A 56974-nucleotide genomic window follows, 5' to 3' on the forward strand; every position below is an offset into this window, starting at 1 on the left:
CGAATCGACCAACACCAAAATCCGTCTCCTGACCCGGATCGCATTCGGATTCCGATCCCCCGAAGCACTCATCGCCCTGGCCATGCTCGCCCTCGGCGGCCACCGCCCCTCACTGCCAGGACGGCCCGTCAAACACCCACGGAAACGTCAGTAGAGCCTCATTTTTGCCGGTCTGGGCCGGCGGGTTGTAGTACGCGATTTCGCGTACGTTGTCGGGGTCGCGGACGTCGAAGACCCGGATCCCAGACTGCGCCCACCCGCACGCCAATGCTTGGGGGTCTTGGCGGCGGTCGACACTGCAGTAATGAGACTCGTAGCCGAACGCACCGCTACTGGATGCGCTGGCAGCCCAATTATCCAGGTGTTCAGGAAGATTGATAGCCAGTTTGATAGTGCTGCGCAGCCGTAGGTCGGCAAGGTCAGCAGCCTCGAACAGTTTGACCCCACCAGATCCGAACTCATCGACGTTGAACACGTGCGGTACGCCAGCGTAGGTGACGTAGATGCTGTGCTGGCTGATCAAGCCGTCACGCCAGTGCTTGTAGCCGCGACTGGGCAGCAACTGATGCATCGTGATTCCCGGTGCGGCACGATGTTGGACCGCCGAAGTGTCCAAGATGTTCAGCCCCTGGGCTGTGGACATGAACATGGTCTCACCGTCGGGGGTGAAGTCCATTCCATGACTGGCGAAACCCGCTGGCGCACTCCAGATGACCGCCGGATCGGCAGGATCGGAGACGTCGAGCGCGCTGGCCCAGATCTGCCCGGACGCCCAGTAGGTGTTGCCGTCGGGAGAGAACGCGCCCTCGTGGGTGAGCATCGGAATGCGAACGCCGGGCAGAGATCCTCGGCCCTCGTTGAGCAGGCGGGGATGCGCGCAGTCGGTGGCGATGTCATAGATCGAGATGTAGCCCAGCCCGAACACGAACGGCACTCCGGTACCCGCCAGCAGGCCACGTGTCGGATTGACTTTCAATGATTCCCACGTGCCGTTTACCATTGCCGGCTCACTGAGCATCGCGGTCGGGCGTGGATGTGCCGGATCGGACACGTCAAGGACCTGAACCCCGTCGGTGTGCGGGAATGTCGATCCGATATACACGCAGTTCTTGTAGGAGGCGCTGGTCCAACCGGCGCCCGGTCCCTGATATTGGCCGACGAGGTCGATGTTGCAGTTGTATCCAAGCATGCTGCGCCGTGAATCGCGATCACCGATCGGTACTTCACCCTGCAGTCCGGTCTCCACTCGGTCCTCAGGCCGGCAGGAAGCCGCCTCGACCGCGGTCGGCCAGATGTCACGAGTGACGTCGAAGTCCGGCGGTAGCGACGCACCGGCCGGTGCAGCACTGATACACGCCATGGTCAGTGCCATCGCAACGACCATCACCGACCGCCACGACGACAACGGTGAACTCGCCAATGTGCTCACAGTGGCGGCCGTGCACCGCCTTGTCCTCCCCACATCCCGGACCGTAGCATTTCTCTACCGTCATAGAGAATATTTCTTTTCCGATTCACAGAATGGCCCTACAGGGCCGGTTTGGGCGCCACGGTGGTCGAGATGTCAAGCCGCGCTGGTTACGATGCGCGCATCGCCGAGCGGAGAAAATACAACGCTGCCGAGCGTCGCCAAGACCTTGCCGACGCTGGGATCGAACTGCTGGGTGTCGACGGCTCACGCGGGCTGACCCATGGTCGTGTTGATCGGCATGCTGGCGTGCCAGAGGGCACCACGTCGTTCTATTTCCGCAGCCGCCAAGCGCTTCTACACGGTATTGCCTTGCGGCTCAACGAACTGGACGTGGCCGAACTGTCCAAGATGGAAGAACTGACCCACGGCGGGGTTGGCGACTATGCAGGGACGATGGGCCTAGCCCGATTGGTGATGCTTTCGGGCACCGAGCCCTACCTCACCCGCAGCCGGGCACGATTCGAGCTTCTGCTGTGCGCACACCATGACCCAGAGCTCAACACGTTGATGGCGGCCTACGGTGCACAGTTCTACGTGCTGGCCCGCGACGTCATCGCACACTGGCACGACACATCAGAAGTTTCCGACGCTGCGGTCGAGGAACCAGCGATGGTGGTGTTGACGTTCATCAGCGGCGTGATGACCAGCTTCATTAACGGGTTCCCGGTGGTCACCGACGCCGGGCATCTCGACCGACTGATTCGTCAGATTCTTGCCGGCTCCGGCATCGACACCACCTGAGCCGGAGATGGGTGCCGTGCCAGCCCTCCACACGCCGCTGTCACTGTGGAGTCCTGATCTTCGACAATGGTGCTGGGGCCGGTGGTGGTTTGGCGGAGGTGCGTTTCGTCAAGTCGCTTGGCCCCGTCTGTCGTCACCAATTCTGGCTGCGCACTGTTCTGAGTTCCGGTCATCCACAGTTACGGTGGATCGGTGCGTCACGCGATTTATATCCCACTGTTCGGTGCGCTATCTGATCCGCGTGCCATCACGGAGATCGCGGCAGCTGCCGAGCAGTGCGGCTGGGACGGTCTGTTCGTGTGGGATCACGTCCTGAGCCCGGTCAAGGGGCAATGGGAGATTGCGGATCCTTGGGTGGTGCTAGCCGCAGCAGCGACGGTGACCGATCGAATTCGATTGGGGCCCATGGTGACTCCGTTACCGCGGCGGCGTGTACTTAAGCTCGCCCGCGAGACGGTGACCTTGGACCGGCTTAGCCACGGGCGCTTGATTGTGGGCTTGGGTACCGGTGGCGATATCGCGCGGGAGTATTTGGCCTTTGGTGAGGATGCTGATCCGCGACGGCTTGGCGATGCGCTCGACGAGGGTACCGCGGTGCTGACGGCACTGTGGGCAGGCGACACGGTGACCCGCCGTGGGCCGATGGTCATCGAGAGTGTGGAAGCGATTCCAGGACCGGTTCAGCAGCCGCGCATCCCGTTGTGGTTCGGTACCGCGCGCACCACAGGTAAGCCGATCGATCGCGCTGCCCGATACGACGGAGTGTTTCCGCTCGGAGCTGACGCGGTCGCCGTCCGGCGCGTCGCCGACGCCATTGAGCACGCGCGTGGCGGCCAGGAGGGATTCGACATCGCCGTCGCAGTTCGTCCAGGTGACGACCTCGACAGGTTCGCCTCCGCGGGTGCGACCTGGGCGATGCACGCTTTTTGGCCCGGGCACCGGCCAAATCAGGTGCTACGGGTCATCGACCGCGGGGCTCCGGTCTGACAAGAGCTGCAAGGCTATCCCGTCCCTTTTCGACGGGATAGCCTTTGGATGTGCGTAGTCGGTAGGACTGGGTGCCGGTTTCGAGGATGTGGGCGTTGAAGGCGATGCGGTCGACGATCGCGGCGACCAGACGAGGGTCGGGGAAGACGGATCCCCATTCACTGAACGGCAAACTGCTGACCAGCCCGATACTTGCTTTTCCTCCCGCTCGGCGATGACCTGAAACAGCAGCTTCGCTCCGCGTGGGTCAATCTGGACATAACCGAGCTCATCCAGCAGAAGAAGATCCAGCCTTGCTTAGCGGGCCACCACACGCGAGAGGACACGCTCGTCGGCGGCTTCGACGAGTTCATTGACCAACTGCGCGCGGGTGACGTAACGGACCTTACGGCCCTCCTCACACGCAGCAAGCCCCAGCCCGATGAGTAGGTGAGTTTTCCCGGTTCCGATGTCTCCCAACAAAACGACCGGCTCACCAGCGAGGTAGCTTCCGGAGGCCAGGGTAGCCAGCTGCGCGGGCTCGATAGATTTCACCGCGTCGACGTTGAACTCCGAGAGCCCCTTTGAGGCAGAGAAACGTGGCGTCAGCGCTACGACGCGGCGCCCGGCGACGCTCGGCACAGTCATCGACTTCAGCGGCCAACAACTCGGTCTGCGGAACCGCGACCTCGATTCTGTTCAAGCCCCACTTGATTCGCCGTTTGGCGACATACCGCGACACGGTCACCTCCAAGCACGTGGCCCCGTGTTCGCTGACCAGCCGCTGCCAGACCCGCCGCGCGGTGTGACGCTGCTTGCGTGGAGCCTGTTGATCAGCGATCAACCACCCATCGACGACTGCGGCGCGCTGGTCGATCGCCGGGCGAGGGCGCGGCCGATACGGTTTGCGCGGCGGGCACGGCCAACTATTTCACGGCAGGGCCCAGGATCAGTTCGACTGCTTCAGCGAGGCGAGCGGTCGTAGTGTCAAGATCCTCAAACCTCGCAGCGATGAGCGCGCCGAAGAGGGTGAGCATCAGTGTGTTGCTGGCGCCGTGAGTCCACCCTGGACCCAACGCTGAGCGGATACGGTGAGACACCTCGTGGGCGATCAAGGCCCGGTAGGGGCTGACCGCAGGTTCGTTGACGACGAGTGCTGCCGCACAGGCGATCGCCAGCTCAGGTTTGTCGGCAACCGCCATCGCCATTTCGTTCATCGTCGCCACAACACGTTGCTTGGTCGTGTCACTCATATCGGTGTGGGGTGGGACTTGTTGCAACAAGTCCAGATAGATGGCGGCAACCAGAGCACTTTTCGACGAGAAGTATTTGTAGGCGTTGGCCGGGGAGATTCCAGCCCGCGTCGCCACAGCCCGGATGGTCAGTTCCGAACGTGGAGATTCTTGAAGTTCCTCGAGTCCAGCGGCCAGCAATCGAGCTTCGGTGGCCCTCCGTCTCGCCTTCTGGCTGCGGGCCGGCTGAACCGTGGCTGAATCGTCGACCACGGGCGAGGAGCGTTTGGGCATCCGTCCACGATAGGAGATCCAGTCAGCCGTGTGGCGACGATAGATGTTCAAGCCGTGGTGGTCGGGTCGATGGTCGCGCTCTGTTAGGCAAGAGATTGCAAGTGCATTCGACATGCAGATCTTGGAATCGGGAGTGGCAATCCACGGCGACGAGGTGCTTGTCCTGGCGCCTCGTCGCCTAGGAACAGTGGCGAAGCCCTCCCGGTTCGCACTGCAGGGGTTGCGAATCGATTTCGACAGGGGCCGGACCGACATAAGTGAGGGTGAATGGTTGTTTGGTCATCCCGGGCTGCAGTCCGCAGCGAGCCGTCCAGGTCGTGGTGCGCATCCCAGTCAAGGAGTGCGCATCGAAGGTCACGGTGTCGGTAGCAGACGTGAGCGTGCCGTCAGGGCACACCTTGCCTTCCATCCGGGACGTTGTGTAGGACCATTGACCGCCTGCCAGCCGCGCAGAGCCGGCCGGCACGGCGACGGTACCCCCAGCGATGCTCTTGGCGCTCAGCGCCGCGTCCTGGCTGATCAAGATGTTGATCCGGCACCCCTCGGGAAGAAGCAGGGGCTCGCGCAAATCGCCGACGATCGGCACGCAGGCCGGCATTGCGGTCAACTGTGCTGGGGGAGCACCGACTTCGGCATAGGTATAGACACCCTGCAGTAAAGCATCGCCTCCCGCTTCGGGCGCCCCTAATACAGCCAGGCAGGTCAGCGGCATCGCGACTGCCCAGGGACGCCACGACTGCCGGGCAGTCGTGGCCAACGATGCGAAGAAGATCCCACCAGTACTCATGACAATTGCCGTCCCATCTCCGTAGTGATGCGGCCCCGGACGAACTGACCCGCACGCCCGCACGCGTCATGACACCCCAGTGGGCAAACACTCCCTGAAAGTGGACGTGTGTCCACTATAGGCATCAAGTGCAGGAACAGCAAAGGGTCCTCATGGCTGCGCGGCGTGGAGACCGGGACCGCGGTTTTATCCTGAACAGTACTGGTATATAGGCGAAATGCATGGACTCGACCGGCGGTCGCTCACCACTGCACACTTTCGCGGACGCATCGTCGCGACGCAACTTGATGGACAATTGTCTACCAAATGTGGCTTACTGGTATTCGAACACTTCTAGGGGAGGAACGCGCGATGCCGCTCGATCCAGATGAGGTGAGTGCCGCGGTCTTCGAGGCCGTCGACATATATGCGGGCACGCCGGCCGAAGGCTTTCTCACACCCCGCCAGCAGAGTCGCCGTCGACGCATTCTGCATGCCGCCGTCAACGCAGCATCCACTGGCGGATATGCGCTGGTGCACATGCGCGAGATCGCTGACAATGCCGAAGTGTCGATGGCGACGATCTACCACTATTTCCCTTCCAAGATTCACCTGTTGGTCAGCGCACTCACCGAGGAGCTCGCCGCATTCGACAAGCATCTGCATGACGGCCTGGACCGCGTCCCGGGGGCGTTCGATCGACTACGCCTCGCCGTGGTCAGTCTCATCAACGCGATGCAGCGCTCTGATCGCATCACCGAGGCGCTGACGCATGCGTACGCGGCGTCCTGTGTCGGGGCGACGCCGGATGCCCAGAGGGTTCACGATCAGACCACCAGAATGTTTGCAGGGCTCATGCACGGTGGTGAGCCTGCGGATGAAAATCACCATGAGGTTTCCGAGATCCTCGCCGACGTATGGACATCGGAGATTCTGGCGCTGGTCCAAGAGCGGACGACCTTCGCGGATCTGCGGCGTCAGATGCTGATGACTATCGACCTTCTGGAGCGGGGATTCTGCAGCCCGGTCTTGACATGACATGATGAGTCCAGTTCGCGCCGCCGCTCCTCGCGTACGCAGGGGCAGGATCGAAAGCAGCCGACAGGAAGAGCAGCCAACGCTCATGGTCGACATGGCACTGTTGGGGGCCTGCTTTAGAATCACCGTCACCGACGTGACAGTGGATGCCTGTAGGTGCGGCGTTGAATCCTTCGTCGGGTTCGCGATGGATCGAACGGGTCACCGTACCTGCGGGCTACCGCTTCGCGCGGTCTGGGGGATTGGAATCGCCAGCAGTCCAGTGTCGGCCAGAATCGTGGGTGCGATTCCATTACTGCATGGGTTGCGCCTCGTTGGGCGACAAAGTAATACGGCGAACTAGAGCGGGTCGATAGCTGCACCGAGTAGAACATGTTCTAGGTTGTTGTCATGGCCATCGGAGTGCGGGCCGCCTAGTTTCCTGCGCCGACATCGACCCGGCGCTGACACTGCCTGAACTGGACTCTGCTGACTATGCCTGCCAGCAGGGTGAATTCATCACCGCACAGGTTCTTCGTCGCTTGGGGCGCAATGTCGGCCGGATTCGCAATGTAGCCGAATTACTCTAAGCTGCAGGGGTTTACGTTGCTATTGAGGACTTCTGCGACCCGGAGGTCGACGCCGTTACGTTGATACCGCCGCAGGTGCATTCACCTCGTCTCTCGGCGCACGCAGGCTTTCAATCCTACCTGCGGTGATTCTGAGATCAAGCAGGGGAGATGCCCGGGGATCGGCCCCGACAGGGTCGCGACCGCGGCGAATCTTGCTCATTACGGTGGCGTCCGAGGCCGGGTGTTAGCAGAACATTCTGCAGCATGCGTCCGTACCGAGGGCGCGACCCAGTCCACCAGGAACCTACGCAGGTCCGGTCCTGTGCGCGGCGGGCACCCGGGATCAATGATCAGCGACTGCAGGGTCCGCAACATGATTTCCACGAGTTCGTCGAGTTTGCCATCGAAAAATCCGTGCGAAGGCCAATCGACATCGAACCGCTGCACAATCGAACGGCCCAACGTGATCGCCGCCGTGGAGGTCACGCCGGCGGTGAAGGCGCTGGCCTTGCCCGGCTGGAACACCAGGCTGAGGTACTTGTCGTGAGCGAGTTGCTCAAAGGTGTAGGCAATGCCCTCCACGACGGCATCAGTGGGATCACTGATCGACCCCAGATGCGCCGAAAGCCTGTCGAGAAAGCCGCTGAGCGAGGACAGCGCCGCCGCACCTAGCAGTGCTTCCAGGGTTGGGAAGTACCGGTACACCGTCTGTCGTGTCACGCCCAACGTCTGCGCCACTTGCGAGACCGTGACGTTCCCGCGCGCTGCGATAGCACTCGCGGCGGCCTCAACGATACGCGCGATGGCTTCCTCGTCGTCGGCGGGAATATCGCCAGACCAGCCGTGCCGTCGCATCCGGTGATCGTTGCACAGACCGCTCCCAGATCTTGACAGGACAAACATGGGGCATTGTATGGTCAATGGTGTCGGGGGAACGCAGAGACAAGGAGCGCGAAATGACTGAGGTAGTGGCCGGACCTGTCGACACAGATCCCGACACGGCGGGGGTGACTCCGCTAGGGCCGGAACTGACCCGTCGTGCCCTGCGTCTCGCGCTTGACAAGACCACAGACATGGCGCCGAGCACGCTGCGCGTTCCGCTGAACTACTACGGAGATGACAAACTCGCCGATCTCGAGCATTCGATGATCCTGCGAAGCACCCCGATACCGGTTATGGCGTCGGCCCAAATCGGGCAACCGAACGATTACGTGGTGCGTGAGGTCCTCGATGACTCGTTGCTGATTACCCGGGATCGTGACGGGAAGGCACACGTCCTATTGAACTACTGTCGGCACCGCGGTGCCATGCCGGCTTGTGGATCCGGCAGCGCACGCCGGTTCACGTGCCCATATCACGCGTGGGTCTATGACAACACGGGCAAACTTCGAGGACTGCCCGGCAAGGCTGGGTTCGATGACATGGACCGCGATCAATATGGATTGGTGGAGTTACCCAGCGAGGAACGACACGGGTTCATCTGGACCGTCCTGACTGCGGGTGCCGAATTGGATCTTGACGCCCACTTAGGAGATTTTGGGGAGGAGCTCGCGCGTTGGAACTATCAGGACTACCAGTTTCACGACGAGCGTTCACTGGAGTCGTCGGTGAGCTGGAAAGGCGCGCTCGAAGCCTTCGCCGAGGGTTATCACTTCCCATTTGTCCATGGCAAGAGCGTGATCGGAATGAACACGCTTGCCAATACCCACGTCTACGACGAATTCGGCGAACACCACCGAATCGGATTCCCGTTCAACTGGATCACCGAACTGGAGGGCACTGAGCCCGATGAGAAATGGGACCCTTGCCAGCAGATGGGTGTGATCTATTGGGTCTTTCCCAATCTCATTCTTGCCAACAGCCCGGTGGGCGTTGAGGTCATCGACATCCTGCCGGCCAAGTCGGCAACCGAGTGCACGGTGCGCCACAGTTGGATGGCACGATATCCGGCAACAACGCCGGAGCAAACCGAGCTGTACGCCGGAATCTTCGCCCAGGTGCACGCCGCGGTGCGCGACGAAGATTTCTCAATGTTGCCCCAGTGCGGCGAAGGTGTTCGACGTGGCCAACACGATCACATGCTTATCGGGCGCAATGAAATCGGCGTCCAGCACATGATCCGGGTCTTGGCCAGCAGGCTGGGAGTGGCTCTGGGGTGAACCCCCAACGACCACTGTGCTGTTTGCGTGTCGTCAGTTGCGGTCAGCTATGACGGGATTCGACTGGAAGGGTCTGGAAGACTTCCTCACCGCTCAAGTGATCGACGCGGTGGCCGCTGTCGCCGCCAAGCGACCCGAGGATCGGTTGTACGCGGCGGCGGTCACCGACATCTACACCGAGAAGATGCTGGTGCTATGGCCGTCGGTCGCGGTGGCCACCGAAGAAACACTGGTGTCAGACGCCGCCCGGTGGAGCCCGTCGCAGTGGCCATGGCAGATCGACGCCACTAACGAAGGCGACGAATGGGCCGGTCGCGTGACCGCCTATGCAGGTTCGGGGGGAATTGGATTCGACCATGTGACGGCCCGCTTTCTCGACGCCGTCGCCCGCTCTTGCTTGCGGGCGACCGAGGAAGTTATCGCGGGTGACTTTGCCGGTCCAACATGCGACGGCTTTGTCGTGCTCGCCGACAACGGCGACGACTCCGTCATCGAACAGTCACTGACGCCGACGCAACTGCGGCGATACTTCCCGTCCTTGCTCAAACGCAGAACCGAGATCGCTCGGCTGCGGAGCCTACCGATCGACGACAGAATCAAAGATCTGCTCGCCACGGTGTGCAGCGCGCCCGTCGGCGGTGGCCCTTACGCCCTGGCCGACGAGCTGTTGATCGAGATCGGGCCGGCCTCAGCCGATGCGCTATGCGGACACCTGCACCGCGCTGCTACGCAGCCACTGACCTCAGCCGATAGTGTGCGGTGTGCTCGGATCCTGCAGACCATCGCCGAGATCGGCGTCGCGACGCCAACAGTCACGCAAACGCTCACCACGGTCGTGTCCGATCCGGGCGTGCCGGTCGTGCTGCGCAGCGAGGCGGCCGCAACACTGGCATGGCTGGGCCAGCTCACCGAGATCGTCGCACATCTCCAGTATCTGCCCACTCAGCTGGCACTCGACGTGATCTCACGGCCCTACATTGGCGATCGCAAGAACGGTCCACTCGACTACGGTCCGCTGGAATCGGTGCTCGACGCCTATCCGGAATACGACGACGCGCTATTTGCCCGGCTCTCCCCGAACGTTATGTTCGAGATCAATGCCGCAGACCTGCAGCCCGCCACCGCGGCGTTGTCATCGCGATGGCGCGTCGTACGCCGGCACGCCGCAATCGTCATCCTCTCGACCCACCTGTAAATCCCGACGGCGAGGAATTGGTTAGGTTTTCAGCAGCTAGAATTGGATTTTCCTGCGTGGATCTGCCGGGGATGCTCGGCGCAGTCAAGGCCGATCGGCTCTATCACCACAATGGCCGAACTGGCCAAATGGAACCTGCAGGTGTGGGTGGCCTCAGTCTTCGATTATCGAGAGCGCTCGTTCAGGGCAGGCGTCAGCGCCTTCGACCGCAATGGTGTGGAGGCTGGAGTCGATATGGGCCGGTGGAGATTTGCAGTAGCCGTTCTCGTCGAGGTCATAGATCTCAGGTGCGCTCGCGTGGCACAGTGCGTGCCCGGCGCAGTGATGGGAGTCGAACAGGATGCGCGGCATCAGACTCGGACCTCGCTGTCGGTCAGTTTGAGGGGACCGGGGGTGAATCGGACGGGCAGGCTGCGTGCGGCGTACACACTGCCGGCGTTGTCGAACCGGACGATGTCTCCGGCCAGTTCGAAGTCGGGAAGACGTTCCAGAATTTCAGACATCATCTCCTGGAACATCATCCGCGCGATATGCGAACCCATGCAGCGGTGGATCCCTACGCCGAAGGCCATGTGTCGTCTGCTGTTGGGCCGTGAGAAGTTAACGCTGTCAGGGTTTTCGAAGACCTGCGGATCGCGGTTGGCTGATGCCCACATGAGCAAGGCCCGCTCGCCGGCTTTGAGGGGCTGGCCGTGAAACTCCATGTCGCGGGTAATGCCTCGTCCCAGGCCGAGTGTCGGGGTGGAATGCCGCAGGAATTCCTCGGTGGCAACGATGAGCAGAGCGGGATCGTCGAGAAGTTGGCGACGCAGTTCGGGCCGTTCCAGCAGACATATGAGGCTGTTGCCGGTCAAGCCGCTCGTGGTGTCCATACCGCCGAGCATCATCATGAATGTGTACATCGTGATCTGCGTGTCATCGATGGGCTCGCCGTTGAGCTGGCCGGTCAGAATCGACCCGAACAAGTCGTCACCGGGTGCGCCCGCAGCGCGGCGTTGTTGCATGTGCAGGTTGATCTCGGCCATCAGCTCCATGCCAGCCTGCGCGGCGGCGGTGTCATCGCTAGCTAGGTTGTGGACGAAGGTATGCACCCAGGTCACCCACTGCAAGTACCTCGACTCGTCGAAGCCCAGCATGTGCAGGATCAGCTTGGCGGGCAACGGGTTGGTGAGTTCGGCGACGATGTCGCACTGGCCGAGCTCGATGAACGCGTTGACCATCTCGGTCGCCATCTGCCGCGCATGTGGCCGGAGCCGTTCAGCCGCGCCGGGAGAGAAATGCCGAAGAGCGATGTTTCGGAATTGGGCAGTGCGTGGGGGATCGGATTCGATCGGGGGGATCGGTAGCGCAGGTGCGGGCGGCACCCCGATCGACGGGAACGAGCTGAACGCGTCATCGTCGCGGGCGGCGTCGAACACCGACTGATAGTCCAGAAGCGACCAGAACCCGCCGTAGAGGTCCGACCATTGCAGCGGGCAGGCCTGCCGCATTCGATCGAGCATGGCGTACGGGGCCTGCTGAAACCGGGCCGAGTGGTGATCGAAGTCTCGGAATTGGTGGGGGCAGCCGGGGGCGGTGTGCTGGGTCGTCACGGGTAGCTCCTCGATTGGTGACACGTCGACAGTGATACGACTCGAACCTCGATCACGAGCTCAGGCGCGCCGACGCCGACTATGCAGCCGGCAACACCATCGCCGGTGAGGATCTGCGCAAACGCTACCGGCTCCGGTGATCCCCATATAGCCACATTCGGTCCGGAATCCAATGGCCAAGAAGACAATTCGACATCCAGCCACACCGGGAAGTTACGTCACTGTGACGATTATGGAAATCGTTCCACCCCAGCCGCAGAGGCCATTTCCGGCCCTCTCGGATAGACGGTGGTGGCGCTGCACCCGCGTGGTGGTTCAGCTACCCACATTCTCAAGCCGCCAATGTCCACGCCCCATCAAGGCGCTCAGCCGGCTTCCCGGGCACCTCTAAATTGAGAAAGCTTGACCAGTGGGCATCGGTAGAGTGAGAAAGTCATCGATAAATTGAGAAATGACAAGAGATCAACTGCAAAACGACAGAGATCGACTGTACCGCCGACTAGTCGCAGTCGGTACAGCTCACCAATGTACCGATAAGCTACATTATGTCAGTTTAAAGCCTTCGTTTTCATCTGTGTCCCAGCGGTTTCTGTTTGTCTGTCCGGTCTTACCCGAACTGGCCGAAATCTCATTAGACCTGGCACGCTACGGAATTCGCTCCACGTCTCATTCAAACTGGCATCGCCCGCCAACATCGAACATCCAGCGGTTCCCCCACGCGGCACTACGTCCGTGTCAGACCGTTCATAGATACTGACCAGCAGATGACGGCGGAGACGCGAAGGGTTGTCGATATGGACATTCTTGATAGACCCAACCCGACTCACGTATGGCGCTGCGACCATCCGCGTACGCGACTGGTGGTCCTTCACCTCTGGGACGGAAGGTGCGGGCATTGCGGCACATCGTTGTTGACCTCCGAGGAGGTGCCCGGCCTCACTGAAGAGCCGTACGAGGTTGACCACGCTGTACCCTCGTCGATCGGCGGCGCCGACGACGTCACCAACTACATCGCTGCATGCTGGTCGTGCAACAACAACCGACGCGCAAAGCCCATCACGGACCCACGCGTCCTGGCCAACCTCGACCGGGTGCGCGAGTTCGTCGCCCACGACGATTTCGATGTGTTCGTCCACCGCGTGTGCCAAGTCGACACCGCCATCCGCGACCACGCCTACTTCTCGATGGTCCTTTGCTTCGAGCATGGCTGGCACATCAACGATTCTCCATTTCAGCGGCATTGTTTCGCCGGGTGCCAACAACGATTCCCGGGCAAGCTGAACCCTGAATGGTGGAGCCGGTTTGGACTGTTGTCACATCACGTCCGGCTCATCGTGGGCGAAAACCTACATATCCGTGGAATTCTGCGCGGCAACGACTGGTGGATTGAGTCACGAGGCTGGGATACGACGCTGCCCCGCTACTGCCGCTCCCCCTTCGACATCAGCCAGGTGCTCCCTACGGTTGACAAGATCGGTGCACGACCGACCACGAACCCCGCGCCCGAATATCTGTTCGGCGCTAGCCATCAGCTCAGTCTGACTAACCAACGCAGGGCGTTGCGCCAGTCGGAACGGCTGAGTGTGGCCAACATGTTGGCGACCGCCGACTTCGTCGAGAATGGTATTACTTCGCCGGCGCTTCTGCGCTTGTGGACGAGTAAGCACTGGCCCACTTATCTGCTGTTCTCGTATCCCAACGCGGTCAGGAGAATTCAGACACGAGGCCAGCTTCTCGCACACCTGAGGGCTTTGCGTCGTGTAAGGACTCGTTTCGAGGCCGAGGCTTACCTTCGAGAACTCGAAGACACCTGACTGTACGCCGCCAATCTGGCGCCAGCACGACCGACGTACGACACGCCAGATTTGCCTCGAAGCGTCACGTTTCAGCCGCCATACAAACTGCCAATAGAGCCGTGGCCCTCAGTGTCCTAGCCGTGCATAAACCGTTGCGCGGCAGGGCGATCCAGTCCGACAGCGGCCAGTACACACTGTACTCATCGGCCACACACCCAGATCTCCCCGCGACACAGTTCGCCCCGACATGCTCGACCGAGCTGAAGGTCGGGACTGGCTGTCACTTCGGTTCAAATCGCTCGGGCGAATGGCATCTCGTCCCATGTTTCGCCATCGAGGATGCGACCGAGGGTTTTTGGAGTTCGGCCACCCCATTGCTTGAAAAAGAACGGCACATCTGCGGATTGGCAGGCATCACGAATGCCCCGGGCCCAGTTGATGTCCATCGGTCGGTAACCAGGTCCAGATTCCCCGCCGGCGATCACCCAGCCGATTCGATCCAGATTGATGCCGTCAAGCGGGCCTAGCAGCGGTTCACAGGACAGAAAACGGACTGCGGCCGGAACCTCGCGCAGATCGTCTACACGTCCGAGTGCAGCAGCATTCTCGACTGAGACACCCATCCACAGGTTTTTTGGCCAATCGAGTTGGGCTGCAATTCGTTTCAATCGTCGCGAGCGTTTTGTCAGGACTTGGTAGGTGTGTTGCGGCGTCTGAGCGATCACATCGAAAACTTCGCGGACGAATGCTATCGGCACTCGCGCATGGAACAAGTCGGCCATCGAGTTAACGAACACCACCCTCGGCGTTCGCCACCGGTACGGTTCCGGCAAGGACTGGGGATGCAACGTGACGCCGAAACCTGGGCCGGATGTGCGTTGATCGCCGTCATTCTGATATTTCGTGACGCCCATTGCTTTGAGTCGCTTGGCCAGGGTGGCGGCGTAACAGTGATCGCAACCAGCCGAGACCCGGTCGCACCCAGTCACCGGGTTCCAGGTTACCTCGGTCCATTCGATCCGTGATCGAGTTGCCACCAGTCCACCACCCCGCCTCGCGATAAGTGCTCAACCGTACACGCCGCCGCAGTGTTAAAAGTTTAGCGCTATTAGAATAGCATATATGCTGGTGCCGTGGCTGGCCGCACACCAAGTAGCATGCGCGTGTCCCTGGATCGTGCCGCGATGCTTGCGCAGTTCTTGCGGGCTAGACGGGAAGCGCAAGGATGGAGCAGGGATCGTCTCGGTCGTGAAACCGGGCTGTCGGTGAACACTATCCGCGCAATCGAATCCGGAGGATTGAAGGTTCGGGGAACCACCGAACCCGGGTTCTTCACCATCGTGGCGATTGCCGGCGCACTCAGGATTGACGTGGCGGAGCTTCTGATCGCGATTGGAAAGCCTGACCGCTAACTCAAACAACGCGGAGAGAATCCTCGCCACGTTGACCGCGCAGTTAATATGATCTTGGAGTAATCGGGAGCCAACAGGGGGCAGGGTGGACTCCACTACCATTCCGTGGGACGCAGACCCGCATACGAAAACGAAACACCTGCTGTACCAGCGGTATTTCGGAAAATGGTTTCCGATCATGATGCGTGGCTGGGGCGGTGACCTCACCTACGCCGAAGGGTTCTCCGGACCCGGTGTCTACGCAGACGGAGCAGCTGGATCACCAGTCATCGCACTCAACAGCATCATTGGAGATCCCGGCCTGCGCACCAGCGCGCACAAGATGCGACTGCTGTTCGTCGACCACAACCCACGATGCACGGCTCTGTTGCACGAGCGTCTGAGCGTTGCCGCCCAACCGGTCAGCCTCGATGACCTACCGCAACACGGAATCACTGTGGACATCCGGACGGGCGAATGTGTGCCGACGCTCGAACAACTTCTCACCGAACACAACGCTTGGGGCCGGCCAATGCTGGTCGTGCTCGACACGTGGGGCGGCTCAGTCCCGCTGGAACTTGTTCGCCGTGTGGCCAATAACGTCAACAGCGAAGTACTGATCACGATAGGGCCTCAATACTTCTCTCGATTCGCCCGCGTTGACGAAATTAGCCATGGCGATGCCGTATTCGGTAGTTCCACGTGGCGCGAAGTCATGAACAAACCACCCGGCGAGAAATCCAAGTGGCTTCTGCAACACTATCGCGACATCATTCAGGGCATCGGTTTCGACCATGTGCTCGACTTCGAATTGATCGATACCCGAGGACAGTCGCTGTACCTGGTGTTCGCCACCACACATGAGCGAGGCCTTGAAAAGATGAAAGAGGCGATGTGGGAGGTCGACGATATTTCCGGAGTCGGCTACCGCGATCCCCGAGATCCAGGTCAACAGACTCTCGAAATCGAATTCGAGCCCAACACCAATCCGTTACGCCGGCTAATCGTTGATCACCTGAAGCAGCAGCCGAACCACCAGGCGTCGGTGAGTGCCCTCCGCTCGTTCGCGCTGTTCAGAACCGTGTATAAAGCCAGCCATGTCATGCCGATCCTGAGAGACATGGTCGACAATGGCGAGCTTGTTTCCGATACTCCTGGACGACGTCTCGGCTACGACGGCTACGTCAGACTCTCGGGCACACGCACCTAAATAGGTCCGCGGTGTCCCCCATGTCCTAGAACCGGGCATAGCTGGCCGACGCAGCGGTCGACTCGCTGCGATTGCCGCTCCCGCGACCGCGTTTTTCACACATCCTGCTGCAGATGAGCAAGGCCCACCTGCGCTGACGGGTACACAATGGCGCCCGACTCCCAACGTGCCCAAGTGCTGCTCATCTACTGATGCTGGCGGGCACAGCAGGTCAGCCGTCGTTTCCGGCGGTGTAGTGGCCACTCGTCGTGCGCCGACACGAGGCTGCGCGCCGCCAATTCGGCGCCGAAGTTGTCGGTGGCATCTGCCAAGCTGCGAACAGCCGCCCCGAATCCGACCTTGGAGGCGATCCGTTGGTTACACGTGTTGCACCCCTGCCGGTCAATATCAGCGACCGGACGCGGATCCTCGTGCGTCCAACGGCCGCCCAGGTTGACAACCACGCGGTGAGCCCCGATGCCGCCGCTCTTGCGGTGGAGTCCGCACTGCCGATCCGGCGGTTCTACTCGTGGAAAGGCAAGCGCAACTACGAGGGCCGATGGTGGTCGTCTACGACCCGTACGCATATCGCATTTGAATCGCTGCTGGAACGTGACGCACTGATGATGGCTGACTTCGACACCGAGGTTGTGGCGATCGCCGCTCAGCCGTTCGCCCTGCTGTGGCCGCGCGATACCAATGGCGCCAAGCACCATGTGCCGGACTTCTTTGTCCGTCTGGCCAGTGGGGACGGACGCGTTGTCGATGTCAAACGGGCGGCGGCGGTCAAACATGCCGCCACGCAGTTCGAGCTGACCCGCAAAGCGTGTGACGAGATATGCTGGCTGTACCAGGTTTTCACCGAACCCGATCCCATCGTCACCGCGAACCTTCGGTGGCTGGCGGGTTACCGACATGATCGCTTCGTCCCCGACGTCAAGATCTACGACCGCATCACCCAGGCGTTCACCACGCCAATGCCGCTGGCGCTTGGTGTTCGAGAGGCCGCAAGCAGTCTGAACATTCCGGAATCACCGGTACTCGCCCACACCTACCACCTCATGTGGAAACACGACTTGCACACCGACCTTTGCACACCCCTGCGGATGGACAGGAAGGTCTGGCGATGAGATCAGTGCGGCTGTTTGACTTCATCGAATTCCACGGCTCCTCCTGGCAAGTTGTCGCCCAGGAGGGCACAACCATTGCGATTAAAAGCCTTGCCACCAACAGAATCCGCCGCGTGCCGCTCCTCGATCTGCTCGGCGACGATTCGTTTCTTCCCGACAGTCCCGACCGGCTGCCCAAACTTGACGACGCGGCAGTGCTCGATACCCTCGACGACTCCACCCGCCAACGTGCCCTGTTTCTACACCACCACATCGTCGAGGTACTGACAGGCGTGCCACCCAACGATGGGCTCCGCGAGAACACACCTCGACCCGAATACGACACGCGGAACCGGTTGGGCGACCGTATCAACGCCAAGCTCGCCGAACTGAGCGCGGCGGGCACACCGGTGGGTGAGCGTACATTTCGACGGCATCTGTCGGCCTACCGCAGCCGAGGAATGGCGGGGTTGGTCGACAAACGCAAAACCCGGGAACGTCCGCTGACCGGACGAGTCGACCTGCGGGTAGTCGCCCTGGTCGAAAGCGCACTCGCCAGTCAAGCCGACATCAGCACCGGCGGTCGTGATCGGGTGATCAACCAGGTCCGAATCGAGGCAACAAAGCAGGGACTCCCACTTCCGTCGCGCGCGACGATGTATCGGCTGCTGGCCGCGATGGAATCGGCCCGTCATCCATTCGGCCAAGCCACCACGCGCAGAACACAGTCCAACAAGCCTAACCGCACATGGGGACGCCAAGCGCCGTCCCGGCCGGGCGAGCTCGTCGAGATCGACTCCACCCCCCTGGACGTCATGGTCGTGAACCCCGATGGCTCCACCGGCCGAGTCGAACTCACCTTGGCTCTCGACATCGCGACACGCACCGCACTGGCCGCCATTCTTCGGCCGGCAGCCACCAAAGCTGTCGATGCCGCTGTGCTACTCGCCCGCGCATTGACCCCGTTGCCTATGCAACCCGCATGGGCAGCCTCACTTTCCTTCTCTCGCAGCATGCTCCCCCAAGGCATGATCGATGGCGACGCCGCCGTGAAAGCCGGGATCGCGGCCAAACCCGTCATCGTGCCTGAGAACATCACCATCGACCGCGGCAAGGTCTTCGTCGGGAACACCTTTCTGTCAGCCTGCGAACGGCTACAGATCGGCATCGTCAAAGCCGCGCCCCGGACCCCGACCGACAAACCCCACATCGAACGCGCTTTCGCGGCGATCAACAGTGGTTTCACCCAGTACCTCGCCGGCTATGTCGGACAGAACGTGGCCCACCGCGGCGCCGATCCCACTGCCGAGGCCGAATGGACGTTGGCCGAACTGCAAAACCTCCTCGACCTGTGGCTGATCGGGGTGTGGCAGAACCGGCCACACTCTGGATTGCGCCACCCCGCCATGCCGCGGAAAACCCTGACCCCCAATGAGGCCTACGCCGCCTTGGTGGGCATCGCACCAGGAATCAACGTCACACTCACCACCGACGATTACATCGGTCTGCTGCCCCTTGAGTGGCGATCAATCCAACCTTATGGCATCAACTTCGCTGGCCTGCACTACGACTCAGTCGACCTCCATGAGTACCGCGGCATGTCCAGCGGCCTACCCGAACCGGCAGCAGGCCGCTGGGAAATCCGCTACGACCCCTACCGCATGAACACCATCTTCGTCCGCGACCATAAACGGGGCCGCTGGATCCACGCCGACTGGACCATGACCAAACAAGCCTTGGCGCCATTCTCCCTCGACGTGCTCAACGCCGCCAGGAAAGCCGTCGCGCGGCGCGGCCACCACGACGCCGGCGTCCATGTGCTCTCCGAAATCAACCGCATCCAGGCCGGAATCGCCACCACAACGCGGGAACGCCGGGCAGCCCAACGCAATGCGACCACCGCACCCGCAGTTCCAGATCTCTCACCCACGCAAGTCGACGACACACCCACACCCGAACCAAGTCCCAGGACGACAATCCCCCGCCGCCGCGTCACCGCGGCCCGCCGCATCGACGAGGACTGATGCCCCATGGCCATCCCCGATTCGCTCACCGCCTGGCGCGAATTCGTGAGCTACACCCCCACCGCTCCCGACGTGCTCACCGCGAGCGAACTCTCAGCGCTAACTGCCGATGCACGAGCCCAATACGACGACGAGCGCATCGCGTGGCTTTCCGCCGATATCGTCCTGGAAACCGCTGACACCAAAGCACTCGACCGCCAAACCAGGATCACCCTGGCACGCAATGCCGCCCAAACCGCCACCGCCCGCAGAGGTTTGGCCCTCAGCGGCGCCGCCGGACTGGGCAAGAGTACCGCCGCACTACTCATCGGCAAGCGCCACGAGAAACGCATGAGAACCAAGTTCGGCGCCGATGCCAACTACGCCCCAGTCGTTTACGCCGTGGTGCCACCAGGAACCACCCCCAAGATGATGATGCTGGCCTTCGCCAATTGGCTTGGACTGGTCACCCGCAGCAAATACACCGCCCAAGACATCACCGAGCAGGTCGTCGCCGTACTTCGAGACCTGCGAACCACACTGGTGATCGTCGACGAAGTACACAACCTCAAAACCAATAGCAGTGTCGGAGCTGAAGCCGCCTCCGCCCTCAAAGTATTCAGTGAACGGCTCGACGCAACATTCATTTACGCCGGAATCGACTTGCTCACCAGCGACCTCTTCGCCGGCCACATGGGACGACAGATCAAGGCCCGCATGATCGTCCACGAAATAACACCGTACAGCCACGGCAGTCAATCCCAACGGGACGACTGGGCCGAACTTGTCCTCGGCTTGGAAACACTCCTGCCGTTGACCAAACACACGCAGGGATCGCTAGAAGAACTGTCACCCTATCTCTATGACCGAACGGGCGGCAGTATCGGTTCGCTTCGGGCACTGCTCAACGACGCAGCCATCGCGGCAATCCAAGAAGGCTCGGAGAAAGTAGACCGCGCACTGCTGGACTCGATCAAGACCGACCGCGCAGCGGATGAACACCACGCAGCCACGCCGCCGCGTCCCCGGACACGCAAACCGCTGAAGAACGCGATATGAACCTTCAACCGCTGCCGATCCGCACCAAGATCTATCACGGCGAAACCATCACCTCATACGCTCACCGGGCTGCCACCAACAACCACACCACCCTGCGCGAAGTCGAGCTCGAACTGCGGTCCCGAGGCATACTGACGTCCAGAGCGCGTTCAACCGACTCGCGCGCTCGCGTGTGGCGACAACTCGGACAGCTCCACACCAATGCGTTCCAAACTCCAAAAACTCACCGCGACAACCCAGTCCATGAACGACCGCTGTGCCTGCGCTGCAGCCGAGGCCAACCATCATCAGGCCGACTGCCCGAGATTGGCCTCGTATGTTTGCGGCACCGCCGCTGGCTCGGCCGCCCCCAATTCGACCTCCACGACTATCGTCCGGCGCTCGCAGCTGAACGACGCTTCAGGACACTGCACGCTCAACGCGGCCTCCTCTACGACGGCGAAACCATGCGGATCAGTATCGAGGCAGCTGCGCTCGCCCTCGGATCCGACTTAGCCACGGCCCGCGTACACACCGGAATCACCGACGAACACGCCCTGCTCTACCGCGAACAAGTCGCCATCGCCCAAACTCTCACCAGCCGGCACTTTCTCGACACCGCCTGCGATCCCCGCGTGCCAGCTCCAGACCGCAGGGCATTCATCGATAGTCAGATCCAAAAGGCACTCAACGTCCCCGCAGCTCACCCGAACGTGTGGCGAGCTACCGGTCGGGTCTGGATGGTTACCCGCGCACTGGCCGACGAACTGCTCGACGCCGCCTTCATCGGCCGAAAACCCTCCGACAGTGTATTGCAATTACTGCAATACTCATCGCTTGCCGACGGGCAAGGACTCCCCCGGCCCGATGCGTCGGGACCTGTGGATTCACTCAGCGCATAGCTGAGTGTCCACAGTCTGGCCCCGAACGCCTATGCGCCCGAGGCGCAGTCAAGAAACTCGTACTCAGCCGACGCATCGTCGCCCAGTCCGAACATCTGGCGGTAATCGTCACTGAACGTGGAACCCAGCATCGTCGCCGCGCTGCGCCACAAGCTCGCCCCAAAGACAAAGAGATCACCGCACTCTAAGCCATCGTCGCAGCACACCAATCAGCCATCGAACTGCTCTACGGTCAACTCGAACCCATGCATGAGTAGACCACCTCACCACGGTCGACGTGGCCACCCCATCGATCGGACTGGAATGATGACCGTCATGGCCGGGAGCGCAGAGGTTGGGCAGGTGGTCTTACTCAACGGAGTCTCAAGCTCGGGTAAGTCCACGCTCGCGCACCAGTTGATCGCTGACTTCGATACCCCGTGGTTTCACATGGGTGTGGACATGTTCGGGGCGATGCGCGCCGAACGGCAGACTCACGATCTCGACACGGACGGTTTGAGTGAGGTACTTCGCCGCACCCGCGCCGGATTTCACCGCGCAGTTCGAGGAATGGCGCTGGCGGGCAACAACATCGTGATGGACCACGTGCTGAGTGAGCCCTGGCGTCTGCCCGATCTACTGACCGTGATGGTGGACGTCGATGTCGTCTTTGTAGGAGTGCACTGTGAGCCCAACGACCTGACCCACCGGGAGGCTGCCCGCGGAGACCGCGTGGCCGGCACAGCCGTTGCCCAGATCGAGGTTGTCCACCAGCACGGGCTCTATGACGTTGAAGTCAACACCAGCGAGGAGACAGTCGAAGCATGCACCGCCCGTATCCGCGACTATTTGCAGCGGCACCCGTTCCCCGCCCATCGAGTGTTCGAGGCGCTGCGCGGCGTTTAACGGCTAGTCAGTACCAAGCCAGGCCTGCTCGGCGGCGTCGACGGTTTGAGCGAGCAACACGGCGATAGTCGTGGGGCCGACGCAGCCAGGAACCGGAGTGATGAGGCGGGCCCGCTCAGCCGCAGCCGAGTAGTCCACGTCGCCGACGTTGCCGGGGTTGTGACTGGCGTCGATGACCACGGCGCCGGGCTTGATCCAGTCGCCTTTGAGCACTTCGGGACGACCCACGGCGGCGACGACGATGTCGGCGTCCTTGATGGCCGACGGCAGGTTGGTGTGAGGGGGAACGGGATGAACGCGCGCGATCTGGCTGGACGTGGATGCGATCTTCGGTGTGCGCATTGACTCGTACCTAGCATGTGGAGTGCGACCGGCTCGTGTTGGCAAGTTTGCTGGAGTTTCACAACCGGCCAGGTACTCATCCGCTACAGAATCGTCGTCGACGGTGAAACTGGCCGATGCCGCCGAGCACGATCGCCACGATTACGACATCGGTGGCCAATGCGAGTGCGCTGAGTGTGCCTTTGGCGATATCGACAGGCAGGGTGAAGATGACGAATGCCGCTGCGGCTAGGTGGACGAAGCCGGCGATTGCGACGGCCAGGGTGAGACGCATGTGCTTGCGGTGAAATGCGCGGGCCTCCGCGTCGCTCTGCTCGCGGTTCGCGATGTATTGCTGCACCCAGCCGGGCCTCAACCAGTTGACGAGTGACTCAGTTATGGGCCGTTGTCTGAACAACCCGACGGTCACGAAGAGCTGAAAGACGACACCGGGAATGTGTTGGCCGAGCATCGTGATCACCGCTGACTGTGACAAGAGGCCGACGGCGAGCGTAATGCCGTTGGCGGTCACGAGGAACGCTGCGATGGGGTCGAAGGTACGGGTCCGGACGGCGGAAAAGCCGAGACGCAGCGCCGAAACGGCGGTACTGGTTAACAACGCTTCCACCGGGGATGCGCCGAGATACCGCGCTCCGTAGTAGGCCGCCAGCCCCAGTGCCGCACTGACAAGCCCGCGGCGCAAGTCGGCGAAACCTGACCGCGGATGCGGGGGGCCGACCTTCTGTTGTGGGCAGTCCGTACGTGACTGGGCAGGGTCCCGGACGTCCGTGCTGGCCCGCGTCACACGCCGTCCTTCTTCGCCGATCGGCTTCCGGGTTCGAACGGGGCGAGGAGGAATTCATCGACGAATCTGGCGAATGTGTCGTCGACGTGCGCGGGGTCGTCGGCGGTGAAGTACTCGATGATGAATCCTTGGAAGGCTGCCAACGCGATGCGTGACCGCGTTTCGGCGACGTGGGTGGGCATTCCCAGTGCTTCAAGGCGGGCCTGCGAATTACGGGTCAGCAACGACAAAGTGTCCCAGGTGTATTCGCGATAGGGGCTGTCGAGGCCGCAGGCGGCGCCAAAGACCTGCAACACGACGCGCAGGGTGTCGCGGCGTTCACCACGGGTGCAGGCGTGCCAGTCTTCGAAACACCACTGTCGATGGGCCTCAATCGACACCGGAAGTTCCAGGTCATCGGTCTCGGGTATCGCCGCCCGTTGCTGGCGGATCATGACCTCGAGAATCAACTGCTCCTTGCTTCCGAAGTAGTAGACGAGCATGCGTGCGCTGGTTCCCATCTCAGCTGCCAGCGTTCGCAGGGAGGTATCGACGACGCCGGTGCGCGCGAGAACGACGCCCGCGGCGGCGAGCAGCGCCTCTCGTTTGGCGTGGTCGATCGGGCGGGGCACACTTGACTGTAACAGATGCTTCAGATATTGGTTGTTCGGTGGGAGGGAACATCATTCAGGCCGCCGCCCAGTGACGGCGGTCAGAGACACCCAAGCCGACGCCGTCACCGCCGACAACAACGATGACCGCAGCGCGCCGTGCCGCGGCGTACGGTTGGCGCGTTGGGTCGCAGTCATCGCGGGACTGGCCGGTTTCGTCGCCAGTGCGCTAATTCCGGTTCTTCCGGTCGTGCAGACCACCGCCGCACTGAACTGGCCCCAGCACGATCAGCTGGGCAGCGTGACCGCGCCGTTGATCACCTTGACCCCGCTGTCACTGGACATGTCGGTCCCGTGTGGGGTTATCGATGCCATGCCCGAGCACGGTGGGCTGGTGCTCGGCACCGCACCCGCGGCCGGCAAGCAGGCGACCCTCAACGGACTATTCGTGACTGTGACCGAGCAGCGGGTCGACGTCATCGTGCGCAACGTTGCCGTCCTGAGCGTGCCGCGCTCCCGGATCACCACCCAGGACTGCCAGCGGCTTGAGGTGTCCTCGTCGCAGGCGGGCACGTTCGCCACCGTTGTCGGGCTCACCGATCCCGACACGGGCGAACCGCTGCGCGGCGGGTTTCCCGATCCGAACCTGCGGCCCCAGATCGTCGGCATCTTCACCGATCTCACCGGCCCTGCCCCACCAGGCTTTTCAGCGTCGGCGACCATCGATACCCGCTACACCAGTTCGCCCACACCGCTCAAGCTCGCCGCAATGCTCGTAGGGATGACCGCCACGGCGGTGGCACTGCTGGCACTGTGGCGACTTGACCGCCTCGACCAGCGACGGGCCCGGCGGCTGATCCCGATGCGCTGGCGTACGTTCACCGCTGTCGACGCGACCGTGATCTTGGTGTCAGTTGTGTGGTTCGTCGCCGGCGCCGGATCCTCCGATGACGGCTACCAATTCGAGATGGCCAACGTCTCCAGCCACGCCGGATACATGTCCAACTACTTCCGCTGGTTCGGCAGCCCCGAAGATCCGTTCGGCTGGTTCTACCACCTCATCGCCGCCATGACCCACGTCAGTCAGGCCAGCATGTGGCTGCGGCTGCCGGACCTGATCTGCATGCTGGTGTGTTGGCTGCTGTTATCACGAGAAGTGCTGCCCCGCTTAGGGCCTGCAGTCACCAGCAACAAGGCCGGGGTGTGGGCGGCTGCCCTGGTTCTGATCGCCGCGTGGATGCCGTTCAACAACGGGCTCCGCCCCGAAGGCCAGATCGCCACCGGAGCGCTCATCACCTACGTATTCATCGAACGCGCCATCATCTCCAGCCGGGTCACCCCCGCCGCCGTGGCCATCGTCGTCGCCGCATTCACGTTGGGAATCCAACCCACCGGGTTAATCGCGGTCGCAGCCCTGCTGGCCGGTGGCCGCCCCGTCCTGCGTGTGATGATCAAACGTGCACGGGTTGTGGGTATCTGGCCCATCGTCCTGCCGATGGCGGCAGCCGGATTCGTGGTATTGACGGTGATCTTTGCCGATCAAACGTTCGCCACGGTGTTGGAGGCCACCCGGGTGCGGACCGCGATCGGCCCCAGCCAACCCTGGTACACCGAAAACCTGCGCTACTTCTATCTGATCCTGCCGACCACCGATGCGGCACTGTCTCGGCGATTCGGGATCTTGATCACGATGGTGTGCCTGTTTCCGTCCATGCTTCTCATGTTGCGTCACAAGCGGATACCCGGCATTGCGCGTGGACCGGCATGGCGGTTGATGGGCACTATTCTGGCAACGATCTTCCTGCTTACCTTCACCCCCACCAAGTGGATTCACCACTTCGGCCTCTTCGCGGCCGTCGGCGCTGCGATGGCCGCACTGGCCACCGTGTTGATGGGGGCCACGGTATTGCGCTCGCAACGCAACCGGCTCGCGTTCCTGGCCGCCGTGTTGTTCGTTGTCGCACTGTGTTTCGCCTCCACCAACGGCTACTGGTATGTCTCAAGCTACGGGGTGCCGTTCAACAACAGCAGCCCACACTGGGGGCCGCTCACCGTCAGCGGCATCGCCTTCGCCGCGTGCTTGCTCACCGGCGCCTACGCGGGCTGGCTGCACCTCACCGCCTCCAAGCGCCCCGAATCGCGACTCAGCCGAGGCCTGACGGCCGCACCGGTCCCGTGGGCGGCCGGGATGATGGTCGTCGTGTGCCTCGGTTCCATGCTTACCGGCGTGGTCCGCCAGTACCCCTCTTATTCCAACGGCTGGGCCAACCTACGTGCATTGGCCGGCGGTTGCAGCTTGGCCGACGACGTCCTCGTCGAACCCGACCCCAACGCCGGCTTCCTCACAGCGCTTCCCGGCAGCACGGGTCCACTCGGCCCACTCGGCGGCACCCGCCCTAACGGCTTTGCCCCCAACGGGATTCCCGCACACACGCTGGCCGAGGCAATCTGGCAGACCAACCCGAAACCCGGCACCGACTACGACTGGGACGCCCCCATCGCCCTCGACCACCCCGGCATCAACGGCTCAAGCGTGCCGTTGCCCTACGGCCTCGACCCCGGCCGCGTCCCGGTCGCCGGCAGCTTCACCATCGGCGCGCAGCAAACATCCATCGCGACCTCGGCCTGGTACGAGTTACCGCCCGCCGACACCGCCCACCCACTCGTCGTGATCACCGCCTCCGGAACCATCACCGGCGACAGCGTGCTGTCCGGACACACCGACGCCCAGACCGTCGCGCTCGAATACGCCACCCCCGGCGCCGACGGGACGCCTCAAGCCACCGGTCGGCTCACCCCCTACGACATCGGCCCCCAACCAGCTTGGCGCAATCTACGATTCCCCCGTTCCGACATTCCCGACGACGCGCTATACGTGCGGATCGTGGCCGAAGACCGATCCTTGGACCCCGGTGACTGGGTCGCGTTCACCCCGCCGCGGATCCCCGAGCTGCGTTCCGTGCAGGAATATCTCGGCAGGGTGCAGCCGATTCTGCTCGACTGGGCTGTCGGCCTGGTGTTCCCTTGCCAGCAACCCATGCTGCACGACAACGGCGTCACCCAGGTCCCCAACTACCGCATTTCACCGGACTATCCGGCCAAGATCGAAATGCCCGACACCTGGCAGTCCGGCGAGAACGGCGGGCCGATCGGCATCACCGACCTGCTGCTGCGCGCACACGTCATGCCCACCTACCTCAACCGCGACTGGGGCCGCGACTGGGGATCACTGCGCCGCTTCGACACCATCGTGGACTCCCCCGAAGCCCACCTCGACCTCGCCACCGCCACCCGCAGCGGGCTATGGAACCCCGGCCACATCCGCATCAGCCCCTGACCCCCGATATCAAACGAAAGACCCACAACCGGCGTGATTCAGACAGCCCAGACCGCGACGATAGACCCACCACCTTCCCGAACAGTGCCGAGGGCAGCGGTTGGTGTCGGATTCCTCGCCGCGATCGCCGCGCTTGCCGTCCACCATCTGCTGGAACCGTTCAATGCGTCATCGCACATGGGGTTGTTCACCAACGGCGGTGACCTGGACATCTACCGCCGTGGCGCACTCCAAATCCTGCATGGCCAGCGGATCTATCACGATCAGCTGCCCGCAGGAGGGTGGTTTACCTACCCACCGTTCGCGGCAATCACCTTCGTTCCGCTGGCGGTTCTGAACTTCACTACAGCCAAGGCGCTTTGGATGGCATTGTCGTTCACTGCGCTCGCGGCAACGATCTGGCGCTGTGCCACCGTCCTGGGTTACCGGCCGGACCGGCGGCTCATGCTGATCAGCGTCGCGCTGACATTCGTAGCTCTCGACATCCAGGCGGTGCGAGGCACTCTCTGGCAGGGCCAGATCAACCTGATTCTCATGGCGATCATCGTCTGGGATCTGACTCGTCCCAACGGCGCCCGAATGCACGGCTGGGCGGCTGGTATCGCTGCGGGCATCAAACTGACCGCCATCGTGTTTGTGCCATACCTGCTTGTCACCCGGCAATGGCGTATCGCGGCCACAGCTATGGCTACCGCCGTGGCAACCGTGGCCGTGACGTGGATTGTGCTACCGGCAGACTCTACCGACTACTGGTTGCACGCTGTCTTTCAGACCGACCGCATCGGCCCCCTGGCACATCCCGGCAACTACTCGATCGGAGGGATCCTCGCCACCATCTGGGAACCCACTCCAATGCCCGCCTTATTGTGGCTGGCCGCTGTCGGTCTTGCCAGTCTCCTTGGCCTATACGCCGCCTATCAAGCCCACCGCACCGGGAACCGCCTGCTGGCCATCACGATCACCGGCATGCTTTCCTGCACAATGCCGCCCCTGGCGTGGAGCCACCACTGGGTTTGGTCAGTACCGCTACTGGCGGTCATCCTCGACCGCGCCGCACGCGCCACCGGCACCGCCCGCTGGCGCTGGGCGGCAAGCACTGCAGCCGTCTACCTGACCGTCTTCATGTGGTTCAACGCCTGGCTCTACCGCACCGCACACAGCCTCAACAACCAATACCCCACATACGTTGACGCACTCGACGCCGCCATCGATCAGATGACAAAAGCAGACAGGCTGCTCGCCGTCGCCACCCAACCCGCCCTGTTCATCGCGGTAGCCGTGGCCACTATCGCAGGGGCGCGGTGGCTTTCATCTCGGCCCGCTGATCGTCCGCACTAGCGCACTGCAGTCGTCGAGGATCTTCAGCCGACAGCCGAGCGGCCAACCTAGCCGCCTGGCAACGTCGGCCTCACTTCTTCGATAACGTCACCCACGTCGCGCAATCCTGCGGCATCGCCTAGAGCTGACGGCTTCACTCCAACCAGACTGCTGCACCTCCCAACCAACGGGCAGGGGGCGCAGCAAACTGCCACCACCGTCCAGCCGGGGCGGTGACACTGGGAGGGGACTCCGCGTCGCCCTCCGAGCAGCTCCCCCAGGCGTTCTCTTGGTTCATCGCTACATCGGTAACGTCGCCGTTTCATCGGATGAATCACGGATGTTCCGAGAAACCGGCCCTCCACCACCACTGTTCTAGACTGCCCATATGGGCCCAGGCGGTGCTGTCGCAACCAGCGCCGCCAGCCGCCGCCTGGTGCACATCGAGATACCGCCCGAGTTGTTCGATGGTGACACTCGCGGGTTTCTGCAATACCTGGGCTTGTGCGGCCGTCACCTGATGTATAACGAGTGGTCGATCAGGGCCGATGTCAGCCAAAAGCTGGTGACCAGCCAGACCCTCGCCGACGAGACCGGAGTCGGGCACAAGTTCGACGTGCTCAAACAGCTGCCGAACATCGACGCGATCGTCAACGACCCGGCTCACGCCGGCGAGTGGGAAAACTTGAACACCAGGCTCATGGAGCGGTTCCTGGGCGGCGACGACGAGACGGCCTATTTCCACTCCATCCAGAGTGATGTGCTGCGGACCAAGATCGCTGACCTTCCAGCATGCGCATCAGAGTTATACGCCAACCTCGGTCAGCGCAGGTTGGAGGGCACAGGTGAGCCGGTGTTCGCCAATCGTAGCGCCCACCTCGTCAGCGTTACCGACACACTGGTGCGTCGGGCCCGGCTACCGGCGATGTTGTTCCGCTTCGCCCAAGACCCCGATGCGTTCGCCAATCTGAAGTTGGCTGAGGCGCAGGGCGAGCCGATGTTCGCCACGTCGACGCCTTGGTACCTGGACATCATCGGCGGAATCCATTACCTAGGGCCACTTCTCGGCTGCCGTAGCCCACGCTTCTGGTGCATCCCGGCCTCACGGCAGATGGCAACGATTTTGTTTAGCCTCGGCCTTGACGTCAACGGATACCGCCGGGATCCCATGGAGCCGATGCAACTGCTGCCGGCGCTCGGACGACGCGATTTGCGTAAGCCGACGAAATTCGACGCAGCGTCGGCTGGGCGGGCGATCCACTGGTGGGCCTTCCGACTGAACCAGATGTTCGGTTACCTGTCGGACCCGGCCACGTTCAGCGACCCGAACGGCTGGTACTCACCTCATGACCACCAGCACTGGATGCTGACCTTTGGCCAAGCTTTCGGGCTCATGACGTCGATCCAAACCTCCAGCCGCAATCGAGCTACCCAACTGGCGTTGATGTACACGCTGCTAGTTACCATCGCAGATCGCCTGTCCGGCAGAAGCTTTGATGACCTGTGCACACTGAAGGTCGCACAGAAGGCTGCCCGCCGGGCGCGCGACGGCATGTACCCAGCCGTCGCCGAAATTTTGATGCCTGCCGCCGATCGGGCGATCGCAGCCCTGGCCGAGATGCAGCAGGGGTTCTTCATCAACCGCCAGCGCGGCGAAGACGAAGTGGTGTTCCATCTGCCAAACGGACAGACCGAGTCAAGGTCGCCTGAGAACGCAGTTGCGCTGCTGCTGAAGGTTTTTCGCAACGCGACGCACGGATTCGGCGGCAAGAAGGGCGACAACGCCGACCTCTTCGCCAACATCCTGGTGCAGCACGACGGGCAGCTGCCCGAGGACATCGTCCTGCTGCCGTATCTCTACCTGCTTGAAGTTCTCTGCTACCCGAATGACATGCGCAGGCGTATCACGGGTGGCAAAGCCTGAGCGCCTATGGTGGTCCGTCAGGCCCGGGGTCGAGTCGCACAGCTTCAACTTACCCGGGCGGCGGACAACGACCCGCCACCGAGTAGCTGAAGGTGAGCAGACTTCCCAGCAGACCCTCGGCTGTTCGCGCGGACTGTTCGCGCGGACTGTCGGGGTCGGCGGACTACACATGAGTCCACAAGTCGCCCTCGATCGGCACCGGTGGGTTGGAGACTGCACGGTGATGCTGAGCTTGGATTGGCCGCCAGTGCTGAGCGGCCCGGGCATGTCCGATCTTGCCGGACTGGTGGCCGTGGCTGTGCCGACCAACCAATGGCCATCCGCGACCAGTCGTCGCTGTTGACCGTCTCAGCTAGGCCGCCAACAAACTGAGACCGGACATTTCGCGTATGACCAATGGGTCTGGGCTCAGGGGTAATCCATGTTTGCGATCATGTCCTCCACGTAGGCGTGCTGATCGATCAACGGTTCCAGCTTGCCCTTGGATTTGATGCAGGCTGCAACCTCTGCCCTGAATGCGGCATCGAGCTGGACGGCAAGCCCAGAATCTATCCACTCCATCGCATGAGGATTCGTCGTGCGCAGGTAGGCGTCGATCTCATCGAACAGAGCAAACACCCGTGTCCGAGGCAACTCAAAAAGGCTGATATCGCGGCCACAAGGTCATGGAAGGCGTGCATCGCCATGACCTCCTTCCCTGACAGAAAGCTCGACCAAGAGCCGCCTCCGTCGAACGTCCCGCTCTCGTGAACATCGTCAACCTCGTCGGGATTCGTGGCCCTTCCGCGGAAGTAGTCATACGCGTGGCGCAACTTTCGGTGCTGATTTACCACCGTGACATTGCCGGCGTTGAGGGTGTCACCCGCCGTTTGCGCCAGCAGTACATTTTCGCGCAGAATACGGAACTGCCACAAGAGTTGAGACGATCAATCGCGATGCAGTCTCAGAATTTCTGGCAAGTTCAAAGGTTCTGCCTGCCAAGCTAATTGAGACAGGACATTGCCGACCGCTGCTCTCCCCGACGTTTTCGGTTGGCGCGCTGCGCGATGTGGTCGGGCTCTACCTGGATCCGCCCGCCGGCTCGGTCGTTGTCAGTGTTGACGACAAGTCGCAGATTCAGGCACTGGATTGGACCCAGCCGATTCTGCCTCTGCGCCAACACATCCCCGAACAGCAGACCCACGACTACATCGCCGCCATGGCACCACCAGCCTGTTCGCCGCCCTGAAGGTCTCCACCGGCAGGATCACCGCCGACGCCTGCTACACGTGCCACACCCACGCCGAGTTCCTGGCCTTCCTCAAACTCGTCGCCAAAGCCCACCCCCGGGTGCGGTTGTGCGTCATCTGCGACAACTACGCCACCCACAAACACCCCAAGGTACGAACCTCACTCGATAAAAACCCGCGATTCACACTGTATTTCACCCCCACCAGCTGCTCTGGCTGAACATGGTGGAGATCTTCTTCGGCATCATCACCCGCCAAGCCATCCGCCGCGGCACCTTCACCGACGTCACCGAACTACAGGATGCGATCCGCACCTACGTCGACAGCTACAACCACCGCGCCCGAACGTTCGCCTGGACCAAATCCGCCGACGAACTCCTCGGCAAGATCAATCGTAAATCAATCAACAACACGCGACACTAGTTGGCGGCACCCAGCAAGCGACCGCCAACTAGATTCAGAACGTACAGGTGGATATCAGGCCCTCGTCGAACAATCTGTGCAATATTTGTGTAAGCGCAGGCCGCCTTCGTTCCGATTCTGCTTCACCGATCGGCATTGGTGAACAGCGATGCTAGGCGCAGCGGAACTGCTGCCCTCGCCGACGATGGAGCGCACATTGGACGTTATCTTCGACTGGATGGCCCCGTCGGCTACGCCCCGAGCGAAGACGACCTCGGGTCAATTCTGGTTGCAGCAAAACACGATACCCGTGAAGGCTGCAGTCGTCGATGTGAGCAGGGTCGCGGGTTGGGACACCGATCTGTTGCCGGCATTGCCCGTTGCGGCGGTCAAACCTGGCACCAACACGCTATCGGTGCCGGCCGCCGCCACCCGCATTCGGGTCGATATCGAATTAACGGTGACGGCTAGCCGTGTCACGAAGACAGGACTGGCGATCCGCCAGCTGTTCAACGTGGGATCCGGTGTCCTACTAGCCGCAGAGCACTCAGTGGAGACCCGGCGCTGGGTTCGATCGAGTAGCGGGCCGACCCGGGTTGCCGCCCCTGGGGCGTCGAGCAGGCGCAGGATCGCCGGTTTGCATCCGCTCCTGGCAGTGACGCCTCAGGGCTTCACCGTCGATGCACGCTTTGTCGATCTCACCGAGTTGTGGTGGGCGACGCATTCCGATCGCTGGGGCCGTTATCTGCATCCCGCCATGAACGGACGCATCGAGAATCTGCGTGTACTGGGGTGGACGGGCGGTGATCTTCCGACTATTTGGTTTGTGGTGCTGTCCGACCTCGCCGTGAAGTCGCTGCGGTCGGCATCCGTACGACCCGCCGGCGGCCCTGCGGATGGTGGGACAGGCCACACAGGGCCGGACCGAAGGCCGGCCAACATCGTGTGGTTGCGCCCAGCAGCCGGGATGAACTCATTTGCGTATGCACCCACCGTCGGTGGGTTTGAGTCGGCCAGGCATGACGATACGACGTGGTACAACCTGAGCCGGTGGCTGTTGAGTCCGGTGCCGAAGGACAAGCTTTCAGCTGTCAGCTCGCTTCCCCTTTTTGAGCAGGTTCTTGACCAGATGCAGCGGACCACTGGGTCATCCAGTCGACCCGTGGCCGACGCGATGGCCAACGTATGGTCGCATCGGCCAGTCGGACTCGAGCGGATTCTCTCCCGCACTGGCAGAGCAGACATCGTGCTTCTGCCTCTGTGCGCAGACACAGTCGCAGGATTTGACGCCGCCACTCGCGCCGGGCTCAAACCGCGTGTCGATGCCGCAATCCGCTTGTTGTGGAGCACGACTGCAGCCGGCACAAGCGACAATTTTCCGATTACTGAAGGGCGCAGCTTGTGGGCTGCGGCCCACAGTGGCGCTAACCATGCGCTTGCGGCGACCATCCACGCCAACGGCGAAGAGCTCGAACGCGTCATAAGCCACGAGGCGTCGGGGCCTACCAAGCCTCTAGATGCCGTTGTGGCCGCCATGAACAAGGTTAGCGCTAGGCGCAAATCGCCCAAGCAGCCCTTAGATGCCGTGTTTGTCGTGACACCACATATGACAGGCAACGCCGCGGGTCTCACCCCTGCCGTGCGCGCGGTGATCGACGCAACGGGAGCGCGTATCCGCTACCTACCCGACCCAGCCGAAGCGGCCGACTTCTGGCGGATTCCGCCAGTGGCGAAGTCGCCAACCAAAGCCGCGGGGACACTGGGCACCCATTCCGCAACGGAGATGATCGAGGACTCCAGCAGTCCGTTTATGCGCTACTTCTTCGAGAACTTCACCGAACGCGAAATGTTCGCGGAAAAGCCTCCCATCACGCTCCGAAACTTCCGCGTCTGGGTTGTCCACGAAATGGCCGTGTTCGCTGGACATCTTGATCCTCTGCCGGCCAGCGCGCCACCCGACCCACCGCGCACGATCCGGACGCTCCTCGAAGATTCCTTCGCACCGTTCTAGACGACAATCGACTAAAGCTGGCGGCCGGTCTTGGGATCGTATTTCACCTCCACAGCGGCGACCTGGTCTGTTGGGACGATCTCAATCCACTGGTCGAACACTTCGAAATCCTCGTTGACGGTCGCCTTGAAACCGCCCTGCAGAGGATAGAATCCATGCTCATAGACCCGGTCCAGAGGCGTTGCGAACACCGCACTGTCATCATCGAGAGGCCGCTCCGGGTCGCGGTACTCGTTGACTTCGTTTGACGCGCGGTGCTTGTCAGCCACCTTGTCAGCCAATATATCGAGCACCTCGAAGATCGTCTTGTCCTGCAGGTCCGTTTCGGGGCCGGTGTACATATCGTTCTCCGTCAAGGTGTTCATGCCTTCGACACGTTTAAGCCAATTCAGCGCCTGCCGCTCCTTGCCCGGCCGGATCGGCATAACGGCCTTCACCCATGGCGCGTTGAGGAAGGAATTTCGCAGGTTGTCCCCGTCGAGTTGCAGCAGCCAACCAAGCGAACTACCTAGCTTCGCCGGCACCGATTTCTCGGTGATGTAGTAGCTGTCGTCTCGCTGCACCTCGCCGATCCCGCCCCATCCCAACTGATGTTCTTGTGGATACTGAGTTGTGCTGGCAGGCACCATGACTGGACGGCCGTCCGGTCCAAGCACAGGGTTTCCGTCGGGGTCCTTGGCGGCCACCAGATTACCAAACTGTTGATGACTGTGGTGCAGTCGCGGCCGCCACCATTCGGGAGCCACGAAGTAAAGCATCTTGTCGATATCGAAAATCGAGTTGAGCAATTCGGCAACCACGTGACGAGTGTGGTCATCGGGCGTCGGAACGAGAGCCTGCGGGGCGAGCATGTCTTGAATGAGCTTGCGGTAGACGGCAATCCGTTCTTCCTCGCGCAGATCCTCGTACCTGCGTGGCTGGACCCCGCTGGCTAGCTCAATTCGTTCACGGGCCGCCGCCACGAACTCTTTGCGGTAGGCGAGTTCGTTGGCGGCGGTGAATGCTGCCATGCGCTTCTTGTTCTCGGCGTCGATCGCGAGCTGATCGACGGCGGGCTCCCAACGCAGTTTCGCCTTGAATGTAATCGCCATCCGGCCACCGAAATTGACGGAGTTCAACCGCAGGACATACGTCCACTTGGTCGGCTCGGACGGGTCTTTGGTGATGGCGATCGCCGAGACCTCGGCGCTTACGCCGGTGGTGTCGAATTCGATGTTCGCTAGTTTTTCGCCGGCTTGAGCAGAGAACACGGTCTGTGGAAACTCCCATTGAATGTGATCAGTGTTTTCTCCGAAGTCGACATCGGCCTCGCCGCCGTTTCGGTACGTTATATCGTTCTCATCCTCCTCGCCCTTGTACGGGATGGTGATTGGAAGGTCCTCAAAGCGAGGGCCGGGAGGCACGATGAGTTCCGGCGGTGGAATATCGCTGAGCTTCGGCGATGCCACGATGTGCATGAGCTGCGCGATGCCGAGGAACTCTCCAGGGTCGTCGACATAAGTTTGCCAGCACAGGTAGGTCCCGATGTCTTGGACCTGGACGCCGACTTGGCGCATCTTGCGGCGGAGCTCATAGTTGAGCATCTCGTCCGAAGTATTGGAAAGCACATAGCGTTTGGACGACGTCTCCGTCGTTTCGGTGACCGTCTTAAACGTGGTCTTGATGCTTTGTTTCATCTGCGTCGACAGCTTCTCGGACTGCTGACGCATGTACTTGTGGCTCTGTTCGCGCGCATTTTGTTGCGTAGTTGTGTAGTCGAAGCTTGCCGTCTCGGAGGCACTGCCCCACACCCAGTTCTGGTTGGCAGTGGCTGTTGCGCCGAACTTGACTTCATCTCGGTTGTCCTGCTTAACCGCTTCAGACAACTCATCCTGTGTGGTCACGGTCGACTCGGTCGTCCGTGTTGTCTCCAGGAGCAGCTCGTCAGTGCGTTCCACAAGAACGCGCCGTGTGTTGATCTCAACCAGTTCGACAGTCGCACCTACCGGAACCCACACATGACCAACCGGCGAGCCCAGGAACGTGTCCAGCTCAAAGAAGTACTGCCGGAACAAGTGCACGATGCCAACCGGAGATAAGCCGATCCGGTCGAGATCATGTTTGGGGTCGAGCGTGTCGAACCCGTTCTGCGCAACCAGTGCCGCAGTTAGCGCTTCCATAGTCGCCTTGCGAAACGGCGTAAGAATCGTGCGAACCGCGTCGAGCCGGTTTCCGGAGGCCAGGCGAAGCAGCGCACCCGCAGTCCGCGACTCGCGCGCTATCATCTCCTCGACGGCCGTACGGGCTCGCTGCGTGGTGCGGCGCTGGCGGATGTCACGTTCGCACGCGTCGTGGTACATCTGCTGTGCGAGCTCGCGAACCGGTCCGTTCAATATATCTGCGAGATGGTCGGCAGTAATTGCAGCAGACAATTCCTCGTCGGTAGGTGCTGGGGGTAGCCCCTCGGCGAGGCGCGCAGTGATGACCGATGTCCAGTCGTTTCGAGCAGCGAGTGCGCCGGGCAACAGACGCTCTACATCTAGACGGCAGCCGTCGTCAGTGAAATGAACGCTGTAGTCCGGTTTGTGGTTATCAACGATTGCTTCGACGACTCGTCGCTGCCTGCTGAGAAACCCGGTATCGATGCGCTGCGCCGTGCGTTTCGATCTCCAACCGAGCATTGGTTGGTAGACGCCGAAAATCTCGCTGGCGTACGGCAACACTGACATATAACTATCGAGATGCACGAGCCGCTTCATCGATTATCCCCCCCCTCGTGGGGCATTCGCTCACTGCCGACGGGAACGCTACACCGGCCGGCAAGAGTTATCACGAGTATTCGGCTACTCGAACATCAGCACCGCGCTGCGCGCAACCGCATTTCCAGTTCGCCCGGACAGCCATCCGAGCCACACCAGACACTCGGCCGAGCCGGCGCGATCACGGTGCCGCCCATGGCCGGGTCTCCAAGAACGATGTCGTCGTCATTCGCGAGGCGACACAATCCTCAGAATGTCACGATTATGTAGTAATCGAATATGCAGGGTTACCGGTAAAAGTCTTCGTTTTCATCTGTGTCCCAGCGGTTTCTGTCCTGTAGTGCCCTGTCTCGATACACCTGGCGGACTTCACAAATGGCCTGGGCGGTGAAGCGGTTCAATCACCGCTGGTTCGTTCCGAATACTTCAAACGAGGCTCATATCGGCAGACGCCGGATACGAATTACGTCTTCGCCGAGAACAACGATTGCACCGGATGCCAGATCGTCAGCAACCACTTCGAGGTTGTTCGTAAGAAGCCTTGACTGTTCGTCGGCACGCCGATTGCTGGCGCGGCGGATGAGAATGAAGGAAGGCTCGGTCGCATGCGTTCGAGCAAGCAGTGCGCCGAAGTCGGTATCAGCACTGATGAGCACCCGACTCAGAGTCGCTGCCTGCGCGATTACTTCCTCGTCCGTCGAACCGGCCATCTGAAGATCTCGCACATGGATTACGTCATGGCCTGACTCGACCAGCAGGTCACGCAGCACCGGCGAAAGGTTCTCATCCAGCAGAAACTTCACGCCGGTTTCCGAAGCGGAAGTTCGCGTTCCTTCAGCGCTTCGGCAGCGTACTTCAATGCCTCGGCAACGTCGCCGAGTTCGAGATCAGGATGCTCGGCGATGATCTCTTGCGCGGACATGCCGTCGGCGACCATTGCCACAACGGTCGCCACAGGAAACCGCAACCCACGCACACAGGGCATACCGCCCATCACAGCTGGGTCCACGGTGATCCGAGTGAAGATCATTGCCCGATTTTACCCCGCGTACGAGCCGAGTCGAAGGAGATGAAGCGCCTCGCTGATTCACAAGGCGCTCCCCCAGCCGATAACGGGTTAGCAAACAATGAACCTCCTTGGACCACCTCATCGATGGCAATGCTTGCGGCCGGGGTCGAAGTCGCGTGCGGCCGCTCAACGGCCCACTGTCCCCCAAGGCCACCTGCCCGCGCACTGGGGAATACGGCGGAATCAAATACGGCGGGTTACCACTAAACAACGCCGTCTTCTTTTGTTGGACAACGGTTTTCGCTTACCAGAACACGCCACTTCTAGGTGACTCAGTCACTCGTTACCGCCTTCAATGGCGTCGCGGACCTCGTCGTCTTTGTGCTCGCAACTGCCGTCAACGAGAACCCCAATCCATCGGCAAGGGTAATAGTGCGCAGGTCCCGATCTACGATGCCGGTTTCTTCCCGGGCGGCCGCTAGCGTCGCGTCGGCCCCATCCGGGTCAAGATGGCGCAGCTGCTCAGCGTGAGTGAGCGATGGCGATCAGCCGGCTGAGTTGCTCGTCTGTGTCAGCGACTCGAGGTGGTCTCGGTCCGCACCGCTCTCGACCATTGTCGATCACCTCATGACGACGTTCCGCGGCATCCCTTCTCCTTGCAGCGACGTCACGCTCGCCTTGGCATCTTTGATCAGCAGCATCAGGTGTAGCGGGTCGGTAGGAGACGGTTCGAACTGGAAGCGGATATAGAACCGGCGCGCTTCGTCATGCAGGGCATGCACGACGATGGCGCGGACACCGATCTGTTCGGCGGCTTGCACACTGCGGGCAATCGCGTCGCGCAGCAGGTTCTCCCCCAGTCCGTAGCCCTGGTGCTTGCGGTCGACGACCAGGCGTGACAGCAGAATCACCGGCACCGGGTTGGGCATGTTCCGGCTGAACTTGCCGGACAAGTCGGCATGTGACACCGCTCCCGACGCGAATGCGTAGTAGCCGACGACGCTCCCATCCCTGCACGTCACGAAGCAGCGTGATGCGCCGCCGGCGTGGTTAGTCAGTGCGCGCGTGCGAAGATAGTCATCCAGGTTGGGCTCGCCGCTGTCGAACGTCGCGACGTCATCGGACTCGCTGATCGGCCGCGGACGGCCGTATCCACTCACTCGTCAGGATCGAACAACGAAGGCTTGGCGAACAGTTTTGCCAACGCCGGCTTGTACTGGACTGGCCGATCGAGTACGGCATTGAACTCTGCCCACGCCGCGTCATCGAGTAGAAAATGCCGGCGGTCCGCGAGTACCTCGCGAGCGTGCGCGACGGTGGCGCACACAGTGAATGTCGTTAGGTCCGTTCCTTCGACCTCCGCGGCACGGCGAATCAGCGCGTCCTGCTCAGGCGTCAGGCGCACGGCAAAACGTTCAGATTTTGTGGCCATGCATCCTATTGTGTACCTGATAGGCGTACGGGTAACCGCGACCACCGAGTGCCTCGATGACAAGCGGCCCCGCGCGAATCAGCTGATCTGCACAGGGACGATTTCAGTGCGCGCTATGGCTAGCTCGCGATCCGCAGACAATGCGGACCGTCTCGGATCAGCCATATAGCGCTCCATCGCCTCTCGCGATGCCCATTGGAACAGCTGGATTTCCAGCGGCCTGCCACCGGCGCCATCTGTCCGAGCTCGATGCACCACCTGCCCATCATGCTCATCGACCAGCGCGAGCACGGCATCTTCGTAGGCAACTAGCGCCTCGTCCATCCCCGGGTGCGACCAGAGAAACACGTAGAACATCTGATTCACCGCCGAAGCGTGACACGTCGCGTCGACGCAGCCAACCGGTTTTGCAACAAGCGCGCCGGACTTCGGAGCTCTACCGCAATCCGCCAGCTGATTGAGGCACCTCCGTGCCGGTGACCGGGCCTGTCTCCCCAGCCAGGATTGAACTGTTCGATGCCTCGCGACCGGAGGAATACGGCGGAATCGAGTATGGCGGGTTACCAGTAGTCCATGCCGTGTTCAACTGCTCCCCAACAGTTTTGAAAGACATCCTCCTCCGCAGTCATAGATCGAGGACAAACCGCAGCGCCTGGTCGATGGCCAGCATCTGGCCTGGGCCGATTATCGCCTGCCGGGATGACAGCCGTTCGACCGAAACCACTCGCAGTTGATCGCAGCGTGCGTATGAGGTGTGGTCGAGCCCGCTACCCTCTGGCTCCAGCTCGACATGGCTTCGCAGCCCGTAGCCGACGGTCGTGATGGGAACGACAACCACGCGTCCTCCCGGTCCGTTGTTGAGAATGTCGACCGACACCACGACCGCTGGACGCCGAAAGGCCGGCTCGTGGCCGACCGGCTGGCCGAGATCGACGTAGTAGATCTCTCCTCGCCAGATCAAGCCAGGGCGTCCCACTCGTGACGCTCCGCCAGGTACTGTTCCCACAGTTCGGGATTGCCACGCAGGCGCTGGTAATCGCCGTTTAATCCCCGGAGGAACTCCTGCCGTTCCAGAGCGTCGATCGCAGCGTGCACGACGTCGACAACGGCGGTCTGACGAGCTTTAGCCAGCGATTGGAGCCGCTCAGAATCTGGCCGGCGGACTCGGACAGTTGTAGTTTCTGCCGCCATGGACGTCAGTGTAGACGAAATGTAGACAAGCAGTTGTGGATCGTCGGCTAAAGTCCAGCAAACGATCGAGCGCCCGCGGGGTTTGAGGGCGACCGGCTTGTTGCCCTACCGCGTTGGGGCTAGATAGCGTTCCCCGTAGTCGGCGGGCAATCCGAGTGACCCCCTCACCCCACTCATCGAACCAACATCCCGGCGAAACCACCTAGACGAACCATGACGCCCGACTCGTCCTAGGCAAACCGCTGTGCTGCAGCGTGTTTCACTGACGCCGTTTCGCAACCGGCGTGCGTCGTTTGAAGCCAAGTGGTTACGGTGTTGCCAAATCCCACGGATTGATGAGGTCGACGCCGGTGTCAACGAAGTCACTGACGTTGCGCGTCGCGAGTCCGGCGTTCCAGTTGCGGCAATTGCGGCGATCTGCCCGTAGGCCATACTGATCTGGAGCCCGCTACGCTCCCGGTCAGCAACGATATCTGCATAGTGGGTTGCCGCCAGCGCATCGAACGGCAGAATTCTGTCCTGGAAATCCTCCGCCAGCAGTCCGTCGACCTTTGCGCGAAGCTCACGCCGGCGTCGCCCGTTCGGCAATCGGGCGACGCCGCACATCAGTTCGGCCGCCGTCACGACAGTCAGCCATATGTCGGCCACATCCAAGCTGTCGACCCAACTAGTGACGCCAGGTTCCGGCGCTGGGCGCATCAGCTCCGAAACGACGTTGGTATCCAAGACGATCATTCGTCAAGGGCCGCAGCGCGTGGACGCTCGGTCCGACTGGGCAGGTCAAGCTCCACACCCCCGGTTCCCGCGAAGCGCTGCCGAATCCGCGTCGCCATCCCCGGACCACCCACAGGGCGTTCCAATGCCGTGCGCAAGATCTCACGCACCTCAGATTCCATCGACCGGCCGTGCTCTGCTGCGCGAACACGCAGTGCCGCTTTGAGCTCGTCGTCAAGATCACGAATCGTCAAGGTCGCCATCGTCACCCCTCATCCACTGCATGCATTGCAGTCAATGCTAGCGCTCGTCGGTACTAGGGACTCTGCTATCCAGCAAACTCCGCGCACAGCCACTCGGGCAGTACCGATGATTGAAACGACGACCCCCGACTGGCGGATGACGACTCCCCTGCCTGGACCAACTGGCCAACCGGCTGGCGGTACCTTCAGTTGAGGAATACGACGAGATCGAAATATGGCGACCTGACGCTAGAGCATGCCATTTGCACTGCTCCTCAACGGGGTTCATTCATCGAGCAAGGCCGAGGAATGCCATCATTGCCCGCTCGATCTCAACCAGTTGCTCCGCTGTCAGGCGGCCGATTCGGGTATGGACGTTCGACCTTCTGACCGTCGTGAGCTTGTCGATCATCACGTCACTATCGTGGTCGAGTCCCGAAAGTAGCCCATCTCCGCCCCCTATGCGGATGCGCAGCAGTGGAGCATCCAAAAGCGTGCTGGTCATCGGAGCTACGGTGACCGAAGTCGTGGCATCGAAGAGGTCATCCTGAACGATCACCGCCGGACGGGGCTTCGAGGCATAAACACCTCCGGCCACGGTCCAAATCTCCCCTCGATTCACTCCTCGTCCCACCGCGTCGAGATCGCCTCGATGAAGTCTTGGTCGTCGCTTTCTTCGTGAGCTTCTGCGACCAGCGAGGCCTGCCTGTGCGCCTCGGCCGCGAAAGTCTCGGTGCGCACGTCAGGCACCCAGACCTGCAGCGGTCGGAGGCCGCGCTCGCGCATCCGTCGTCGGTACTCACCGACCCTTTCCCTCACCGCCATAGAGCCATGTTACATGTAACACCGAGTTTGGAGCTGCTGATTTGTCCGGCAACGTGACACGGAACCGAGCACAGAACGGTTTATCCCGGCGGTCGACCACTCAATGCGGCCCGATTGCTCGGAGGACGCCACGTGGGTGGACACTATGACGTGGCCCTTTCTGCAACAGTATTCAAAGTCGAACTTGGCGTCTCCGATGTCGATCACGGCTACTACGCCGATCACACGCTCACCGTGGCCCGTCATCCTAGCGAGACCGATGAGCGGATGGTGGTGCGGTTGTTGGCGTTTGGGCTTCGCGCACACCGACTCAGCGACGTCGACGGCGAGTTGACTTTCGGGGCAGGCCTGTCCACCCCTGGCGTACCGGACTTGCGGCTCGCCGACTACACCGGCCGGATCCTGGAGTGGATCAACGTCGGCCAGCCCGACGAGCGCGTCTTGGGCAAGGCGGCCAGCCAAGCCGACCAGGTGCTGCTGTTCCCGTTCGCCGCCGGCGTGCCCACCTGGTGGCGCAACGTCGGCCCCAAAGTGGCCGGGCTGGCCAACCTGTCGGTGACGCAGATACCGCACACACCGGTGCAGCAACTGGCCCAGACTGTCGATCGACGGGTCTCGGCGCAGGTGATGGTGATCGAAGGTCAGGTGACGATGACCGTGGGCGGAGTCGACGTCACCTTCGCGCCCGAGCCATTGCAGTGACCTCTGAGCCCGACCCATGTCCGCTCGGCTTTACGCTGCCTCACAAGGTGCTCGAATGGTGGCTACTGCCGCATTCATCAACCAATCGCGGAAACAGAGGTGCTCCCCGCAGCGGACGGTAGTCGGCGGCCGCTAAGGCAGCTGCAGCCGCCGATACTAGCGCCAGGACGAGGGCCGGCTGGAGACTGGCGTCAGCAGGCGACGCGTACAACAGCAGCCAGGCCAGCGTCACGGTGGTGATCACACCGAGGCCATCGGTCGCGCCGATGATCGAAACGTCGGGTCTGTTCAGGCCGATCTGCCCACCCGTGAGCGCGGATGTCAACGCGCACAAGGCAAGAGCCACGCAGAGCGGAAAAGTCAGCTTCCACAACCCCCACGCGATGCGATCGGTGTCCTGAATCTGGTCCCACGGTAGGAATAATGCGACGAGCATCATGGCGCCAGCTGCGCCGCAGACCAGCCGTCGAATCAACGTAGTCATTTTCCGTCCTCCTCACGGTTCTCCAGTGATCGTCACGGTGGGAGGTCGCACTGTCGATTACCTAGAGGTAATCGAGGAACGAACCCGGTGCGGCTACAGTCGGTGCGAATGGCAACGACCGGCACCGCTTCCCGGGTCGGGCCGCTGCTGCGGGAATGGCGGCTCCGGCGCCGGCTGACCCAGCTCGAGCTCGCGCTCGATGCCGGCGTATCCGCGCGCCATCTGAGTTTCGTCGAGACCGGTCGCTCCAAGCCCGGACGAGACATGGTGCTGCGCCTTGGCGAACGACTCGACATCCCATTTCGTGAACGAAACCAGCTCCTGCTCGCAGCAGGGCACGCCCCCGCCTTCGCCGAGCATCCGTTCAGCGCACCCGAACTCGCCCCGATTCGCGAAGCGCTGAAACGGATCCTGAAAAGCCACGAGCCGTACCCGGCCGTCGTCTTCGATCGGCACTGGAATCTGGTCGCTGCGAACGCCGCCATACAACCGCTTGTCGCGGGCATCGACCCAGCCCTGTTGAAGCCGCCCGTCAACATCCTCCGTATCGGAATGGCGTTGTCATCACAGATCATCAACGCTCGCGACGTCATGGTGTACTTCCGTGATCGTATCGAGCGCCAGCTCACCACCACTGCCGACCAGCAGCTCGCACAGCTGCTGGAGGAGTTTGACAACTACCTATCCGGCGACGACCGCGGTGCGGCAAGCGAATCCGACTTCGCACAGAATCTCGGCCCGGTGAGGGTGCGCGCACCCGGGGGCGGTGAATGGTCCTTCTTCGGTATGTTCGGCACATTCGACATGCCGTTCGAGGTCACGCTTTCCGAGCTGGCCATCGAGCTGCTGTTTCCTGCCGATCAAACCACTGCCGACGCGTTTGAATCGCTTGCCCGCGCACGTTCGGATAGTTGATGTCCGTGGGTTCGAGATCCCCAGCACTCGCTGCAACGGACCGGAGCCCCTGACGATCACCCTCATTTGAGGATCACCTCGACCGGAATAAATCTCGCACCTCGTCCACTTGGCTCAGGAGTCGCCCTTCCCCGACTCAGGAGTTCCACATGACCCGTCCCGTTCGCGTCGCCGCGCAGATCCAGCCCGGCGGCACACCCGACTACCGCACCTGGCGCGACGCCGTCCTGGCCGCCGACGACCTCGGCGTCGACGTGATCTTCGGTTACGACCACTTCCACCGCCCGGCGGTGGAGGCCATCGTCGACGGCAAACCCCTGCTGCTCGATGAGCAACCCGACGTTGCCAACTTCGAGGGTTGGACCGCGCTCGCGTCGTGGGGCGAGATCACCTCGCACGCCGAGATCGGGCTCCTGGTCACCGGCGTCGGTTTCCGCAACCCGGACCTGCTCGCCGACATGGCGCGCACCGTCGACCACATCAGTGGCGGCCGACTCATTCTCGGTCTCGGAGCTGGATGGTACGAAAAAGATTACACCACTTATGGTTACGAATTCGGCACGTTCAGCTCCCGCTTCGATCTGTTCGACGAGAGCCTGATCCGGATCGAGAACCGGCTCGCGGCACTGATCCCGCCGCCGGTGCGCAAAGTACCCATTCTCATCGGCGGCACGGGGCCCAAACGCTCGCTGCCCGCCGTCGCCCGACACGCCGACATCTGGCACGCGTTCCAAGACCTCGACGCGTTCCGCAGGTCCAGCGACCTCGTCGACGAACTGGCGGCGACGTTCGGCCGCAACGGCGCCGATATCGAACGCTCGACGCTGTGGCAGGACGCCGACAGCGCCCATGCCTTCCGCGAAGCCGGCGTCACGTTGTTTCAGACGGAGCTCACCTCCGATGACGGCTACGACCTCACGTCTCTCAAGGAAGTGCTCACCTGGCGGGACAACGGCTGACGACGATCACAGTTGATGCGTCGGGCCTCCCGATCTACGAAGGCTCATCCCCGCCACTGGCGGGGACCAGGTCAAGCAATCCGCGCTCCCGCAGATGGCCCTCCCAACGCCCGGCAGCCGTGCTGATGTTGCGGCTGAAGATCGACCACCGGTCCTGATGCCCGAAGTAGCTGTGCAACGTGGTGACGTATTCCGTCAGCGTGTCGATGTCATCGACCGCCGCCAGATAGCCGCAGGTCTTGTCGTACTCGATCAGCACGTTGTTGTCGACCGCGTATCGCACCAACTGCTTTGTGCTGCTTATCTGTTCCATCACAGCGAGCGTCGCATCAAAGCCATCGCACAGCGCCGCCGCGAATTTCTGCATGTCGGTGCGATGGTCGAACCGCGCCTCGTACGGCAGGTCGGGCACCAGCTGTTCCCAACGGCGTTGCAGGAGCGAACCTTTGAGCGGATGCCGGGCTCGCTCGTATCCAGGGCACGCGCTGTCGACCTCAGCGGATCCGATTCCGACGTTGATGAAGAATCCATGCCACGACATCGTGCCGTTGTGCCGGTCGGGCTGAAGATTGATCACGTCGTAGAGCGGCCCCCGTTCCCGCGTGAAGCTGGAGTCGGATATGTCGAAGCCACGTGCGCGCAGGAAAGGCCCCACATCGGCGGAAATCATGGCCTCGTAGGCCCGTTGCAATGAATCGTTGACTGTCCCCTCACCCATGACCCAAGGCTAAGCCGCCGACAACATCCGTCCGTGCACCAATTCGGGCGGGGAATCCGCACCTACCGAGCGGTCGTCGCGCACACTAGGTGACGCACCCGACGCCATGGAGGAACGAACCCGGAATGAGCCCCGTCGCCGAATTCGACTTCATCATCGTGGGAGCAGGCAGCGCGGGCTGCCTGCTCGCCAATCGGCTCAGCGCCAACCCTGACCACCGCGTGCTGTTGATCGAGGCCGGCGGCAAAGACAACTGGTTCTGGATCAAGGTGCCGGTGGGCTACCTGTACACCATCGCCAACCCCCGCACCGACTGGTGCTTCACGACAGAGGCCGATCCAGGTCTGGCCGGACGCAGCATTCACTACGCGCGGGGCCGGGTGATCGGCGGCTGCTCGTCGATCAATGCCATGATCCACATGCGTGGACAGGCAAGCGATTACGAGCTATGGGCACAAGCCACCGGTGACGAGCGATGGCTCTGGGGTGGTGCGGACTCCCCCGGCGAAACGCTGGCGATCTACAAAGAGTTGGAAGACTACTTCGGCGGTGCCGACGACTGGCACGGCACCGATGGCGAGATCCGCGTCGAGCGGCCGCGGGTGCGCTGGAAGATCTTGGACGCCTGGCAGGCCGCCGCAGCCCAGGTAGGCATCGCACCCATCGAGGAATTCAACCGGGGCGACAACTCTGGCAGCGCCTACTTTCACGTCAACCAACGACGGGGCCGTCGCTGGTCGATGGCCGATGCGTTCCTGCATCCGATCGCCCACCGACCGAATCTCACCGTCTACACCCAGACTCAGGCCCTGGGGCTGCTGATGGACGACGAGGTCTGTGACAGTCAGCGGCGCGGTGCATGGACCACGGCGCGGCACCGGGTCACCGGCCTGCGGCTGCTCAAGGATGGCCAGACAATCACCGTCCAGGCCCGCCGGGAGGTGATCCTGAGCGCGGGGGCGATCGGCTCGCCGCATCTCATGCAGGCCTCGGGGCTGGGCCCAGCCGAGTTGCTCACCGAGCATCACGTGCCGGTGGCCGTCGATCTACCAGGAGTGGGCGAAAACCTCCAGGACCATCTGCAGCTGCGCACCGTCTACCGCGTTCAGGGTGCCCGGACCGTCAACACGCTGTACCGCAACTGGATCACCCGTGGCGGCATGGGACTTCAATACCTGACGCTGCGCTCAGGTCCGATGACCATGCCGCCCTCCACGCTAGGGGCTTTCGCGAAAAGCGACCCGACGCTGGCCAGTCCCGATCTGGAGTGGCATGTGCAGCCCTTGTCGTTGCCCAAGTTCGGCGAACCGCTGCACCGGTACGCGGCGATCACCCCCTCGGTCTGTAATCTGCGGCCCAGCTCGCGCGGCCATGTGCGCCTGGCCAGTGCCGATCCGTTGACCGATCCGAAGATCTCCTGCAATTACCTGTCCACCGACGCCGATCGTCAAGTCGCCGTGAAGGGCCTGCGGATGACCCGGAAGATCATGGCAGCGCCCGCGCTGGCCGGCTACGGCCCGCAAGAATTGCTCCCCGGCCCGGACCTGGTGACCGACGAAGACCTGCAGCTGGCTGCTGGTGAACTCGGTACGACGATCTTCCACCCGGTGGGCACCTGCGCGATGGGAGCCTTTGACACACAAGGCCTTCCACGGTCAGCCGGCACGGTGCTCGACACCGAATGTCGCGTGTATCGCGTCGCCGGCCTTCGAGTGGTCGACGCCTCGGCGATGCCCACCATCACCTCCGGCAACACCAACGCGCCGGTCATGTTGATCGCCGAGCGCGCCGCCCGGGCGATTCTGGGATGAGGCGGAATCGAGCAGGGCGGTTCACCGGGTAAGGTCGCCTTGGGTCGGCAATCTCGTTGGCGGCACCTACTGACAGCAGTTGGGGTCGAGTACTACGCACAAGGCTTGCAGGGCTTCAGGTTTCACCCGGTGAAGGACATTCATACCGCGCCGTTCGGAGATCACCAACCCCGCCCTGCGCAGCTGCCCGAGGTGATGGCTGACGGTGGATTCGGCCAGCTCGAGTACCGCGGCCAGATCCCCGCTGGTTTCCTCTCCTGGGCGGGAACTGAACAACAGCGACATGATCTTCACCCGCATCGGATCAGCGAGCGCCTTCAGGCGCATCGCCACCTCTAGGGCGTCGGCGTCACTGAGCGGCCCGGCCGCGACCGGCGCACAGCACACCGGGGCGGACATGTCGATGACGGGCAGCGCCTTGGGCATGACCTACATCATGCCATACTTCTTGACATATATCGAAACGGTGTCATCCTGAGCATGACAGTTCGATATATGTCTCATCCACAGCGGAGGTCGACCATGTCCCGCGTCCAGTTAGCACTCAATGTCGACGACCTCGACGAGGCGATCATGTTCTACACCAAACTGTTCGGGGTATCGCCGGCCAAGGTGAAGCCCGGTTACGCCAACTTCGCCGTCACGGAGCCCCCGCTGAAGCTGGTGCTGCTGGAAAACCCCGGCAAGGGCGGCACCATCAACCACCTCGGTGTCGAGGTGGAATCCAGCGACAAGGTGCATGCCGAGATCGCCCGACTGACCGACGAACGCCTGTTCACCGACGAGGAGATCGGCACCACGTGTTGCTTCGCCACCCAGGACAAGGTCTGGGTAACCGGCCCGGCCGGCGAAAAGTGGGAGGTCTACACCGTGCTGGCCGACTCCGAGACGTTCGGTAACAACCCCAAGCTCACGACCGACAGCCCGGCTTGAAGCTGAATCCGACAAGAACCAATATTGATGTATGCCGATATCACCCGATCCGACCGCCGGGGCGTCGACATGACAAACACCACCACTGCGTCGCCAGTGGTCGGCAAGCTGTCCACCCTGGATCGGTTCCTGCCGGTCTGGATCGGTGCGGCGATGGTCGCCGGGCTGCTGCTGGGCCGCTGGATACCCGGCCTGAACACCGCCCTGGAAACGGTTCAGATCGACGGGATTTCACTGCCGATTGCCCTGGGCTTGTTGATCATGATGTACCCGGTCCTGGCCAAGGTTCGCTATGACCGCCTGGACACCGTCACCGCTGACCGCAAGCTGCTGCCCGCGTCGTTGTTGCTGAACTGGGTATTGGGCCCGGCGTTGATGTTCGTCCTGGCCTGGCTGTTGTTGCCGGATCTACCCGAATACCGCACCGGCCTGATCATCGTCGGGCTCGCCCGCTGCATCGCCATGGTCATCATCTGGAACGACCTGGCCTGCGGTGACCGCGAAGCAGCCGCTGTCCTGGTCGCCCTCAACTCGATCTTCCAGGTCGTCATGTTCGCCGTGTTGGGCTGGTTCTATCTGTCCGTGCTGCCCGGGTGGCTCGGCCTGGAGCAGACCACCATCTCGGCCTCACCGTGGCAGATCGCCAAATCGGTGCTCATCTTCCTCGGCATCCCCCTGGCCGCCGGATACCTCTCGCGCCGGTTCGGAGAAAAGACCAAGGGCCGCGACTGGTACGAGGCCAAGTTCCTGCCACGGATCGGGCCGTGGGCGCTCTACGGCCTGCTGTTCACCATCGTGATTCTCTTTGCGCTGCAAGGTGATCAGATCACGCGCCAACCGTGGGACGTCACCCGCATCGCGCTGCCCCTGCTGGCGTATTTCGCGATCATGTGGGGCGGCGGCTACCTACTCGGCAGCGTGCTCGATCTGGGCTACGAACGCACCACCACCCTGGCCTTCACCGCCGCAGGCAACAACTTCGAACTCGCCATCGCCGTGGCCATCGCCACCTACGGCGCCACCTCCGGCCAAGCCCTGGCCGGTGTCGTCGGACCGCTCATCGAAGTGCCCGTCCTGGTCGCCCTGGTCTACGTCTCGCTGGCACTGCGCAAACGGTTCCGCCATCGCACCGAGACCCTGCGGCGCTGAGCCGACGCGACGCGCCTCGGCGGCGAGTATCCGCGATGAGTTTCGTGCCCAGGTGCAGTCTGCTCTGCATGGGCAGACTCATCTATGGCTTCAACGTCTCGGTGGACGGGTACATCGCCGATGCACAAGGCAACCTCGAATGGTCGGAACCGAGCGACGAACTGCACCAATACTGGAACGACTTCGAGCGGGAGACCGCGTGCGCGTTCTACGGCCGGCGACTCTACGAACTGATGTCGGCGTATTGGCCGACCGCCGATCAGGACCCGGACGCCACCCCGCTGACCGTAGATTTCGCTCAAATCTGGCGCGACATGCCCAAGGTCGTGTTCTCACGCACGCTCGAATCCGTCGAGGGAAACGCCCGACTGGAACGCGGCGATCCGGTCGAGGTGGTCGCGAAGCTGAAGGCCGAAACCGACGGCAGGCTGGAGGTGGCCGGGGCGACCCTGGCCGCCCCGATCGTGCAGGCCGGACTGGTGGATGAATACCGGATCGTGATCGCACCGACCGCCGTGGGTGGCGGCACACCGTTCTTCCCGACACTGCCGTCGTGGATCTCGCTGCGACTGCTGGAGAACCGTACTTTTCCCGGTGGCACTGTGCTGCTGCGCTACGAGGTCAAGCGCGACTGATCGGGAAGCGTTCGACAGTCCCTCGGGTGTTTACAGCCCAGAAGGCACGACCTTGTCGTTGATCGTCACCTCGACCTGACGGGTCTTCGTGTTGTACGCGATCTTGCCGTGCTCGAACGTCTCCACGAGCAGATCGCCGTCCGGCGTCTCGTCACTGGTGGGGGCGCCCAGCGGGCCCACTGAGCCGTTCTCACCGGTGACCGCAGGCACGCCGTCGGCATCGCGGGGGACATTCCAGGCCTCCCGGATCTTGCCCCAGGTGATGTAGGCAGGCGTGCCGGCGTCGTCATTCTTGGCGGTGATCACGCCGCCCTGGAATTGCTGGAACAGCACGCCGCTCTCGCGCGCTCCTGCGTTGCGATCACCGGTGAGCGGCTTGCCCAGAGCATCCCGCTGACTCTCTGTCGCCGACGAGTATTTGGCAGCGATCGGCCCGGTCAGCGTCACCTCGACGTCCCGCTCCCCGACCAGCGTCACGTCGGCGGCCTGCGCCGGGGTGTCAACCGTGGAGGTGGAGATCAACCCGACCTGGGGCGACACCGAGGAGCCGACGTTGTTGTCATTGCTGCAGCCCACGACGATCAGCGCGACGGCCGCCAGGCCGACGACTGCCGTGGGGCGAAATGCGGTCGTACTCACGGGTTTCCTCTCGCGTCTGTTCGTCGGGCGTCGAATTGCGCCTGAACCTCGCCTCGGCGGGACTATAACCGAATTCGCGAGGCTGGTAGCGGTCAAGTTTGGGTACGGGGTTCGTCAGCTGCACAAAAACTGCCGGTTGAGAACGCAATTCAACGGTGGTACGTACGAACCGCTCAACACTCCCCTCATCCCACCTGTGGCCGTACCGCCGGGTGGGATGATCCGGTTCCAATTCGCAGGTCGGAGCACATAGTGCGTGCCATATTGCGCAAGTGTGCTACTCCACGTGTGCGAGACGGATTCTCCCGCCGGCAGGTCGAATTCGAGCTGCCAGTCCGCCAGTGGTGCCGCGCTCAAGTTGGTGATGGTGAAGCGGGCGATGAACCCCGTCTGCCACGTCGATGTCACCGTCAACGTCGCCGTCGCCGCGGCCGCACGAGCGACTGGCGGGATGGCCAATCCGACCAACACAACAACCATTGCGGAGACAATCACGTGAAGCGCTGTACGCCAGCGCCTCACGGAGCGGTTAGTTGCGGCCATGGCAGGCAACGCTAAAGCTGAGGAGGAAGTATGGGCCTTCGCATCGCAAGTAGGCTGCAGTACCTTTGCTCAACCGACATCGTTCTGAAATGCTCGGCGCAACGCCGGCGGCATTGCCTCGCTCCGAGGTTGCGGTGAGCGTCGACGAGGACCTCGACTCGCTCTATGCCACACGGCCGGAGGAGTTCACCGCGCGACGCAAAGAACTGGCGTCGGCGGCGCGCAAGCGCGGAGATGCCGAGGGTGCCAAGGTGATCGCCGCAGCTCGCCGACCGACTACAGCCGCGTGGGTGGTGAACCTTCTCGTGCTGACCGATCCCAGCGTCCGGCCCCGACTGACCGACCTTCACGAAGCACTGCGCGGTGCCCACGCAGACATGGACGGACACCGTATCCGCGAATTGTCGGCCACACAGCGCCAACTGGTGCAGGACCTGGCTCGCGTCGGGTTCACAGGCGCCGGATTACCCGATCCCACAGCGGCGTTACGCGACGACGTCACCGGCACGCTGCAGGCGGCGATAGCCGATCCGGATGTCGCCACGCGGCTGGGTCGGCTCTCCAAGGCCGAAGAGTGGTCCGGGTTCGGTGACTTCGGAGCGTCGTCCGCAGTGAGCACACCGGCCCGGTCCGATACCGGGTCGCGGGCGACCTCGCCGCCGTCGACGAAGGACCAACCACACCCGGATGACGCCGGCCTCCCAGAGGCCCGTCAGCACCGCGACGCCGCGGCGTCCGAACTGACCGAGGCACGTGCCGCCCACGACGAGGCCCTTGCCACGGTGGACGACCACCGGACCACGGTCGCCACCGCACGCCGGCGCTATGAGAAATTGCTCGAGACCCTCGCTGGGGCCGAGCACGACCTCGAGGCCGCCGATGCGCAACTCAACCGTGCGCAACGGGCCGCAGACCGGCTGCAGGACCGGGTGCGAGCTGCCGAAGCGGCGTTGGCCCAGGCAGAAACGCGGTTGACCGACCTCACCGGCCGGTAGCTGCCCGAGTCGATCAACCGGAAGAGGTTTCAAACCCCCACGGGGGGATACGCCTGAGTGGAATTGCGGGCAATGACGCCTGCACACCGGAAATTAGCGGAGGAGCCCACCATGACGTTCTCGCACATCGCGTGGAAAACGACGGCAGCTGCGGCTGGGATCGCGGCGGCCGGGATCTTGACGGCAACCCCGGCGTTGGCCGACCCGGAGACCGTGCAGTTCGGCCAGACGGCGGAGATTCCGAGCCCCGGTGGCGCCATCGATTACACCGTGAGCAACTTGCAACCCAGTGGTCACAACGACGGCATCTGGTACTCCGATGTCACGGCCCAAGCGGTGAGCGGCTCGCCGACCCCCAACATCGCCGATTTCAACGCTCGGGCAGTCAACAGCTCCACCTACGCAAACATGAAGGGCAACCAGACCGACGGGCTGCCGAATCAACCGATCGCGCCGGGCACCCAGACATCCGGACGGATCTACTTCGACGTCCGCAGCGGCACTGCACCGGACAGCGTTGTCTACCGCGACGCTGGAGGCACTGACAAGGTCGTCTGGACGCACTGACGGCCCTGCCTGACCCGCGCCACGGCGCCCGTCCTAACCCGCCACCGCAGCCACGACCAGCCCGTAGGCCACCGCAAAGCGATGTCCGAGCCGGCCGGCGACATTGCCGCGCCCGACGCTGACATGGTGTCCGAGCTGCTCGCTGACCGCACGGACGAGTTCGTCGTCACTGGCTCCCCCACCGACCAGCAGCACTTCGGTGGCGTCGGGACGAACCTGCTCGATCCCTCTCATCACGTTGCCGCCGATGATCATGCGCTTGGCGGCCAATCGCCAACTGCGCCATTCTGTTCCGGACATCTGCGACGTGAAGGGAAGCAGGCCGCTGGGTGCCGAGGTGAGCAACCACCCGGTACAGCGACCGTTGAGGGGCTTGTCGAGGAAGTGACGGCGACCGTGCTCATCCTCGACGAGTTGGACGGTGACCGCGGTGACCGCCTCCGCGCGTTTCGCGTATTCGGCTGCGCTCCTTGAGATGTCGAGGGCGGCGGCGGTGGCTGTGGTGAGCATCTGCCCAGCGCCCGGAAGTACGACACGGGACCCTTCGGTCACCACGTCCACGGTCCCACCGCCGACATCCACCACCACAACGTCGTCGGAGACACCGGGAGTGGTCAGTGCGCCGCCCCGAGCCGCAGCTGCTTCCGAATCGATGCGGGTGACAGTAACGCCGAGCGCCGCGCCGAGGTCCTCGACATCGGCCGGCGGGGTGTCGTCGTCACCCATGGTGGCCATGACCAGGCTGTCGACCGTGACCGACCCGCGTCGCGAATTCGCCTGCGCGGCAATATCCGCCAGGTGCACGACATGGGCCACCGAGCTCCGCTGTCCGGTCTCGACGGCTGGTTCGAGCACCCCGTGATCCGGCATCGGGCTCGCCGGCTCGGGACTCTCCAGAACGACCGCCGCGCAGGCACTGTCGAACAGCTGGTCGGCGACGATCCGGGCGTCGACGCGTTCGCCGTCGTGGAGACCGAATGCGTCGGCGAGCCAGAACGGATCGGTGAGCCGCTGTAGCGGCGCCACCCCCCGGCGCACTTCCACGGCCACCAGTGTCGCCGCCAATATCGGTCGCACGTCGACATCGTCGATCACCGGTAGTGCGGTGTTCAGCCGGTTGGACACGAGAACGGCCTCGTCGTTTGCCGTCAGCACCGCCACGATGTTCCGGCCGTCGGTCACCGCGGCGTTGACCGCACTCGCCACGTCGCGGTAGCCCCAGTCCGCGGTCGCGCACACGACGACCGGGCGTTCGCGGGCAACGTGTGCGAGTTGGTCGACGGGCACCGGAGCGCCGACGCCGACGGCATCGCCCGCAGTGGTCGCCGCCGATCGGGTAGCGATGGTGAGCCGCCCGGTGCGACGGGTCTCCAACTTGACGCGCTCGACAGCCGAATGCACCGGCGGGGTCGGAGCGAATGCGGCGCGGTCGATGACGAGGCCATGGCTGTCGGCCAACCGGCGGGCCAGCCGCGCGGCACCGTCGACCGCCCGCCGGGATCCCTTGCCGCCGCGCGTCGGCGTCCGCGCACTGCCCAGCACGTCGAGTTCGGCGCCCGCACGGCACAGCACCACCTCGGTGGTGGCGTTACCGATGTCGACGCCGACCCAGACTGTCATCGCAGCAAGCCGCGCCGCTGGTAGACCTGCGCGGCCTCCCGCACGAATCCGGCACAGATATGTGCCTCCTGTGCAGCGAGTCGCGCTGCCAGGTCCTCCAATTCGGCAAAAGTCGACCGTCTGGGCCGCAGCGCCTCGTATGCAGCGAGCATGTCCTCGGCGCTGAGTGCCGTCATCTCGGCCGCGCGCCGCAGGTTCAACCCGAGTTGCGCTGATCCGGTGCGTTCGGCGGTCTCGGCCTGGATCAGCAGGGTTTCTCGGCTGATCCGCACATCGTCGAGGACGAGATCACCGCTGCGCGCGGCTTCCACGGTGACCTCGGTGACGTCGCGGCCCGAATGTGAAGAGATGGTCATCGCATGAGCTCCAGTTCGATGTGGACCCGGCCGCCTTCGATGCGGCAGGCGGACTCCCGACGTTCGATGGCGACCATCGATACCACCTTGGTGTGGTACCGCGAGGTGATCGCCTCGTCGGTGTAGGCATTGCGCATCGGCGCCGGCGTCGCCCCTTTGGCGTGCCGACCGGCGTTGATCCCGATCAGCCGGTACATCTCCGGAGTGATCAAAGGAGCGACACTGAGCAATTCGAGGTTGGACAGCGGGGTGAGGTCGCGCCGGTGGATGAGCGTGGTGCCCTTGGCCTGTAACCCGACCGAGATCCCGGACCCCGACAGCTGAGCCGCCGACTTCCCGATGGCACCCAGGTCGATACTGTCGGTGATCCGGACCAGCCGCGGGACGCACTGCTCCTCCTCAAGCCCAGCCAGGATCTGCTCCAGCACGTCGTAGATGGTCATCCCCGACAGAGTGCGAAACAGCTTGGTGCCGAACGCCGGTGACACGCCGATGACGACCTCGCGCGGATCGTCACCCACCCGCGCCGGACCGATCGGTGCGAGCCGGTCCGGCTGGGCCGCCGCCGCCTGCTCTTTCACCAGGTCGGCCACCGACCGGGCCTGGCGCACCGCATCGATCTGGGCCTGGCGCTCAGCCGTCGGCCGATAGCCGGTGCCCGGTCCGCGGTAGTCGTTGGGATCCTGCAAGGCCGAGAGCACGTTCATCTCCTCGTCGAAGATGGCCGCGGTCTGCAAATAGTCGCCGCTGACCCTGGCCTTGGCCATGCCCAGCACCCGGTCGGCGAGGTCAGTGAAACCCGTCTCGGCCAGCGCGCCGACGACATCGAGGACAGTGAGGCCGGACTGGTCGATCATCCGGGCGGCGTTGAGCACTTTCACCCCGTCGGTCGGTGGCAGGTCCTTCGAACCTTCGGCTCCCACAACGGCTTCCACGTGAGCGTCATCGAAGTCGGCGAGGCCCAGATACTCGAACACCGCCCGAGTGGCCTCGGCGGCCAGCCGGCGCATGGACTCCAGGGTGGTCGGGTCGACGGGACGCAATCCCCCGTCGACTCCCCAGTCGCGCTGCAGCACCAGGTAGTCGTCGAGATCGGCGGCATTGAAGTTGGACGGGCCGAACATGTTGTCGTAGGCCGGGATCGAGCCGAAACCGGAGAAGATGAAATCCGACCCGGACAGCAGCACCGGCAACGTCCGACTGGTGCGGCGCATCGTGGATTCGGACATCAGACTGTCGTTGCCGCTGCAGGACTCCAGCCCGCGCAGCATCACCATGAGGTTCTCGGCGATCAGCTCACGGACACCACCGGGCACCGACGCGGTGATGCCGGCCCCGTCGATACCGCCGTTCTGCACGCCCTGCGCGCCGATGCCCTTGGCCAGCGCCACGCACCGAGATTCCAGGTAGTTCATGGACTTTCGCTCGGCCTGCCCCATGAGCACTTCCGAACCCGCCCCGCTGGACAGCCGCATCTTGATGCCGCGGGAGGCGTAGGACGACGTCAGGAATGCCTTGGACCACGGGGTGTCGTCACCGTCGG

General features: G+C 62.6%; 60 protein-coding genes and 3 pseudogenes (1 of these 63 cut by a window edge). 31 read left to right on the forward strand and 32 right to left on the reverse strand.

From position 1 onward, the window contains the following. Positions 1–154 (forward strand): annotated as a pseudogene (locus A5699_RS28935) (ISL3 family transposase); the annotation flags it as partial. Here A5699_RS28935 and A5699_RS03755 read toward each other — a convergent pair. Beyond that, the gene (locus tag A5699_RS03755) at positions 110–1429 is read right to left on the reverse strand and encodes an LVIVD repeat-containing protein (protein ID WP_157561070.1); all 1320 of its coding nucleotides are present in this window, start codon (positions 1427–1429) and stop codon (positions 110–112) included. The pseudogene A5699_RS28935 and the gene A5699_RS03755 overlap by 45 nt on opposite strands. A gap of 228 nt (positions 1430–1657) precedes the next feature. Between A5699_RS03755 and A5699_RS03760 the strand changes: the two genes are divergently transcribed. Together A5699_RS03760 and A5699_RS03765 are read left to right on the forward strand one after the other, a co-directional pair. Continuing rightward, positions 1658–2212, forward strand: a complete 555-nt coding sequence (locus A5699_RS03760) for a TetR/AcrR family transcriptional regulator (protein ID WP_067765800.1) — start codon at positions 1658–1660, stop codon at positions 2210–2212. A 192-nt stretch (positions 2213–2404) separates the two neighbouring features. After that, entirely contained in the window at positions 2405–3199 is a 795-nt protein-coding gene (locus A5699_RS03765; RefSeq protein ID WP_067765587.1) for an LLM class flavin-dependent oxidoreductase, read from the forward strand. Here A5699_RS03765 and A5699_RS30215 read toward each other — a convergent pair. The 3 genes and pseudogenes from A5699_RS30215 to A5699_RS03780 form a co-directional block, all read right to left on the reverse strand. Next, positions 3174–3826, reverse strand: a pseudogene (locus tag A5699_RS30215) (ATP-binding protein). The gene A5699_RS03765 and the pseudogene A5699_RS30215 overlap by 26 nt on opposite strands. Positions 3827–4104: 278 nt before the next feature. Next, positions 4105–4704: a TetR/AcrR family transcriptional regulator gene (locus tag A5699_RS03775; protein ID WP_067765803.1), complete on the reverse strand. Its 600-nt coding sequence runs from the start codon at positions 4702–4704 to the stop codon at positions 4105–4107. Between the two features lie 178 nt (positions 4705–4882). Then, the gene (locus A5699_RS03780) at positions 4883–5416 is read right to left on the reverse strand and encodes a hypothetical protein (RefSeq protein ID WP_067765806.1); all 534 of its coding nucleotides are present in this window, start codon (positions 5414–5416) and stop codon (positions 4883–4885) included. Between the two features lie 426 nt (positions 5417–5842). Here A5699_RS03780 and A5699_RS03785 point away from each other — a divergent pair, with 426 nt between their 5' ends. After that, on the forward strand, positions 5843–6508 hold the full coding sequence (locus A5699_RS03785) for a TetR/AcrR family transcriptional regulator (protein WP_197508181.1): 666 nt from the start codon (positions 5843–5845) through the stop codon (positions 6506–6508). 770 nt (positions 6509–7278) lie between these two features. Here the strand turns inward: A5699_RS03785 and A5699_RS03790 are convergent. After that, a complete protein-coding gene (locus tag A5699_RS03790; protein ID WP_067765812.1) occupies positions 7279–7914 on the reverse strand; it encodes a TetR family transcriptional regulator in 636 nt (211 codons plus the stop codon). A 101-nt stretch (positions 7915–8015) separates the two neighbouring features. Here A5699_RS03790 and A5699_RS03795 point away from each other — a divergent pair, with 101 nt between their 5' ends. After that, complete coding sequence (locus A5699_RS03795) at positions 8016–9218, forward strand: aromatic ring-hydroxylating dioxygenase subunit alpha (protein ID WP_082957561.1); 1203 nt, start codon at positions 8016–8018, stop codon at positions 9216–9218. A gap of 49 nt (positions 9219–9267) precedes the next feature. After that, on the forward strand, positions 9268–10413 hold the full coding sequence (locus tag A5699_RS03800) for a hypothetical protein (RefSeq protein WP_067765596.1): 1146 nt from the start codon (positions 9268–9270) through the stop codon (positions 10411–10413). A 153-nt stretch (positions 10414–10566) separates the two neighbouring features. Here the strand turns inward: A5699_RS03800 and A5699_RS03805 are convergent, their stop codons facing one another. Continuing rightward, positions 10567–10764: a ferredoxin gene (locus A5699_RS03805; protein WP_067765599.1), complete on the reverse strand. Its 198-nt coding sequence runs from the start codon at positions 10762–10764 to the stop codon at positions 10567–10569. Beyond that, on the reverse strand, positions 10764–12005 hold the full coding sequence (locus A5699_RS03810) for a cytochrome P450 (RefSeq protein ID WP_067765602.1): 1242 nt from the start codon (positions 12003–12005) through the stop codon (positions 10764–10766). The genes A5699_RS03805 and A5699_RS03810 overlap by 1 nt, the downstream gene beginning before the upstream one ends. 764 nt (positions 12006–12769) lie before the next feature. Between A5699_RS03810 and A5699_RS03815 the strand changes: the two genes are divergently transcribed. Further along, a complete protein-coding gene (locus A5699_RS03815) occupies positions 12770–13819 on the forward strand; it encodes an HNH endonuclease (RefSeq protein WP_082957562.1) in 1050 nt (349 codons plus the stop codon). A 272-nt stretch (positions 13820–14091) separates the two neighbouring features. Here A5699_RS03815 and A5699_RS03820 read toward each other — a convergent pair whose 3' ends face one another. Beyond that, a complete protein-coding gene (locus A5699_RS03820; protein ID WP_067765607.1) occupies positions 14092–14838 on the reverse strand; it encodes a DUF5131 family protein in 747 nt (248 codons plus the stop codon). A 120-nt stretch (positions 14839–14958) separates the two neighbouring features. On the opposite strand from A5699_RS03820, the gene A5699_RS03825 reads away from it, so the two are divergent. The 7 genes from A5699_RS03825 to A5699_RS03860 all read left to right on the forward strand — a co-directional run bounded on the left by A5699_RS03825 (position 14959) and on the right by A5699_RS03860 (position 22318). Next, positions 14959–15213 (forward strand): helix-turn-helix domain-containing protein, encoded by a 255-nt coding sequence (locus A5699_RS03825; RefSeq protein WP_231965560.1) that lies wholly within the window; start codon positions 14959–14961, stop codon positions 15211–15213. Between the two features lie 85 nt (positions 15214–15298). Continuing rightward, complete coding sequence (locus tag A5699_RS03830) at positions 15299–16402, forward strand: three-Cys-motif partner protein TcmP (protein ID WP_067765613.1); 1104 nt, start codon at positions 15299–15301, stop codon at positions 16400–16402. A gap of 248 nt (positions 16403–16650) precedes the next feature. Beyond that, a complete protein-coding gene (locus A5699_RS03840; RefSeq protein ID WP_231965561.1) occupies positions 16651–17511 on the forward strand; it encodes a TnsA-like heteromeric transposase endonuclease subunit in 861 nt (286 codons plus the stop codon). Positions 17512–17624: 113 nt separating this feature from the next. Continuing rightward, complete coding sequence (locus A5699_RS03845; RefSeq protein WP_231965563.1) at positions 17625–19514, forward strand: Mu transposase C-terminal domain-containing protein; 1890 nt, start codon at positions 17625–17627, stop codon at positions 19512–19514. 6 nt (positions 19515–19520) lie between these two features. Then, complete coding sequence (locus A5699_RS03850) at positions 19521–20552, forward strand: ATP-binding protein (protein ID WP_067765625.1); 1032 nt, start codon at positions 19521–19523, stop codon at positions 20550–20552. Then, the gene (locus A5699_RS03855; RefSeq protein ID WP_067765628.1) at positions 20549–21433 is read left to right on the forward strand and encodes a hypothetical protein; all 885 of its coding nucleotides are present in this window, start codon (positions 20549–20551) and stop codon (positions 21431–21433) included. Before A5699_RS03850 ends, A5699_RS03855 begins: the two co-directional genes overlap by 4 nt. A 315-nt stretch (positions 21434–21748) precedes the next feature. Next, complete coding sequence (locus A5699_RS03860) at positions 21749–22318, forward strand: chloramphenicol phosphotransferase CPT family protein (RefSeq protein ID WP_067765814.1); 570 nt, start codon at positions 21749–21751, stop codon at positions 22316–22318. A 3-nt stretch (positions 22319–22321) separates the two neighbouring features. On the opposite strand, the gene A5699_RS03865 is transcribed toward A5699_RS03860, so the two are convergent. From A5699_RS03865 to A5699_RS03875, 3 genes are all read right to left on the reverse strand, one after another. After that, a complete protein-coding gene (locus A5699_RS03865; protein WP_067765631.1) occupies positions 22322–22660 on the reverse strand; it encodes a hypothetical protein in 339 nt (112 codons plus the stop codon). 76 nt (positions 22661–22736) lie between these two features. Next, positions 22737–23444 (reverse strand): VC0807 family protein, encoded by a 708-nt coding sequence (locus A5699_RS03870; protein WP_067765634.1) that lies wholly within the window; start codon positions 23442–23444, stop codon positions 22737–22739. Then, a complete protein-coding gene (locus tag A5699_RS03875) occupies positions 23441–24055 on the reverse strand; it encodes a TetR/AcrR family transcriptional regulator (protein WP_231965565.1) in 615 nt (204 codons plus the stop codon). The genes A5699_RS03870 and A5699_RS03875 overlap by 4 nt, the downstream gene beginning before the upstream one ends. A 70-nt stretch (positions 24056–24125) precedes the next feature. On the opposite strand from A5699_RS03875, the gene A5699_RS03880 reads away from it, so the two are divergent. The 3 genes from A5699_RS03880 (at position 24126) to A5699_RS03890 (ending at position 30612) form a co-directional block, all read left to right on the forward strand. Then, positions 24126–27371 (forward strand): arabinosyltransferase domain-containing protein, encoded by a 3246-nt coding sequence (locus A5699_RS03880; RefSeq protein ID WP_067765640.1) that lies wholly within the window; start codon positions 24126–24128, stop codon positions 27369–27371. A gap of 84 nt (positions 27372–27455) precedes the next feature. Further along, the gene (locus A5699_RS03885) at positions 27456–28709 is read left to right on the forward strand and encodes a glycosyltransferase 87 family protein (protein ID WP_067765643.1); all 1254 of its coding nucleotides are present in this window, start codon (positions 27456–27458) and stop codon (positions 28707–28709) included. Positions 28710–29076: 367 nt separating this feature from the next. Next, positions 29077–30612, forward strand: a complete 1536-nt coding sequence (locus A5699_RS03890) for a hypothetical protein (protein ID WP_067765646.1) — start codon at positions 29077–29079, stop codon at positions 30610–30612. 408 nt (positions 30613–31020) lie between these two features. On the opposite strand, the gene A5699_RS03895 is transcribed toward A5699_RS03890, so the two are convergent. After that, positions 31021–31230 (reverse strand): hypothetical protein, encoded by a 210-nt coding sequence (locus A5699_RS03895; RefSeq protein ID WP_067765649.1) that lies wholly within the window; start codon positions 31228–31230, stop codon positions 31021–31023. A gap of 128 nt (positions 31231–31358) precedes the next feature. Between A5699_RS03895 and A5699_RS03900 the strand changes: the two genes are divergently transcribed. The 5 genes from A5699_RS03900 (at position 31359) to A5699_RS03915 (ending at position 34254) form a co-directional block, all read left to right on the forward strand. Further along, positions 31359–31598 carry a hypothetical protein gene (locus A5699_RS03900; protein ID WP_067765652.1) on the forward strand — a complete coding sequence of 80 codons (240 nt, stop codon included), beginning with the start codon at positions 31359–31361 and terminating at the stop codon, positions 31596–31598. A 62-nt stretch (positions 31599–31660) separates the two neighbouring features. Then, complete coding sequence (locus A5699_RS30220; RefSeq protein WP_067765655.1) at positions 31661–31840, forward strand: hypothetical protein; 180 nt, start codon at positions 31661–31663, stop codon at positions 31838–31840. Continuing rightward, entirely contained in the window at positions 31837–32061 is a 225-nt protein-coding gene (locus A5699_RS30225; RefSeq protein WP_369806656.1) for a hypothetical protein, read from the forward strand. Before A5699_RS30220 ends, A5699_RS30225 begins: the two co-directional genes overlap by 4 nt. A 2-nt stretch (positions 32062–32063) precedes the next feature. Next, positions 32064–32264 (forward strand): IS3 family transposase, encoded by a 201-nt coding sequence (locus tag A5699_RS30230; RefSeq protein WP_157561072.1) that lies wholly within the window; start codon positions 32064–32066, stop codon positions 32262–32264. Between the two features lie 184 nt (positions 32265–32448). Then, positions 32449–34254, forward strand: a complete 1806-nt coding sequence (locus tag A5699_RS03915; RefSeq protein WP_157561073.1) for a hypothetical protein — start codon at positions 32449–32451, stop codon at positions 34252–34254. Positions 34255–34265: 11 nt separating this feature from the next. Here A5699_RS03915 and A5699_RS03920 read toward each other — a convergent pair whose 3' ends face one another. From A5699_RS03920 to A5699_RS03970, 12 genes are all read right to left on the reverse strand, one after another. Then, positions 34266–36992 carry a peptidoglycan-binding protein gene (locus A5699_RS03920; RefSeq protein ID WP_157561074.1) on the reverse strand — a complete coding sequence of 909 codons (2727 nt, stop codon included), beginning with the start codon at positions 36990–36992 and terminating at the stop codon, positions 34266–34268. A gap of 437 nt (positions 36993–37429) precedes the next feature. Beyond that, positions 37430–37795, reverse strand: a complete 366-nt coding sequence (locus A5699_RS03925) for a DUF5615 family PIN-like protein (protein WP_067765666.1) — start codon at positions 37793–37795, stop codon at positions 37430–37432. Next, positions 37792–38022, reverse strand: coding sequence for a DUF433 domain-containing protein (locus tag A5699_RS03930; protein WP_067765669.1), 231 nt, complete (start codon positions 38020–38022; stop codon positions 37792–37794). Before A5699_RS03930 ends, A5699_RS03925 begins: the two co-directional genes overlap by 4 nt. Positions 38023–38621: 599 nt before the next feature. Next, positions 38622–39161, reverse strand: coding sequence for a GNAT family N-acetyltransferase (locus A5699_RS03935; protein WP_067765672.1), 540 nt, complete (start codon positions 39159–39161; stop codon positions 38622–38624). After that, positions 39158–39433 carry a DUF1778 domain-containing protein gene (locus A5699_RS03940; protein WP_067765817.1) on the reverse strand — a complete coding sequence of 92 codons (276 nt, stop codon included), beginning with the start codon at positions 39431–39433 and terminating at the stop codon, positions 39158–39160. The genes A5699_RS03935 and A5699_RS03940 overlap by 4 nt, the downstream gene beginning before the upstream one ends. Before the next feature lie 78 nt (positions 39434–39511). Beyond that, on the reverse strand, positions 39512–39799 hold the full coding sequence (locus A5699_RS03945; RefSeq protein WP_369806653.1) for a hypothetical protein: 288 nt from the start codon (positions 39797–39799) through the stop codon (positions 39512–39514). Positions 39800–40058: 259 nt separating this feature from the next. Beyond that, entirely contained in the window at positions 40059–40409 is a 351-nt protein-coding gene (locus A5699_RS03950) for a type II toxin-antitoxin system PemK/MazF family toxin (protein WP_231965567.1), read from the reverse strand. Then, a complete protein-coding gene (locus A5699_RS03955) occupies positions 40391–40624 on the reverse strand; it encodes a hypothetical protein (RefSeq protein WP_067765677.1) in 234 nt (77 codons plus the stop codon). The genes A5699_RS03950 and A5699_RS03955 overlap by 19 nt, the downstream gene beginning before the upstream one ends. A 105-nt stretch (positions 40625–40729) precedes the next feature. After that, entirely contained in the window at positions 40730–41359 is a 630-nt protein-coding gene (locus tag A5699_RS28345; RefSeq protein WP_369806654.1) for a type II toxin-antitoxin system VapC family toxin, read from the reverse strand. After that, positions 41356–41601, reverse strand: a complete 246-nt coding sequence (locus A5699_RS03960; RefSeq protein ID WP_067765825.1) for an Arc family DNA-binding protein — start codon at positions 41599–41601, stop codon at positions 41356–41358. The genes A5699_RS28345 and A5699_RS03960 overlap by 4 nt, the downstream gene beginning before the upstream one ends. 268 nt (positions 41602–41869) lie before the next feature. Continuing rightward, a complete protein-coding gene (locus A5699_RS03965; protein ID WP_067765679.1) occupies positions 41870–42202 on the reverse strand; it encodes a type II toxin-antitoxin system PemK/MazF family toxin in 333 nt (110 codons plus the stop codon). Further along, a complete protein-coding gene (locus tag A5699_RS03970; RefSeq protein WP_067765682.1) occupies positions 42199–42405 on the reverse strand; it encodes an antitoxin MazE family protein in 207 nt (68 codons plus the stop codon). Before A5699_RS03970 ends, A5699_RS03965 begins: the two co-directional genes overlap by 4 nt. A gap of 150 nt (positions 42406–42555) precedes the next feature. Between A5699_RS03970 and A5699_RS03975 the strand changes: the two genes are divergently transcribed. Continuing rightward, positions 42556–43107, forward strand: coding sequence for a YaeQ family protein (locus A5699_RS03975; RefSeq protein WP_067765828.1), 552 nt, complete (start codon positions 42556–42558; stop codon positions 43105–43107). Between the two features lie 40 nt (positions 43108–43147). Here A5699_RS03975 and A5699_RS03980 read toward each other — a convergent pair whose 3' ends face one another. Next, a complete protein-coding gene (locus A5699_RS03980) occupies positions 43148–43591 on the reverse strand; it encodes a hypothetical protein (RefSeq protein WP_157561075.1) in 444 nt (147 codons plus the stop codon). Between the two features lie 108 nt (positions 43592–43699). Here A5699_RS03980 and A5699_RS03985 point away from each other — a divergent pair, with 108 nt between their 5' ends. Continuing rightward, the gene (locus A5699_RS03985) at positions 43700–44506 is read left to right on the forward strand and encodes a helix-turn-helix domain-containing protein (RefSeq protein WP_067765687.1); all 807 of its coding nucleotides are present in this window, start codon (positions 43700–43702) and stop codon (positions 44504–44506) included. 149 nt (positions 44507–44655) lie between these two features. Further along, a complete protein-coding gene (locus A5699_RS03990; RefSeq protein ID WP_067765690.1) occupies positions 44656–45465 on the forward strand; it encodes an LLM class F420-dependent oxidoreductase in 810 nt (269 codons plus the stop codon). A gap of 34 nt (positions 45466–45499) precedes the next feature. Here A5699_RS03990 and A5699_RS03995 read toward each other — a convergent pair whose 3' ends face one another. Next, positions 45500–46135, reverse strand: a complete 636-nt coding sequence (locus A5699_RS03995; protein ID WP_157561076.1) for a DUF4304 domain-containing protein — start codon at positions 46133–46135, stop codon at positions 45500–45502. A gap of 173 nt (positions 46136–46308) precedes the next feature. On the opposite strand from A5699_RS03995, the gene A5699_RS04000 reads away from it, so the two are divergent. Further along, positions 46309–47994 carry a GMC family oxidoreductase gene (locus tag A5699_RS04000; protein ID WP_067765697.1) on the forward strand — a complete coding sequence of 562 codons (1686 nt, stop codon included), beginning with the start codon at positions 46309–46311 and terminating at the stop codon, positions 47992–47994. A 66-nt stretch (positions 47995–48060) separates the two neighbouring features. On the opposite strand, the gene A5699_RS04005 is transcribed toward A5699_RS04000, so the two are convergent. Beyond that, positions 48061–48420: an Rv2640c family ArsR-like transcriptional regulator gene (locus tag A5699_RS04005; protein WP_067765700.1), complete on the reverse strand. Its 360-nt coding sequence runs from the start codon at positions 48418–48420 to the stop codon at positions 48061–48063. A 96-nt stretch (positions 48421–48516) separates the two neighbouring features. On the opposite strand from A5699_RS04005, the gene A5699_RS04010 reads away from it, so the two are divergent. The 3 genes and pseudogenes from A5699_RS04010 (at position 48517) to A5699_RS04020 (ending at position 50711) form a co-directional block, all read left to right on the forward strand. After that, a complete protein-coding gene (locus A5699_RS04010; RefSeq protein ID WP_067765703.1) occupies positions 48517–48927 on the forward strand; it encodes an ArsI/CadI family heavy metal resistance metalloenzyme in 411 nt (136 codons plus the stop codon). Between the two features lie 69 nt (positions 48928–48996). After that, positions 48997–50043, forward strand: a pseudogene (arsB, locus tag A5699_RS04015) (ACR3 family arsenite efflux transporter); the annotation flags it as partial. Positions 50044–50144: 101 nt separating this feature from the next. Then, a complete protein-coding gene (locus A5699_RS04020) occupies positions 50145–50711 on the forward strand; it encodes a dihydrofolate reductase family protein (RefSeq protein WP_067765707.1) in 567 nt (188 codons plus the stop codon). Positions 50712–50741: 30 nt separating this feature from the next. Here the strand turns inward: A5699_RS04020 and A5699_RS04025 are convergent, their stop codons facing one another. Together A5699_RS04025 and A5699_RS28350 are read right to left on the reverse strand one after the other, a co-directional pair. Then, the gene (locus A5699_RS04025; protein WP_067765710.1) at positions 50742–51350 is read right to left on the reverse strand and encodes an LGFP repeat-containing protein; all 609 of its coding nucleotides are present in this window, start codon (positions 51348–51350) and stop codon (positions 50742–50744) included. A gap of 114 nt (positions 51351–51464) precedes the next feature. Then, positions 51465–51893, reverse strand: coding sequence for a cellulose-binding domain-containing protein (locus A5699_RS28350; RefSeq protein ID WP_076240832.1), 429 nt, complete (start codon positions 51891–51893; stop codon positions 51465–51467). Between the two features lie 89 nt (positions 51894–51982). Here A5699_RS28350 and A5699_RS04035 point away from each other — a divergent pair, with 89 nt between their 5' ends. Beyond that, the gene (locus A5699_RS04035; protein WP_067765713.1) at positions 51983–52888 is read left to right on the forward strand and encodes a hypothetical protein; all 906 of its coding nucleotides are present in this window, start codon (positions 51983–51985) and stop codon (positions 52886–52888) included. 111 nt (positions 52889–52999) lie between these two features. Further along, the gene (locus A5699_RS04040; RefSeq protein WP_067765716.1) at positions 53000–53455 is read left to right on the forward strand and encodes a DUF1942 domain-containing protein; all 456 of its coding nucleotides are present in this window, start codon (positions 53000–53002) and stop codon (positions 53453–53455) included. A gap of 33 nt (positions 53456–53488) precedes the next feature. Here the strand turns inward: A5699_RS04040 and A5699_RS04045 are convergent, their stop codons facing one another. The 3 genes in view from A5699_RS04045 to A5699_RS04055 are tightly spaced (each overlapping or abutting the next) and all read right to left on the reverse strand, a layout consistent with a single transcriptional unit that may run on beyond the window. Then, complete coding sequence (locus A5699_RS04045) at positions 53489–55075, reverse strand: diol dehydratase reactivase ATPase-like domain-containing protein (protein WP_067765719.1); 1587 nt, start codon at positions 55073–55075, stop codon at positions 53489–53491. Further along, the gene (locus A5699_RS04050) at positions 55072–55431 is read right to left on the reverse strand and encodes a diol dehydratase small subunit (protein WP_067765723.1); all 360 of its coding nucleotides are present in this window, start codon (positions 55429–55431) and stop codon (positions 55072–55074) included. Before A5699_RS04050 ends, A5699_RS04045 begins: the two co-directional genes overlap by 4 nt. Further along, a protein-coding gene (locus A5699_RS04055) for a propanediol/glycerol family dehydratase large subunit (protein ID WP_067765726.1) crosses the window boundary here: on the reverse strand, positions 55428–56974 show its 3' portion. It continues 733 nt past the right edge of the window; 1547 of the gene's 2280 nt are visible here — the last part of the coding sequence; its start codon lies off the right edge, out of view; its stop codon occupies positions 55428–55430. The genes A5699_RS04050 and A5699_RS04055 overlap by 4 nt, the downstream gene beginning before the upstream one ends.

The organism is Mycobacterium sp. E802 (assembly GCF_001666875.1).
Lineage (GTDB): Bacteria > Actinomycetota > Actinomycetes > Mycobacteriales > Mycobacteriaceae > Mycobacterium.

Bases quoted from the DNA above. Each gene is read 5' to 3' on its own strand.
- A5699_RS03805 (WP_067765599.1), bottom strand. From the start codon at position 10,764: ATGCCGCGCATCCTGTTCGACTCCCATCACTGCGCCGGGCACGCACTG.
- A5699_RS28350 (WP_076240832.1), bottom strand. From the start codon at position 51,893: ATGGCCGCAACTAACCGCTCCGTGAGGCGCTGGCGTACAGCGCTTCAC.
- A5699_RS03865 (WP_067765631.1), bottom strand. From the start codon at position 22,660: ATGCGCACACCGAAGATCGCATCCACGTCCAGCCAGATCGCGCGCGTT.
- A5699_RS04005 (WP_067765700.1), bottom strand. From the start codon at position 48,420: ATGCCCAAGGCGCTGCCCGTCATCGACATGTCCGCCCCGGTGTGCTGT.
- A5699_RS03955 (WP_067765677.1), bottom strand. From the start codon at position 40,624: ATGGCGGCAGAAACTACAACTGTCCGAGTCCGCCGGCCAGATTCTGAG.
- A5699_RS03995 (WP_157561076.1), bottom strand. From the start codon at position 46,135: ATGATTTCCGCCGATGTGGGGCCTTTCCTGCGCGCACGTGGCTTCGAC.
- A5699_RS03825 (WP_231965560.1), top strand. From the start codon at position 14,959: ATGCGCGTGTCCCTGGATCGTGCCGCGATGCTTGCGCAGTTCTTGCGG.
- A5699_RS04020 (WP_067765707.1), top strand. From the start codon at position 50,145: ATGGGCAGACTCATCTATGGCTTCAACGTCTCGGTGGACGGGTACATC.
- A5699_RS04045 (WP_067765719.1), bottom strand. From the start codon at position 55,075: ATGACAGTCTGGGTCGGCGTCGACATCGGTAACGCCACCACCGAGGTG.
- A5699_RS03990 (WP_067765690.1), top strand. From the start codon at position 44,656: ATGACCCGTCCCGTTCGCGTCGCCGCGCAGATCCAGCCCGGCGGCACA.
- A5699_RS03920 (WP_157561074.1), bottom strand. From the start codon at position 36,992: ATGAAGCGGCTCGTGCATCTCGATAGTTATATGTCAGTGTTGCCGTAC.
- A5699_RS03930 (WP_067765669.1), bottom strand. From the start codon at position 38,022: ATGATCTTCACTCGGATCACCGTGGACCCAGCTGTGATGGGCGGTATG.
- A5699_RS03985 (WP_067765687.1), top strand. From the start codon at position 43,700: ATGGCAACGACCGGCACCGCTTCCCGGGTCGGGCCGCTGCTGCGGGAA.
- A5699_RS28345 (WP_369806654.1), bottom strand. From the start codon at position 41,359: ATGATCGTCTTGGATACCAACGTCGTTTCGGAGCTGATGCGCCCAGCG.
- A5699_RS03890 (WP_067765646.1), top strand. From the start codon at position 29,077: ATGGGCCCAGGCGGTGCTGTCGCAACCAGCGCCGCCAGCCGCCGCCTG.
- A5699_RS03940 (WP_067765817.1), bottom strand. From the start codon at position 39,433: ATGGCCACAAAATCTGAACGTTTTGCCGTGCGCCTGACGCCTGAGCAG.
- A5699_RS03970 (WP_067765682.1), bottom strand. From the start codon at position 42,405: ATGGCGGTGAGGGAAAGGGTCGGTGAGTACCGACGACGGATGCGCGAG.
- A5699_RS03775 (WP_067765803.1), bottom strand. From the start codon at position 4,704: ATGCCCAAACGCTCCTCGCCCGTGGTCGACGATTCAGCCACGGTTCAG.
- A5699_RS03780 (WP_067765806.1), bottom strand. From the start codon at position 5,416: ATGCCGCTGACCTGCCTGGCTGTATTAGGGGCGCCCGAAGCGGGAGGC.
- A5699_RS03980 (WP_157561075.1), bottom strand. From the start codon at position 43,591: ATGACTACGTTGATTCGACGGCTGGTCTGCGGCGCAGCTGGCGCCATG.
- A5699_RS04000 (WP_067765697.1), top strand. From the start codon at position 46,309: ATGAGCCCCGTCGCCGAATTCGACTTCATCATCGTGGGAGCAGGCAGC.
- A5699_RS03800 (WP_067765596.1), top strand. From the start codon at position 9,268: ATGACGGGATTCGACTGGAAGGGTCTGGAAGACTTCCTCACCGCTCAA.
- A5699_RS03785 (WP_197508181.1), top strand. From the start codon at position 5,843: ATGCCGCTCGATCCAGATGAGGTGAGTGCCGCGGTCTTCGAGGCCGTC.
- A5699_RS04050 (WP_067765723.1), bottom strand. From the start codon at position 55,431: ATGACCATCTCTTCACATTCGGGCCGCGACGTCACCGAGGTCACCGTG.
- A5699_RS03855 (WP_067765628.1), top strand. From the start codon at position 20,549: ATGAACCTTCAACCGCTGCCGATCCGCACCAAGATCTATCACGGCGAA.
- A5699_RS04040 (WP_067765716.1), top strand. From the start codon at position 53,000: ATGACGTTCTCGCACATCGCGTGGAAAACGACGGCAGCTGCGGCTGGG.
- A5699_RS03815 (WP_082957562.1), top strand. From the start codon at position 12,770: ATGACGGCGGAGACGCGAAGGGTTGTCGATATGGACATTCTTGATAGA.
- A5699_RS30230 (WP_157561072.1), top strand. From the start codon at position 32,064: ATGGTGGAGATCTTCTTCGGCATCATCACCCGCCAAGCCATCCGCCGC.
- A5699_RS04010 (WP_067765703.1), top strand. From the start codon at position 48,517: ATGTCCCGCGTCCAGTTAGCACTCAATGTCGACGACCTCGACGAGGCG.
- A5699_RS03850 (WP_067765625.1), top strand. From the start codon at position 19,521: ATGGCCATCCCCGATTCGCTCACCGCCTGGCGCGAATTCGTGAGCTAC.
- A5699_RS03795 (WP_082957561.1), top strand. From the start codon at position 8,016: ATGACTGAGGTAGTGGCCGGACCTGTCGACACAGATCCCGACACGGCG.
- A5699_RS03915 (WP_157561073.1), top strand. From the start codon at position 32,449: ATGGAGCGCACATTGGACGTTATCTTCGACTGGATGGCCCCGTCGGCT.
- A5699_RS04035 (WP_067765713.1), top strand. From the start codon at position 51,983: ATGCTCGGCGCAACGCCGGCGGCATTGCCTCGCTCCGAGGTTGCGGTG.
- A5699_RS03860 (WP_067765814.1), top strand. From the start codon at position 21,749: ATGGCCGGGAGCGCAGAGGTTGGGCAGGTGGTCTTACTCAACGGAGTC.
- A5699_RS03790 (WP_067765812.1), bottom strand. From the start codon at position 7,914: ATGCGACGGCACGGCTGGTCTGGCGATATTCCCGCCGACGACGAGGAA.
- A5699_RS03960 (WP_067765825.1), bottom strand. From the start codon at position 41,601: ATGGCGACCTTGACGATTCGTGATCTTGACGACGAGCTCAAAGCGGCA.